General features: G+C 33.7%; 55 protein-coding genes (1 of these 55 only partly in view). 24 read left to right on the top strand and 31 right to left on the bottom strand.

The features are described from left to right. Positions 1-784 precede the first annotated feature (784 nt). The 6 genes from MQX03_RS04190 (at position 785) to MQX03_RS04165 (ending at position 6,450) form a co-directional block, all read left to right on the top strand. Positions 785-1,414, top strand: a complete 630-nt coding sequence (locus tag MQX03_RS04190) for a TetR/AcrR family transcriptional regulator (RefSeq protein ID WP_129536988.1) — start codon at positions 785-787, stop codon at positions 1,412-1,414. Between the two features lie 86 nt (positions 1,415-1,500). Further along, positions 1,501-2,586 (top strand): DNA polymerase III subunit gamma/tau, encoded by a 1,086-nt coding sequence (dnaX, locus tag MQX03_RS04185; RefSeq protein WP_229984793.1) that lies wholly within the window; start codon positions 1,501-1,503, stop codon positions 2,584-2,586. A 32-nt stretch (positions 2,587-2,618) separates the two neighbouring features. Continuing rightward, on the top strand, positions 2,619-3,206 hold the full coding sequence (locus tag MQX03_RS04180) for a hypothetical protein (RefSeq protein ID WP_242801752.1): 588 nt from the start codon (positions 2,619-2,621) through the stop codon (positions 3,204-3,206). Between the two features lie 380 nt (positions 3,207-3,586). Continuing rightward, complete coding sequence (locus MQX03_RS04175) at positions 3,587-4,669, top strand: chorismate mutase (protein WP_242801750.1); 1,083 nt, start codon at positions 3,587-3,589, stop codon at positions 4,667-4,669. A 106-nt stretch (positions 4,670-4,775) separates the two neighbouring features. Continuing rightward, complete coding sequence (gene rsgA, locus MQX03_RS04170; protein ID WP_242801748.1) at positions 4,776-5,702, top strand: ribosome small subunit-dependent GTPase A; 927 nt, start codon at positions 4,776-4,778, stop codon at positions 5,700-5,702. Between the two features lie 331 nt (positions 5,703-6,033). Further along, positions 6,034-6,450: a nucleoside-diphosphate kinase gene (locus tag MQX03_RS04165; protein ID WP_129536993.1), complete on the top strand. Its 417-nt coding sequence runs from the start codon at positions 6,034-6,036 to the stop codon at positions 6,448-6,450. A gap of 353 nt (positions 6,451-6,803) precedes the next feature. Here the strand turns inward: MQX03_RS04165 and rpe are convergent, their stop codons facing one another. Together rpe and chrP are read right to left on the bottom strand one after the other, a co-directional pair. Continuing rightward, complete coding sequence (rpe, locus tag MQX03_RS04160; protein WP_242801746.1) at positions 6,804-7,454, bottom strand: ribulose-phosphate 3-epimerase; 651 nt, start codon at positions 7,452-7,454, stop codon at positions 6,804-6,806. A 326-nt stretch (positions 7,455-7,780) separates the two neighbouring features. Continuing rightward, entirely contained in the window at positions 7,781-8,857 is a 1,077-nt protein-coding gene (gene chrP / locus MQX03_RS04155) for a chryseobasin maturation metalloprotease ChrP (RefSeq protein WP_242801744.1), read from the bottom strand. 52 nt (positions 8,858-8,909) lie between these two features. Between chrP and MQX03_RS04150 the strand changes: the two genes are divergently transcribed. Next, positions 8,910-9,617, top strand: a complete 708-nt coding sequence (locus tag MQX03_RS04150; RefSeq protein ID WP_242801742.1) for a DUF4294 domain-containing protein — start codon at positions 8,910-8,912, stop codon at positions 9,615-9,617. Between the two features lie 22 nt (positions 9,618-9,639). Here the strand turns inward: MQX03_RS04150 and MQX03_RS04145 are convergent, their stop codons facing one another. Beyond that, the gene (locus MQX03_RS04145; protein ID WP_129536997.1) at positions 9,640-10,056 is read right to left on the bottom strand and encodes an NUDIX domain-containing protein; all 417 of its coding nucleotides are present in this window, start codon (positions 10,054-10,056) and stop codon (positions 9,640-9,642) included. A gap of 134 nt (positions 10,057-10,190) precedes the next feature. After that, the gene (gene mnmD, locus MQX03_RS04140) at positions 10,191-10,865 is read right to left on the bottom strand and encodes a tRNA (5-methylaminomethyl-2-thiouridine)(34)-methyltransferase MnmD (RefSeq protein ID WP_242802115.1); all 675 of its coding nucleotides are present in this window, start codon (positions 10,863-10,865) and stop codon (positions 10,191-10,193) included. A gap of 84 nt (positions 10,866-10,949) precedes the next feature. On the opposite strand from mnmD, the gene MQX03_RS04135 reads away from it, so the two are divergent. The 3 genes from MQX03_RS04135 (at position 10,950) to MQX03_RS04125 (ending at position 13,959) form a co-directional block, all read left to right on the top strand. Beyond that, positions 10,950-12,023 (top strand): branched-chain amino acid aminotransferase, encoded by a 1,074-nt coding sequence (locus MQX03_RS04135; RefSeq protein ID WP_129536998.1) that lies wholly within the window; start codon positions 10,950-10,952, stop codon positions 12,021-12,023. A 306-nt stretch (positions 12,024-12,329) separates the two neighbouring features. Beyond that, positions 12,330-12,842: an FKBP-type peptidyl-prolyl cis-trans isomerase gene (locus tag MQX03_RS04130; RefSeq protein ID WP_242801740.1), complete on the top strand. Its 513-nt coding sequence runs from the start codon at positions 12,330-12,332 to the stop codon at positions 12,840-12,842. Positions 12,843-12,921: 79 nt separating this feature from the next. Continuing rightward, positions 12,922-13,959 carry a peptidylprolyl isomerase gene (locus tag MQX03_RS04125; protein WP_242802114.1) on the top strand — a complete coding sequence of 346 codons (1,038 nt, stop codon included), beginning with the start codon at positions 12,922-12,924 and terminating at the stop codon, positions 13,957-13,959. A gap of 59 nt (positions 13,960-14,018) precedes the next feature. On the opposite strand, the gene MQX03_RS04120 is transcribed toward MQX03_RS04125, so the two are convergent. From MQX03_RS04120 to MQX03_RS04110, 3 genes are all read right to left on the bottom strand, one after another. Beyond that, positions 14,019-14,303 carry a type II toxin-antitoxin system RelE/ParE family toxin gene (locus MQX03_RS04120; RefSeq protein WP_242801738.1) on the bottom strand — a complete coding sequence of 95 codons (285 nt, stop codon included), beginning with the start codon at positions 14,301-14,303 and terminating at the stop codon, positions 14,019-14,021. Then, positions 14,285-14,527 carry a hypothetical protein gene (locus MQX03_RS04115; RefSeq protein WP_242801736.1) on the bottom strand — a complete coding sequence of 81 codons (243 nt, stop codon included), beginning with the start codon at positions 14,525-14,527 and terminating at the stop codon, positions 14,285-14,287. Before MQX03_RS04115 ends, MQX03_RS04120 begins: the two co-directional genes overlap by 19 nt. A gap of 68 nt (positions 14,528-14,595) precedes the next feature. After that, the gene (locus MQX03_RS04110; protein ID WP_242801734.1) at positions 14,596-16,398 is read right to left on the bottom strand and encodes an ABC transporter ATP-binding protein; all 1,803 of its coding nucleotides are present in this window, start codon (positions 16,396-16,398) and stop codon (positions 14,596-14,598) included. A 164-nt stretch (positions 16,399-16,562) separates the two neighbouring features. Here MQX03_RS04110 and MQX03_RS04105 point away from each other — a divergent pair, with 164 nt between their 5' ends. Next, positions 16,563-17,141 carry a hypothetical protein gene (locus tag MQX03_RS04105; protein WP_242801732.1) on the top strand — a complete coding sequence of 193 codons (579 nt, stop codon included), beginning with the start codon at positions 16,563-16,565 and terminating at the stop codon, positions 17,139-17,141. A 364-nt stretch (positions 17,142-17,505) separates the two neighbouring features. Next, positions 17,506-18,672 carry an aspartyl protease family protein gene (locus MQX03_RS04100; protein ID WP_242801731.1) on the top strand — a complete coding sequence of 389 codons (1,167 nt, stop codon included), beginning with the start codon at positions 17,506-17,508 and terminating at the stop codon, positions 18,670-18,672. Positions 18,673-18,749: 77 nt separating this feature from the next. Here the strand turns inward: MQX03_RS04100 and MQX03_RS04095 are convergent, their stop codons facing one another. The 8 genes from MQX03_RS04095 to MQX03_RS04060 form a co-directional block, all read right to left on the bottom strand. After that, the gene (locus MQX03_RS04095; RefSeq protein WP_242801729.1) at positions 18,750-19,241 is read right to left on the bottom strand and encodes a hypothetical protein; all 492 of its coding nucleotides are present in this window, start codon (positions 19,239-19,241) and stop codon (positions 18,750-18,752) included. Continuing rightward, positions 19,242-20,600, bottom strand: coding sequence for a M20/M25/M40 family metallo-hydrolase (locus MQX03_RS04090; protein ID WP_242801727.1), 1,359 nt, complete (start codon positions 20,598-20,600; stop codon positions 19,242-19,244). 57 nt (positions 20,601-20,657) lie between these two features. Beyond that, complete coding sequence (locus MQX03_RS04085; protein WP_242801725.1) at positions 20,658-21,068, bottom strand: RDD family protein; 411 nt, start codon at positions 21,066-21,068, stop codon at positions 20,658-20,660. 38 nt (positions 21,069-21,106) lie between these two features. After that, positions 21,107-22,504 carry a M28 family peptidase gene (locus MQX03_RS04080; RefSeq protein WP_242801723.1) on the bottom strand — a complete coding sequence of 466 codons (1,398 nt, stop codon included), beginning with the start codon at positions 22,502-22,504 and terminating at the stop codon, positions 21,107-21,109. Positions 22,505-22,817: 313 nt separating this feature from the next. Further along, on the bottom strand, positions 22,818-24,059 hold the full coding sequence (locus tag MQX03_RS04075) for a DUF1015 domain-containing protein (RefSeq protein WP_242801721.1): 1,242 nt from the start codon (positions 24,057-24,059) through the stop codon (positions 22,818-22,820). A gap of 7 nt (positions 24,060-24,066) precedes the next feature. Beyond that, on the bottom strand, positions 24,067-25,026 hold the full coding sequence (locus MQX03_RS04070) for a D-2-hydroxyacid dehydrogenase (RefSeq protein WP_242801719.1): 960 nt from the start codon (positions 25,024-25,026) through the stop codon (positions 24,067-24,069). A 107-nt stretch (positions 25,027-25,133) separates the two neighbouring features. After that, the gene (gene serC / locus MQX03_RS04065) at positions 25,134-26,198 is read right to left on the bottom strand and encodes a 3-phosphoserine/phosphohydroxythreonine transaminase (RefSeq protein WP_242801717.1); all 1,065 of its coding nucleotides are present in this window, start codon (positions 26,196-26,198) and stop codon (positions 25,134-25,136) included. A gap of 119 nt (positions 26,199-26,317) precedes the next feature. Beyond that, positions 26,318-26,668, bottom strand: coding sequence for a 4Fe-4S binding protein (locus tag MQX03_RS04060; RefSeq protein WP_054508722.1), 351 nt, complete (start codon positions 26,666-26,668; stop codon positions 26,318-26,320). A 59-nt stretch (positions 26,669-26,727) separates the two neighbouring features. On the opposite strand from MQX03_RS04060, the gene MQX03_RS04055 reads away from it, so the two are divergent. The 3 genes from MQX03_RS04055 (at position 26,728) to MQX03_RS04045 (ending at position 29,086) form a co-directional block, all read left to right on the top strand. Beyond that, positions 26,728-27,762, top strand: a complete 1,035-nt coding sequence (locus tag MQX03_RS04055; RefSeq protein ID WP_242801715.1) for an acyl-CoA reductase — start codon at positions 26,728-26,730, stop codon at positions 27,760-27,762. A 150-nt stretch (positions 27,763-27,912) separates the two neighbouring features. Further along, entirely contained in the window at positions 27,913-28,371 is a 459-nt protein-coding gene (locus MQX03_RS04050) for a hypothetical protein (protein WP_242801714.1), read from the top strand. A gap of 25 nt (positions 28,372-28,396) precedes the next feature. Further along, positions 28,397-29,086 carry a Bax inhibitor-1/YccA family protein gene (locus MQX03_RS04045; RefSeq protein WP_242801712.1) on the top strand — a complete coding sequence of 230 codons (690 nt, stop codon included), beginning with the start codon at positions 28,397-28,399 and terminating at the stop codon, positions 29,084-29,086. Between the two features lie 119 nt (positions 29,087-29,205). On the opposite strand, the gene MQX03_RS04040 is transcribed toward MQX03_RS04045, so the two are convergent. The 3 genes from MQX03_RS04040 to MQX03_RS04030 form a co-directional block, all read right to left on the bottom strand. After that, a complete protein-coding gene (locus MQX03_RS04040) occupies positions 29,206-29,454 on the bottom strand; it encodes a DUF6952 family protein (protein ID WP_059136935.1) in 249 nt (82 codons plus the stop codon). A 2-nt stretch (positions 29,455-29,456) separates the two neighbouring features. After that, positions 29,457-29,762, bottom strand: coding sequence for a thioredoxin family protein (locus MQX03_RS04035; RefSeq protein ID WP_229984819.1), 306 nt, complete (start codon positions 29,760-29,762; stop codon positions 29,457-29,459). A 126-nt stretch (positions 29,763-29,888) separates the two neighbouring features. After that, positions 29,889-30,521, bottom strand: a complete 633-nt coding sequence (locus tag MQX03_RS04030; protein WP_229984820.1) for a peroxiredoxin — start codon at positions 30,519-30,521, stop codon at positions 29,889-29,891. Between the two features lie 207 nt (positions 30,522-30,728). On the opposite strand from MQX03_RS04030, the gene MQX03_RS04025 reads away from it, so the two are divergent. Then, complete coding sequence (locus MQX03_RS04025) at positions 30,729-30,905, top strand: bacteriocin-like protein (protein WP_229984821.1); 177 nt, start codon at positions 30,729-30,731, stop codon at positions 30,903-30,905. A gap of 52 nt (positions 30,906-30,957) precedes the next feature. Here the strand turns inward: MQX03_RS04025 and MQX03_RS04020 are convergent, their stop codons facing one another. After that, positions 30,958-32,148, bottom strand: coding sequence for a pyridoxal phosphate-dependent aminotransferase (locus MQX03_RS04020; RefSeq protein ID WP_242801710.1), 1,191 nt, complete (start codon positions 32,146-32,148; stop codon positions 30,958-30,960). 172 nt (positions 32,149-32,320) lie between these two features. Between MQX03_RS04020 and rsmG the strand changes: the two genes are divergently transcribed. The 4 genes from rsmG (at position 32,321) to MQX03_RS04000 (ending at position 36,661) form a co-directional block, all read left to right on the top strand. Beyond that, the gene (rsmG, locus tag MQX03_RS04015; RefSeq protein WP_242801708.1) at positions 32,321-32,956 is read left to right on the top strand and encodes a 16S rRNA (guanine(527)-N(7))-methyltransferase RsmG; all 636 of its coding nucleotides are present in this window, start codon (positions 32,321-32,323) and stop codon (positions 32,954-32,956) included. Positions 32,957-33,021: 65 nt separating this feature from the next. Beyond that, complete coding sequence (locus tag MQX03_RS04010) at positions 33,022-33,429, top strand: hypothetical protein (RefSeq protein WP_242801706.1); 408 nt, start codon at positions 33,022-33,024, stop codon at positions 33,427-33,429. Further along, positions 33,429-33,965, top strand: a complete 537-nt coding sequence (locus tag MQX03_RS04005; RefSeq protein ID WP_242801704.1) for a DUF922 domain-containing protein — start codon at positions 33,429-33,431, stop codon at positions 33,963-33,965. The genes MQX03_RS04010 and MQX03_RS04005 overlap by 1 nt, the downstream gene beginning before the upstream one ends. Continuing rightward, positions 33,962-36,661: a PD-(D/E)XK nuclease family protein gene (locus MQX03_RS04000; protein ID WP_242801702.1), complete on the top strand. Its 2,700-nt coding sequence runs from the start codon at positions 33,962-33,964 to the stop codon at positions 36,659-36,661. Before MQX03_RS04005 ends, MQX03_RS04000 begins: the two co-directional genes overlap by 4 nt. Positions 36,662-36,695: 34 nt before the next feature. On the opposite strand, the gene MQX03_RS03995 is transcribed toward MQX03_RS04000, so the two are convergent. From MQX03_RS03995 to MQX03_RS03945, 12 genes are all read right to left on the bottom strand, one after another. Next, entirely contained in the window at positions 36,696-37,874 is a 1,179-nt protein-coding gene (locus MQX03_RS03995; protein ID WP_242801700.1) for an acyl-CoA dehydrogenase family protein, read from the bottom strand. A 70-nt stretch (positions 37,875-37,944) separates the two neighbouring features. Next, the gene (locus MQX03_RS03990) at positions 37,945-38,685 is read right to left on the bottom strand and encodes an NUDIX hydrolase (protein ID WP_242801698.1); all 741 of its coding nucleotides are present in this window, start codon (positions 38,683-38,685) and stop codon (positions 37,945-37,947) included. 272 nt (positions 38,686-38,957) lie between these two features. Then, positions 38,958-39,224 carry a transposase gene (locus MQX03_RS20575; RefSeq protein ID WP_394801728.1) on the bottom strand — a complete coding sequence of 89 codons (267 nt, stop codon included), beginning with the start codon at positions 39,222-39,224 and terminating at the stop codon, positions 38,958-38,960. Positions 39,225-39,583: 359 nt separating this feature from the next. After that, positions 39,584-41,080, bottom strand: coding sequence for a hypothetical protein (locus MQX03_RS03985; protein WP_242801696.1), 1,497 nt, complete (start codon positions 41,078-41,080; stop codon positions 39,584-39,586). Positions 41,081-42,634: 1,554 nt separating this feature from the next. Then, the gene (locus MQX03_RS03980) at positions 42,635-43,384 is read right to left on the bottom strand and encodes a succinate dehydrogenase/fumarate reductase iron-sulfur subunit (protein ID WP_242801694.1); all 750 of its coding nucleotides are present in this window, start codon (positions 43,382-43,384) and stop codon (positions 42,635-42,637) included. 11 nt (positions 43,385-43,395) lie between these two features. Then, positions 43,396-45,309: a fumarate reductase/succinate dehydrogenase flavoprotein subunit gene (locus MQX03_RS03975; protein ID WP_242801692.1), complete on the bottom strand. Its 1,914-nt coding sequence runs from the start codon at positions 45,307-45,309 to the stop codon at positions 43,396-43,398. A gap of 11 nt (positions 45,310-45,320) precedes the next feature. Continuing rightward, a complete protein-coding gene (locus MQX03_RS03970) occupies positions 45,321-45,977 on the bottom strand; it encodes a succinate dehydrogenase cytochrome b subunit (RefSeq protein ID WP_242801690.1) in 657 nt (218 codons plus the stop codon). A gap of 16 nt (positions 45,978-45,993) precedes the next feature. Continuing rightward, positions 45,994-47,424 (bottom strand): anion permease, encoded by a 1,431-nt coding sequence (locus MQX03_RS03965; RefSeq protein ID WP_242801688.1) that lies wholly within the window; start codon positions 47,422-47,424, stop codon positions 45,994-45,996. 17 nt (positions 47,425-47,441) lie between these two features. Continuing rightward, positions 47,442-48,569, bottom strand: coding sequence for a porin (locus MQX03_RS03960; RefSeq protein ID WP_242801686.1), 1,128 nt, complete (start codon positions 48,567-48,569; stop codon positions 47,442-47,444). A 1,565-nt stretch (positions 48,570-50,134) separates the two neighbouring features. Continuing rightward, a complete protein-coding gene (locus MQX03_RS03955) occupies positions 50,135-52,225 on the bottom strand; it encodes a M4 family metallopeptidase (protein ID WP_242801683.1) in 2,091 nt (696 codons plus the stop codon). Positions 52,226-52,311: 86 nt separating this feature from the next. Continuing rightward, positions 52,312-53,127: a hypothetical protein gene (locus MQX03_RS03950; RefSeq protein WP_242801680.1), complete on the bottom strand. Its 816-nt coding sequence runs from the start codon at positions 53,125-53,127 to the stop codon at positions 52,312-52,314. Positions 53,128-53,144: 17 nt separating this feature from the next. Continuing rightward, the gene (locus MQX03_RS03945; protein ID WP_242801677.1) at positions 53,145-53,645 is read right to left on the bottom strand and encodes an RNA polymerase sigma factor; all 501 of its coding nucleotides are present in this window, start codon (positions 53,643-53,645) and stop codon (positions 53,145-53,147) included. Positions 53,646-54,318: 673 nt separating this feature from the next. Between MQX03_RS03945 and MQX03_RS03940 the strand changes: the two genes are divergently transcribed. The 4 genes from MQX03_RS03940 to MQX03_RS03925 all read left to right on the top strand — a co-directional run. Then, entirely contained in the window at positions 54,319-54,801 is a 483-nt protein-coding gene (locus tag MQX03_RS03940) for a hypothetical protein (RefSeq protein ID WP_242801674.1), read from the top strand. A 605-nt stretch (positions 54,802-55,406) separates the two neighbouring features. Further along, on the top strand, positions 55,407-55,865 hold the full coding sequence (locus MQX03_RS03935; protein WP_242801672.1) for a hypothetical protein: 459 nt from the start codon (positions 55,407-55,409) through the stop codon (positions 55,863-55,865). A gap of 50 nt (positions 55,866-55,915) precedes the next feature. Continuing rightward, the gene (locus MQX03_RS03930; protein WP_242801670.1) at positions 55,916-56,593 is read left to right on the top strand and encodes a hypothetical protein; all 678 of its coding nucleotides are present in this window, start codon (positions 55,916-55,918) and stop codon (positions 56,591-56,593) included. Between the two features lie 478 nt (positions 56,594-57,071). Then, on the top strand, positions 57,072-57,671 hold the 5' portion of the coding sequence (locus tag MQX03_RS03925) for an SMI1/KNR4 family protein (RefSeq protein ID WP_242801668.1). Its footprint extends 24 nt past the window's final position; 600 of the gene's 624 nt are visible here — the first part of the coding sequence; it begins with the start codon at positions 57,072-57,074; its stop codon lies beyond the right edge, outside the window.

Below are 57,671 nucleotides of genomic sequence, written 5' to 3'. Positions count from 1 at the left end.
GGTGCTAATTTAGTTAAAAATTAAATTTATTTATATAAAAATGCTAGGTAATTCTATTTTAAGTATTAGAAATAAAATATACAACTTAATAATGATGAATCATGTTTTTAAAATTACAGTTCCAATATTTTTAAACTCTGAAACATCATTAGATATGTCTAACTTTGAAATATTATCTTTTAAATCATCATTAGTCAATAAACAATGTTTTATTGTGAAATAGTAAAAGATAATCTATATTTGTATAAAATTTACTTATCAAATTTCATAATCAAATCATTTTTTCGGTATGTAATCAATGATAAACTGAATAAATTGTGTTTTAATTTTTCATGAATGTGGAGTTTTTCGCATTAAATAAATAAAAAAGCACTTTTGAAATTACCTTTGTTTGGTACAGTTTTAGTTACACAAAAAAATATTTGCACATAAGAGATTAATATGTAAATTTACTTAAGCAATTTTCTCAAAATGGTGAATCGTAATTGTTAAATTATAATGATAACTGTTTTTTGATAACTTGCTACTCACACCAGGTAGATTACACTTTTTTATGAAATAAATATTTAGAGTTAAGCCAAATCCAAAACAATATTAATATCGTACTTATTATAAATCTTTTCAAAAAAGCGGGAAATTCCTATAATTTCTACAAGCTTTTTTATGAGAAGAGTAATATTTAAAAAGAAAATGAATAGTCATTTTAGGGTTCAATACTCTTAATTTCCTATTTATTTCGAATTAAAAATAATTAATTGCTTAATGCAGTTTTAAATAATAGACGATGCCTAGAAAAGTTGTACAAGGTCCTATCAGGGATAAAGAGAAAACCAAACAAAAATTGCTTAACGCAGTTGGGAAAATTTTGAAAACTAAAGGTTATTCAGGATTAATGGTTAGTAAAATCGCGGCCGTTGCCGGTTTCGATAAAAAATTAATATACGAATATTTCGGAAGTACTGATAAGCTTATTGACGAGTATATCAGATCTCAGGATTATTGGAGTAGAGTAGACGAAAAAGAGCTGAATGTAGATCTTTCAGACGGTGGTAAGGAGATGTCAAAAATTGCTTTGCTTAATCAATATGAAAGTTTAAGAAAAAACAAAGAACTACAAAAAATTATCGTTTGGGAACTTTCTGAAAACCGCCCTATTCTTAAAAAATTATTCGAACAACGTGAAGAAGTGGGTGAAGGTTTATTCACAAGCATTACAGATCCACATTTCGGTGAAAAATCTGACGAGTATAGAGCGATTACAGCGTTGCTTGTAGCAGGAATTTATCACTTGAATCTCTACACTGCACACAATGGAACGACCTTCTGTGGAATAGACACAAAATCTGAAGACGGTAGGAAGAAAATTGAGAAAGCTATCGTTGATATCATAGATTTCGCTTATCAGAAGAAATAATTATTTTCTAAAATTTTGACTTTGCATACAGCTAAATTTGAAAATTTATATTTTCAAATTAGAACAATATTTCTTACTTTTGGGCTATGGAAAACTTTATAGTATCTGCAAGAAAATACCGCCCCCAACAGTTTGACACCGTTGTTGGGCAATCACATATTACAGATACTTTAGAGCATGCTATAGAAGAAAATCAGTTAGCACAGGCTCTGCTTTTCTGTGGTCCACGTGGAGTAGGTAAGACGACTTGCGCAAGAATTTTAGCAAGAAAAATTAACGAGAAAGACGGCTCTGTTTCAGAAGACGGTTTTGCTTATAATATATATGAGTTAGATGCTGCATCCAATAACTCTGTTGATGATATCCGTGAATTGATTGATCAGGTGCGTTTTGCACCGCAGGTTGGTCAGTACAAAGTGTATATTATTGACGAGGTACATATGCTGTCATCTGCAGCATTCAACGCCTTTCTGAAAACTTTGGAAGAACCGCCGGCTCACGCAATTTTCATTCTTGCAACGACTGAGAAGCATAAGATTATTCCTACAATCCTGTCTCGTTGTCAGATTTATGATTTCAAAAGAATTACAATTCTTGATATTCAGAGTCATTTAAAAGGTATTGCTGAAAAAGAAAACATTAGATATGAAGATGATGCTTTGTATTTAATTGCCCAGAAAGCAGATGGAGCATTAAGAGATGCACTTTCTATTTTTGACAGACTTTCTACGTTTTCACAGAAGAATATTACGTTGGCCAAAGCTGCCGAAGTTCTTAATATTTTAGATTACGATCAATATCTGAAGATTGTAGATTTTGCTAAAGAAAATAAAATTCCTGAAGTTCTTTTTGCTTTTAATGAAATTGTAAAAAGAGGGTTTGACCCGCATATTTTTATTGCTGGTTTAGGAAATCATTTCAGAGATTTAATGATGGCTCAGAATGCTTCAACAATTGATTTAATTGAAGTAGGAGAGCAGACCAAAACGAAATTTGTCGAGCAGGCTCAGAAATGGAATGCCCAGCAATTAATCGATGGAATTGAGATTTGCAATCACGCAGATATTAATTATAAAAATTCAAAGAACCCAAGGCTTACCGTAGAAATTGCTTTGATGCAATTGGCTTCTCTCACTGCAGGTGGAGATGTTGCTAAAAAAAAAAGTTTATAATATTAGCTCCCTTTCTTCATGAAAAGCAGGAAGTGAAATTACCTTCAAAAATCGAAATTGAAGAAAAAAAAGAAGAAGTAATTGTAAAACCTCAGAATACTGAACAGCCATCTGCGGAAATAACTATCAAAACTGCTTCAAAACCTTTATCAAGACCGAAATCGTCATCAGGTTTCAGCATCAATTCTTTTATAAATAAAGAAGAAAAACAAGAAGTTGAAGAAACCGTTGTCGTAGCAAGTGAAAATTTGCAGGAACATCATTTCACCGAAACTGATCTTCAGTCTGAATGGAATCTAATGTTGATGAATCTTCGTGCAAAAGATCCCTTTGTATTTAATGCAATAAAGTCATTCAAACTTGAAAAGATTGATGAGAAATTGATTCAGGTTCAGTACCCGTCAGAGTCTGCAAAAGTGGAATTTGATAAAATAAGTGGCGAATTTTTCAATCATTTTAAAAGAAAAGTAAATAATTACGCAATCAAAATTGAATACAAACAAGATGTTCAAAATCTTAAGATTGAGGTACTTACAACCAAGAAAAAGTTTGAAAGATTTGTAGAGATTAATCCTTTATTAAAAGATCTTGACGATTTAATGAAGTTTGATTTAACTTAATTTTATATCTTTGTCAAATATTTGTGCAGAAAATATCATTTTCCCACAATGTCATTTATATTTAAAAACTAGAAATAGACAATTCTTAAAGATTAAAGTGGAAAAATTATTATTCCCATATCTGTCTAATTTTACACCTGCTAATTTCTTTAGCAGTTATTTTAGTTTTGCTACTATTTATTATAGAAATTTCAGAAACTATTATCGATTTTATTGGTATAGCTAACTAAATTTCTTTCTCAAAAAATTCGGGAAAATCTATTATTTTCCATCCCCAATTTCATTACATTTTTGTACCCATTTTTTGAAAAGAATTATAAATTAACTTTATAAGGCTTTGTCATTGAATATAAAATTTAAATAAAATAATACTTTACAATATGAACTTAATAGATTTAAAAAACGACTGGATCAACGAGTTTCCCCAACCGATGATGATTGCAGGACCATGTAGTGCTGAAAGTGAAGCTCAAATGCTTGAAACAGCAAAAAGAATTAAAGATACCAACGCTCAGGTACCTATTTTCCGTGCAGGAATCTGGAAACCGCGTACGAAACCCAATGGTTTTGAAGGAGTTGGAGTTATTGGATTAAATTGGTTAAAAAAAGTAAAACAAGAATATGGATTTAAAACTGCTACAGAAGTTGCCAATGCGCATCACGTTGCAGCAGCTTTGGAAGCCGATGTTGATATTCTCTGGATTGGTGCAAGATCAACAGTAAATCCTTTTACTGTTCAGGAAATTGCAGAAGCTTTGAAAGGAACTGAAAAAACAGTCTTGGTTAAAAATCCTGTAAATCCGGATCTAGCATTATGGATTGGGGCTTTAGAAAGGCTTTTAGGACAAGATATTAAAAATTTAGGTGTCATTCACCGTGGTTTTTCAACGTACCAAAAGACAAAATACAGAAATAATCCCAATTGGCAGATTGCTTTAGATTTTAAAAGTCAATTCCCGAATATTCCAATGCTAATTGATCCTTCACATATTTGTGGTAACAGAACCGGATTGGCAGATATTACGCAAGAAGCTTTAAATGTTGGTTACCAAGGAGCTATCATTGAATCACATTCTAATCCTGATGAAGCTTGGAGTGATGCTTCTCAACAGATTACGCCTGAAGTTTTAGCTGAATTAATTTCAAACTTAAAAGTAAGAAATTCAGGAATAGCAGGTTTTGATAACGAAATGGGAAGACATAGAACGTTGATTTCTGATCTTGATTTCCAAATGATAGAACTGCTTTCTCAAAGAATGAAAATTTCAGAACAAATAGGAAAGCTGAAAAAAGAAAATGATATCGCCATCTTCCAGCCGGAACGTTGGAAAGTAATTACAGAATATGCCATTCAAAAAGCAAAAGAAACAGGAATGTCTCAGGATTTTATTGAAAAGGTTTTCAAAGCGATTCACGAAGAGTCTATTGAAAAGCAAAATAATATTATGATTGACAGAAAATAAAAAGTAGGAAATAGGTGTAAGGATTTAGAATTGAAAATTGCTTCTTAATAGCTCAAACTAAATCCTTTTACCTAAATCCTAATTCCTTATATTTGCAGTCATATATATGAAAGGAAAAATCATTAAATCTACAGGAAGCTGGTATCAGGTTTTGGAAACAGGAACCGATAAAATTTTTGAGGCGAGAATTCGTGGTAAATTCAAGCTGATCAAAACCAGACTTACCAATCCTCTTGCTGTGGGTGATTTTGTTGAATTTCAATTGGAGCAGGATGATATTGCATGGATTACAAAGATTGATCCGCGTAGAAATTACCTGATCAGGAAAGCTGTCAACCTTTCAAAAGAAGCACACATCATTGCTTCAAACATTGATATAGCTTGTTTTATATTTACCTTAAAACATCCTGAGACATCTTTCGGTTTTCTGGATCGTTTCCTTGCTTGTTGTGAAGCTTACAACATCAAACCACTTATTCTTTTCAATAAAATGGATGTTTTAAATGAAGAAGAAATAGAAGTGGTAAAAGATATTCAGTTTTTATATCAGGAAATTGGATATGACAGTTTAGAAATTTCATCCTATTCTAAACTTAATCTGGAAGATTTACAAGAGCTTCTAAAAGATCAGACTTCTGTATTTTTCGGTCATTCAGGATGTGGTAAATCTACTTTGGTTAATGCGTTGCAACCTGATCTAAATCTACGTACATCAGAAATTTCAGACACACATCTTAAAGGTAAACATACTACTACTTTTGCTCAAATGCATTTTTGGCATTTTGGTGGAAATGTAATTGATACCCCAGGTGTGAGAGAGTTTGCAATGATTGATATTGAAAAAGAAGAAGTACAGCATTATTTTCCTGAAATATTCAGAAAGAGAAAAGAGTGCAAATTCCATAACTGTATGCATATCAACGAACCAAAATGTGCCGTTCTTGATTCTTTAGAGACGGGAGAAATTCAACATTCACGATATTCTACGTATATCAAACTGATGGAGGAGGCTGAAGAAAATTCTCAAAACTAAATTTTACTGCTTTAAAAATTCATTGTGGGTTTGCTTTATTGATTCGAATTGAATCGATAATTTATCTGCGTCTTAATATTTGTATTTTCTTATTGCGAAATGTGTAATAAAATCATTGAATTATTATAAATACAAAACCCAGCCGAAGCTGGGTAAAAACTAATAACCATGAAAACTCAAATTAAACATGAGAATCGAATTAATAGTTGCAATTAGTATGCCAAAGATTGATGTCATATTTCTTAATAAATGTTATTTTGTGTTAAAATTAAATTAAAATTATATTTAGATATTTTTCGTAATTTTGCAGCATTAAAAAATATATACATTTATGTCTAACATTACATTTACTATGATTAAGCCTGATGCAGTTGCTGATGGGCACATCGGAGCTATTTTAGGGAAAATTTCAGAAGGAGGTTTCAAAATCAAAGCTTTAAAATTAACTCAGCTTACTGTTGCTGATGCTAAAAAATTCTACGAAGTACATGCTGAAAGACCATTTTATGGAGAATTGGTTGACTTCATGAGTTCAGGACCAATTGTTGCTGCAGTTTTGGAAAAAGATAACGCTGTTGAAGATTTTAGAACGTTAATTGGTTCTACAAATCCTGCTGACGCTGCTGAAGGAACTATCAGAAAAATGTTTGCTAGAAGTATCGGAGAGAATGCTGTACACGGATCTGATTCTGATGAGAATGCTCTTATCGAAGCACAATTTCATTTTTCAGGAAGAGAGATTTTCTAATCAAAACTCTTAAAAATAAAAAAATCCGGAAATTTTCCGGATTTTTTCGTTTTAAGTAATTAATTGAAATTTTTCTGCCATTTCGTCATCAAAAATATTTCAATCAATCATAATATGATTATAGTTTTTAATTGAAAATAAGAATAAATAATTAAAATTATGTTATCAATTTCGCAAAAATGTTTTGGTATAATTGTTTAGTTTGTGTAGAAACATTGTTATTGTGAAAAATTCTTTGTTTTACGGGTGGTCTTAATCTTAAAAAAATCAGAACTTCACATTAGTTAAAACAAGATAAATTAACATCAAAATAGAAACTAACAAACCTTAGTGCTTTCAAGCAGTTTTTTGATTTATACTTTTAAAAGCTCTATTGTTCTTTCCGGACTTTCGGCTGAAAAAACTGCATTACCTGCAACTAAAACATCAGCACCCGCTTCAAATAATTTGGAAGCATTATCTAAATTTACACCGCCGTCAATTTCGATTAAAGCTGTAGAATTATTGCTTAAAATTAAATCTTTAGTCTCTGCAATCTTCTTATAGGTATTCTCGATAAATTTCTGACCACCAAATCCTGGATTTACACTCATCAATAAAACCAAATCTACATCGGCAATAATATCTTCAAGCATTAAAACAGGCGTAGAAGGATTAAGTACAACACCAGCTTTTGCACCTTTACTTTGAATTAAATTAATCGTTCTGTGAAGATGTGTACATGCTTCATAATGTATAGAAACTAAATCTGCTCCGTATTCAATGAATTCTTCAACATACTTTTCTGGTTCAAGAATCATTAAATGGACATCCACGAATTTTTTTGCGTGTTGCTGAATGGTTTTCATCACAGGAAAACCAAAAGATATGTTGGGAACAAATCTTCCGTCCATTACATCGATGTGTAACCAATCGGCTTGAGAATTGTTGAGCATTTCAATATCTCTTTGCAGATTCCCGAAGTCTGCAGATAATAGGGAAGGAGCGATGAGTTTTGTTTTCATTTTTACTTATATTTCTTTTACTTTTTTAAAATGGATTAACAAATAGAAAATAATACGAAAATATGCCTACAATCAATATCGCTTCTATAATTGCTAGCTTAATATTATTTATTTTCATTACCAATAATCTATCAATGACAAACAGTATTAGTGGAACAATACTTATAATTAATAATGTTTCAAGAATCATATTGTAGGCAGATCCTATTTTTGGAGGATTAAAAATTTTATATATCATTAAAAACAATACGTAGGCGAAAAATAATGTCACTATAACTGATATAAAAGTTGGCTTTCGTATTAAATGATTGAAAAAACTTTTCATCTTAATGATACTTTAGTTTCATTTCTGGTGTTATCTTCAATAGTGTTTCGTAGATTAACTGAATCACATTTCGAACATCTTCTTTTGAAACCATTTCCACTGTTGTATGCATGTATCTTAAAGGCAATGAAATCAATGCGCTTGGTACACCTCCGTTTGAATGTGCAAACGCGTCAGTATCTGTTCCTGTAGCTCTGCTTGCGGCAGCTCTTTGGAAAGGTATTTCTTTCTTTTTTGCAGTATCAATAATCAATTCTCTGATCACATGGTGAACGCTTGGTGCAAAGAAAACGACCGGACCATCACCACATTTTTGATCTCCTTCTTTTTTCTTCTCAATCATTGGAGTTGTGGTGTCATGGGTAACGTCTGTTACGATAGCAATATTTGGTTTGATGGTATCAGCAATCATATCTGCACCGTACAAACCTACTTCTTCCTGAACTGAATTGGTAATATATAAGCCAAAAGGAAGTTGTTTTTTATTCTCTTTTAAAAGTCTGGCAACTTCAGCGATCATAAACCCTCCGATTCTGTTATCCAAAGCTCTGCAGACAAAATAACGGTCATTCATTTCGAAAAACTCGTCAGGATAGGTAATCATACATCCAACAAAAATTCCTAAATCTTCAACTTCCTGTTTTGTAGTTGCACCACAGTCGATGAAAATGTTTTCAATTTTGGGCGTCGGTTCGTTTTGGTTTGCACTTCTTGTATGAATCGCAGGCCATCCGAAAACTCCTTTTACAATTCCTTTTTCACCATGAATATGGACGATTTTTGAAGGGGCAATCGTTTGATCAGAGCCTCCGTTTCTGATAACATAAATCAATCCGTCATCTGTAATGTAATTGACATACCAAGAAATTTCATCTGCATGAGCTTCAATCACCACTTTAAATTCAGCTTCAGGATTAATGATTCCGTAGCAGGTTCCGTAATGATCAATCTCGATTTTGTCAACGTATGGAGTGATGTAATCCATCCAGACTTCCTGACCTTTGTGCTCGTATCCGGTTGGTGATGAAGTGTTTAAATATTTTTCTAAAAATTTCAAAGATTTCTTCTCGAATTTCATATTTAAGGAATGATTTTTGTAGTTAAGTTTCGTTATAATACGTGTAAAAATAATGAAATTTCATAAAATCACCTTTCTTTTTCTGTTCTTTTTTGGTGTTGCTGCATTCGGGCAGCAAAGGGATTCTATTATTGCTAAGCCATTGAATCAATATCCACCAGAATTATTAAAAATTGATGAATTTGGCAATAAATACTATTATGATGAAAGACAGAAGGCTAAAATCTATGAGATTAACGGTGAGACTGTAGTGGTGATGGATGAATTGGTTTTGCTTAATAAACCCAAATTTAATAATCAACTAGATAAGAATTATTATTTCTTCCTCAATAAAAAATTGTATAGAGTTTATCCATTATTCCTAACGGCATTGCAGCAATACAGAGATATTCAGGTTGAAATGAAGATTATGGATACCGCAGCTAAAAGGAAATATATCAAAGACCGTCAAAATATGCTTGCAGATCAATATGAAAAGCAACTGAGAGATTTAACGACAACAGAAGGTCAGGTTTTTGCAAAATTAATGAACAGAGCAACCGGCAAAAATGTTTTTGAAATCATTAAAGAAATGCGTGGTGGCTGGAGTGCCTTCTGGTGGAATGTAAAAGGTAAATTGGCAGATATCGATTTAAAAGACCGATACAATCCACATAAAAATAGAACCGATGAGTTTTTAGAATCTTTATTACAATCCAATTGGAATTCAGGTTATTTGCAACCTTATCCCGGAGCAAGAGATTTTAAAGTTTCAAAATAATAAAAATTCCTGTAAAAATATTTTACAGGAATTTTTCTTTTAATTTTTCAAAAACAATTTTATCAACCGGTAACGTAAAAGGATTTACTTCTGTATCTATAGGAAGCCATTCTGTTTTTTCTATGCAAGGGTCGAGAATCAGAAAATCTTCTTCATTGGTAATTTTCACCATATAATATATAGTAAGGAGTTGCTCATTTTCTCTGAATCTGGAAACTAAGAAATCTTCCTGTGTGTAAAGATGTTCTACGATATCTATTTTTACGTTGAGTTCTTCATCAAACTCACGGTGAAGACATTCTGTTAATCCTTCTCCGAATTCCAATCCGCCACCGGGAAATTTTAATAAAGGTTGTCCTGCATATTCTTCAAAAAGCGTGAGAACTTTATTGTCTTTTACTGCACAGGCATAAACTCTCACGTTAATCTTATCAATCATATGTAATATTTTGTAAAGCTAAAATAAGGAAAATAGTTAAAAGTTAAGAGTTATCAATTATGAATTATGAGTTTTCAAAATATGTAGTTTTTATTTAGATTACCAACTATAACTAATAAGACATCATTCATTACTTATAACTTTATGGCATTGATCATTTCTCTTTTTCCCGGTGGGCCTTGCTTTTTTTCCACATTAAAATTAAGTTCTTTCAGAATTCTTCTCACACTTCCTTTTGATGAATATGTTGTTAACAATCCGTTGATGCTCATTTTATCTGAAACCATCTCAAATAAAGGCTTTTCCCAAAGGTCAGGCTGTACTCGTGCGCCAAAGCAATCATAATAAACCAGGTTAATCTTCGGTAAATCAATGTTTTTCAGGTCAAAAAAGTCACATTGTATCTTTTTTAAATTAAAACCCTTAATGATTTCTACGGATTTCCCCCAATCAGTTTGATGAATTTTTTGATAAATATTTTTTAATTCTGGGTTATCAAAAAGGTCGAAGTAGGCTAAATTTTCGATCTCAGATTCATTTATCGGGTATTTTTCGAGTGTAAAATAGTTGATAGTATGATTTTTGTCAGTTTTTAAATATTCATTAATTGTCACCAAAACATTTAAACCTGTTCCAAAACCGAGTTCTAAAATGTTAATTTCGTAATCATTTAATAGATTTAATCCGTTTTTGATAAACACATGTTCGGCTTCCTGTAACGCACCATGGTGTGAATGATAGTTTTCATTTAATTCATTGATAAACAGTGTTTTACTTCCGTCGTTTGTGGTTCTGATTTCTCTTTCCAAAGTATTTTTTTTCAAATTTAATGTAAAATTTTTATATTTGAAAAATTATGTTAAATTTGTGGAACATCATAAAAATTTTAAGAAATGATAATTCAAAAAACAGAAAACTCTAGAATTTCTACTTTCGATCCCAATAATTTTTCGTTCGGAAATACTTTCAGTGATCACATGATCATCTGTGAATATGAGGATGGTAAATGGGGCGATGTGAAATTGGTTCCTTATGGTCCCCTTTTGTTTACTCCTGCGATGATGGGTGTAAATTACGGACAGGCTTGTTTTGAAGGCATGAAAGCTTACAAAGACAATGACGGACAGGTTTTCCTTTTCAGGCCCGAAAAGAATTTTGAGCGTATCAATAAATCAGCAAAGCGTTTGGCAATGCCAGAAGTTACCGAAGAAATATTTTTAGATGGTCTTAAAGCATTAGTAAATATGGATAGAGAATGGATTCCTCAAGGTGAAGGTAATTCTTTATATATCAGACCGCTAATTTTTGCTACCGAAGAGGCTTTGAAAGCAAGAGTTGCCAATAAATATATGTTTGCAATCGTGGCGACACCTGCAAAAATGTATTATACAGAACCTGTATCTGTGAAAATTTCTGATCATTATTCAAGAGCAGCAAGTGGTGGAGTAGGTTCGGCAAAAGCAGCAGGAAACTATGCAGCTTCTTTCTACCCAACTCAGTTGGCGATGGAAGAAGGTTATGATCAAATCATCTGGACAGATGATGCTACTCACGAATATTTCGAAGAAAGCGGAACAATGAATGTTTTTGTAAGAATCAACGATACGATTTTTACACCTCCCACTTCTGAGAAAATCTTAGACGGAGTTACCAGAGACAGTTTCATTCAGTTGGCTAAGAAAAGAGGTTTTGAAGTAAAAGTAGAAGCAATAAAAGTAAAAGATGTTGTTGAAGCTCAGAAAAACGGAACTTTGAAAGAAGTTTGGGGAGTAGGTACAGCGGTTGTTACAACGGTTTTTCAGGCCTTGGGTTACAATGGCGAAAAATTGGAGTTACCAAGACTTTCAGACGAAGAAAGTTTTGCAGTGAGACTTAAAAATGATTTAGTTGATTTACAGACCAACCATTCAGAAGATCCTTTCGGATGGAGAGTTCTAGTTGAAAAAGATGTTTTAGAAACAGCTTAATTTCAATCAATTTAATAATATATACGAAGCCAGGATTTTTCTTGGCTTTTTTTCATTTAAATCTAAAAGTTTAAATTTATTCTCTCTCATATCAAGCTGATTAAGCAGATTTTCATCTAATGTATTTATCTGCGTAATCTGCAAAATCATCGAGAACCAAAGAATGTTTTTATTAGTTCAAATTTATTTTTGATATTTAGAAACATTCGACATTTTAAAATTTCAAAAAAATATTAAAACTTTATTTTAATAAATTCCTCAAGTTTTGTTAATCATTCCCGAAATGCGTATTTTCGCAAAAGTTTTATGAAAAAAATACTTCTCATCTCCGCATTAGGACTTTTAAGCTGTAAAAGAAATGCCCCACAGGTGCATCCGCCGGTGGGTGGTGTATTGAGCCAGAGTGATCTTGATGTTTCCAGAAACAGAATGAAAAATCTCAATACTTTAGAAAGACAGCAGATTCAGGATTGGGTGAATAGTCAGGATATTAAATTTTATCCTACTCAGCTCAATTACTGGACGACTGTAGAAGGTTTTGACAAAAGACAAAGAAGACCGGATGATTCTCCGATTTCGTATTCTTATGATCTGTATGATTTTGATCAGACCAAAATCTATGACAAATCTATTCAGAGAAATGATGCGAGATTCGGGCATTTTGACGAGTTGAAAGCAGTAGAAAATGCATTGAGATATATGAATGACGGCGAAGAAGTAACGCTTCTTGTACCATCAACATTAGCTTACGGAACTTTCGGAGACGAAAATAAAATAGATAACGATATTCCTTTAATTATAAAATTAAAAGTTCTATAGAATGAAATTGTTTAACAAAAATATAATTCTGGCAGCAGCAAGTGTTTCGCTGCTAAGTTGTACACCAATTTATAAGAAAATGAACGTAGACAAAGAAACTTACGAAGGGCTTAAAGACGGACTTTATGCTAATCTTCAGACTACAAAAGGTAACTTGATTGTAAAGTTTGAAGACAAAAAATCACCAGTGACTGTGGCTAACTTTGTTGGTCTTGCAGAAGGTAAAATTGATAACAAAGCGAAAGCGAAAGGTGTTCCTTTCTATGACGGAACGATTTTCCACAGAGTAATCAAAGATTTCATGATCCAAGGAGGAGATCCTCAGGGAACAGGAATGGGAGATCCCGGATATAAATTCGAAGACGAGAAAAATGACCTTAAACATACAGGAAAAGGAATTTTGTCAATGGCTAACTCTGGACCAAACACCAACGGTTCTCAGTTCTTCATTACTGAAATTGCTACTCCTTGGTTAGATGGTAGACATACGATCTTCGGAGAAATTGTAAAAGGTGACGATGTGATTGATGCGATTGCTGTTGTTGAAAAAGGTGCTCAGGATAAACCAAAAACTGATATCGTACTTGAAAAAGTAAGTATTTTCAGCAAAGGAGATGAGTACAAAGGTTACGATGCGGTAAAAACTTTCACTGAGGGTAAAGCTAAAATCGCTGAGAACAATAAAGCTTTCATCGCTAAAGAAGAGGCTGAAAAGAAGAAAAAAGAAGAAGAGTTCAAAGCAAATCAGCAGAAAATGGTTGATGATGCAAAAGCAGGAATGCAGGTAACTGAATCTGGTCTTTACTACAAAATCACTAAGAAAACTGAAGGTAAAGCTCCTAAAGCGGGTGATAATATTTCTGTACATTATGCAGGGAAATTAGTTGACGGAACTGAATTTGATTCTTCATTCAAAAGAGGTGAGCCTCTTGAATTTCCTGTAGGAACAGGAAGAGTAATCAAAGGTTGGGACGAAGGTATTCTATTGTTAAAAGAAGGAGAAACTGCTACACTTTTGATTCCGCCGGCAATGGCTTACGGAGAAAGAGGTGCAGGAGGAGTTATCCCTGCAAATGCATGGCTGATCTTCGATGTGGAATTGGTAAAAGTTCCTTAATAGAATTTGATATAATAAAAGCCGTCTCTTGCGAGGCGGCTTTTATTGTTTTGTGATTTTTATTTTTCATTTCTTCTACCATCCCAAATTGATTGAATAATAATTTGAGTTTCGTTATATTCATAAAATAAAAGATAGTTTCTGACAATAATTACATAAGTATTTTCTTCACTTGTTTTTCGTCCTAAATTTGGATATGTAACCAATTGTTTTATTGATTCAAGAAATAAACCGTTTAATTTTTTGCTGAATCTGATTGACTTATTTCTGTTATACCAATAACCTAGAATTTCTTGTCTTTCGAAATTAGCTTTTTTAGTCCAAACTATTTTTCGTTTAGCCATTGTTCAATTTCTTGATTTGCTTCTTCTTCAGTTAAAATTTTAGATTGAGCATATTCTTTTCTAGCCTCTTCTATTCTGCTTGATTGCTCTTCACTTAATTGATAAATCTCTTTATCTAATTCAAAATCCAGAAATCGTTGAAGTTGCTTAATAATTCTAACGTCTTTGAGCTCTGTTATTTTGTTAATAATATCCAATTTAATTTGTAGTTCAGAGGTTCCCATTTACAATATTATTTAAATCAAATTTACAGCATTTTGTGAAAATTTAGTATATAAATATCTGATTCTATTTAAACTCCCGGTTTAATTACCTTCCTTTCCCCAATTTGTTGCCTCCACATCGCATAATATAATCCTTTTAAATCCAAAAGATTCTCGTGTGAACCTGTTTCAATTACTTTCCCACGTTCCAAAACATAAATTCGGTCTGCGTGCATAATTGTGCTCAATCGGTGGGCAATCAATACAGTAATTTGCTCTTTTTCTTCAGAAATTTCTTTGATGGTAGAAGTGATTTCCTCTTCTGTAATGCTGTCTAAAGCAGAAGTTGCTTCATCAAAAATCAATAAATTAGGTTTTCTTAATAAAGCTCTGGCAATTGCAATTCTTTGCTTTTCACCACCACTCAGTTTCAGTCCGCCTTCGCCGATGACAGTGTCAATTCCATTTTCGGCTCTTTCAATTAATGTTTTAGCACTTGATTTATTTAAAGCTAAATCTAGATCTTCATCAGTAGCATTCGGATTGACGAACAATAGATTTTCTTTGATTGTTCCTGCAAAAAGCTGTGTATCCTGTGTTACAAAACCAATCTGATTTCTCAATTCGTCAAAATCAAACTCTTTCCCATTAATTCCATTATAAAAAATTGAACCTTCTTTCGGTCTGTATAATCCGACTAATAATTTTACCAACGTACTTTTTCCTGAGCCACTTGGGCCAACAAAAGCAATAGTTTCTCCGTTTTTAACTTCAAATGAAATATCATTCAATGCTTTATAAGAAGCACTCTGATGTTGAAAAGAAACATGATTAAAATCTAATTTCTGAACCGCACCAATCTGTTTTGGTGTATGAGGTTTTTCCTCCACCTGCTTTTTCATTAGATTATCGAAGTTATGCAGCGATGCTTCAGCTTCACGATAGGAGATAATGATATTTCCGATTTCCTGCATTGGTCCAAAAATAAAGAACCCGTAGAACATCAATGATAAATATTGCCCCGGAGTAACAACATTTTTAAATATTAAATACAATAAAGTAAGGGTAATCAACTGTTGCAGAAAATTCACCATCGTCCCCTGAATAAAACTTAAAGAACGGATACTTTTCACCTTTTTAAGTTCGAGCCCTAAGATTTTATAAGTATTATTATTCAGACGTTTTACTTCCTGTTTCGTTAACCCTAAACTCTTTACAATCTCAATATTACGAAGACTTTCGGTGGTGCTCCCAGCCAATCCTGTAGTTTCAGTAACGATTGTTTTCTGAATATTTTTAATTCTTTTACTTAATAAATTGGTGATAAAAGCAATCAGGAAAATTCCCACTACATACACCGGCATAATCGACCAGTGCAGACGAATGGCATATACTGAAACGAAAATAATACTTACCAAAATTCCAAAGAAGATATTGATGAAATTGGTAATGAACTTCACAGAGTCTTCTCTTACTTTGGTTAAGATAGAAAGCGTTTCACCACTTCTTTGGTCTTCGAATTCCTGATAAGGCAATGCCATCGAATGCTGCAAACCGTCTGTGAAAATATTAGCCCCAAACTTTTGCGTAATCACATTCACTACATAATCCTGAAAAGCTTTAGCAATTCTGCTGATCATCGCAGTTCCTATCAGTAATCCTAAAAAGTAAAATGCTCCGTGATAGATATCGGTTCCGTATAAATATTCATCTAAGCTTCTAGATACGACCTTTTCTTTATCAAAATGATTGGGATGCGTCACCAATTGATCGAGAATGTTTCCCGTAATTGCCGGACTGAATAAAGAAAAAACCTGATTGATGGTCGCCAAAACCAATGACAAAATCATCAACCACTTGTGAGGTTTTAAATAACGTAATAATGTTTTCATTCTTAAAAATAACTGCCTGCAAAATTACAGATATAAATCGGATAGCATATGGTATAAAAATAGATTTAGTGCATAAGAATTATGAGAATTTAAGTTTTAAAATTACATATATTTGAAAACCTGATTACAGGATAAAATTCATCGATCAATCTTTAAAAATCATCATGTACAAGACAAGACTTCTTACATTAATATTCATTATATTTTCTTACATTTCTTTTGGTCAGACAAAGGTGAACGCCGATAATCAGGCAATCAGAAAGTCTGTAGTTTACTTCGCCAACACGATTAAATACAAAAAATTAGACCAGACCGTCAGCTGTATTTATCCTAAATTTTTCACAGTCGTTCCCAAAGATCAGGTTACCCAGCTTCTGAATATGACTTACAATAATCCATTTGTAAAGATTGATGTGCAGGATATGAAATTTGCCTCCGTCGGAAAACCCGAACTCATCGATGGTGAATATTTTTCTTTGACCAGTTATTATTTAAAACTGAAAGGCGATGTCAGCTCCATGAGCGATGAGATGAAAAATAAGATCGGAGAAATGCTGATTGCAAAATACGGAAAGGGTAGTGTAAAGTATCTCGCAAAAGAAGGTTCTTATATTATCAATGCGCCGATGAAAGCGGTTGTCATTTCGAAAGATAAAAAATCATGGAAACTTGTATTAGCCGAGAAAGAATATAAGTCTCAAATGAAGAAGATCCTTCCAAAGAAGATTTTGGATAAGATTTAAAGTGATTAATACTTTAATTGTGTTAATAGAAAAAGAAGCTGCTAAATTTCATTTGTTCAATTTTATCAAATGGCAAATTACTAAACGAGATTGATATAATTAATTAATATCTTTTAAAAAATGTTCCTTTCTCGGTAGTTCTCATTTTAAAATGTAAGATATTGTTCCGAGGTAACAAGTTATTATTCCGAAGTAGCAAGATGATATTCCGAATTTGTAAGGTGGCATTCCGAGTTGACAATATGGCATTCTGAAGCAGTAAGATGTCTCTACTATCTTGTCAGCTTCCTTTCCGAAGTTATCACGTTTGATAAATCAAATAAATATTACAAAAAAAATCTCTATTTTAGTATAAATTACCAACATGAAGAAAAGTTTATTCTTGTTTTTGATATTCTACTTCACAACGGCTTCTGCACAGGGAAAAAGGTTTTTCGAAAGCGGGGAAGCAGTGCTTAAAAATTCTGTAGAGAAGATTAATCTCACTTTTGAAAATGAATTGCCTCTAGTGAAAGTAACCATCAATGGGAAGCCTTATCAGTTTTTATTTGATACCGGTGCACCGACAGTGATTTCTCACTCAGTTTATAACGAAATGAATCTTAAGAAAAAGCATAAAAGCAAAGTAGGAGATTCACAGAAAAATAAACAAGAACAGATTTTTACCCTATTGCCCGAAATGACCATTGACCAGATTGTTTTTAAAAATATTGGTGCAATGGTGATGGATCTTCAAGGTCATGAATTTGGATGTCTGAAAATTGACGGTATTATTGGTGCAAACCAAATGGCAAAGCTATTTTGGAGAATCAATTATTCCGAAAACCTGTTGGAGGCTGCAACAGATTTAAAACAATTTTCGACGGTAGATTATGCAACGGTTTTTAATTTTAATACAAAACTTCAGAAAACACCGATTATAGAATCTAAGATTTTAGATAAGAAAATTAATATGACTTTTGATACCGGATTTACCGGAGGTATTAAGATTTCGGATAACAATTTTGATCCTAAAAATACCAATGTAAAATATTTAGAAACATTTGGTATGAACTCTGTAGGCGCTTATGGAGCCGGAAAACCGGTTGCTTCGTATTATTTCAGACCTAAAGAATTAGAATTGGCAGATCAAAAATTCCAAAATGAAATTGTAATGACAGGAAGTTCAAGCCTTCTTGGAAATGAGTTTCTGAAGAAATTCAAATTTGTTATTGACTGGCAAAATCATAAAGTTTATCTACACCGCATTAAAAATACACCTTCAAAAATGGAATCTTTTGGTTTTGCTTACCGCTTTATCGATCTTAAAGCTAGGGTAGTTTTGGTGTTTCCGGAGAAAGATTTCCCTATCAAGATTAATGATGAAATTGTAAGTATCAACGATACCAGTTTTGAAAATTTAAATAATGAATCTTCGTGTGAATATCTCTTAAACAGAGTTGAAAAGAATACTAACTCTGTTAAAGTAAAAGTAAAAAGGGATGGTAAGATTCTGGATTTTACAGTTGATAAGAAGGAATATTTGAATTGATATCATCTTTTGACTGTCGTCAATTCGAGTAGGTTTTTGAATAAAACCGTATCGAGAATCTTTGTGATTATGACTAACTATTTCTCGAACCAAGGTTTTGAATTAATCATTGGGTTCATTAGTGATTTTATTTTTTTGTTCTGGATTTTTCCTATTTTAGAAAAAGTAAATAGTTTATTATCTTTAAAGAAGAGCTTCTTTGGAGGTAAATTCCGACTCTGACCTCCACCTGAAATTACATTTAATACATATTCATTATTGGTTATCTCATTTGATATTTTATCTGAAGATAAAACTATTTCAACTTTGTTTTCTGATTTTAAAGTATCTTTTATTTCATTTAACTTTAAATAAATATACTTACCACCTTCAATTTTCCATGTACCAATATTCCAGCTTGATGCAAGATCGAAATTCCAGAAATATTCAAATGTATGATCTGAATTTAAAATTAATCTTTCATCAAACTCGTTTTTATATTCACCGAAAATCTTTTCCTGAGCATTAAATATTGCACTGAAGGAATAAAGATTAAAAAATAAAATGTTTTCATATGATTGCAATTTCATCTACCAATTCTTATCAATCATGTAAATCATCTGCGTCATCACCGTCGCACCAAGCAACAATTCTCTGCGGTTCACTTTTTCAAAAGTATCTTCTTCAGTGTGGTGAATATCAAAATACCTTTGAGAATCGGGAACCAATTCAGCTGTAGGAACTCCCATATCTTTCAACGGATAAATATCCGTCCCGGAATATCTGCCTTCAAAATCGTAAGCGCCATACGGTAAAAACAAAGGCGACCAACTTTTGATCTCGTTTCTTTTATTATCATCCATGTCAAGGGCTACACCTCTCGGAGAAAATCCACCTGCATCAGACTCTAAAGCGAAAAGATGTTTTTCTCCGGTTTCTTTTGCTGTTTTTCCATATTGTATTCCGCCTTTTACACCATTTTCTTCGTTGGCAAAGCAGACAACTCTTATAGTATGATTATTTTTGATGCCTAAATTTTTAAATGTTCTTAAAACTTCAATGCTTTGAACGATTCCTGCTCCGTCGTCATGTGCACCTTCGCCTACATCCCACGAATCTAAATGTCCGCCCACAACAATGACGCTCTTATCTTTTTTACCTGTCAATTCTCCGATGACAGAATGAGAAAGTTTTTCGCCTTTCATCCCACAATTTGAGTTGAGTTTTGCGATGATCTTTTGTAATTTTAAAAGGTTTTCGAGTTCGTCGGCTGTAGTATTTCCAATCGCCACTGCAGGGATTTTTGCAACATCATCTTTATATCTCATCGCTCCGGTATGTGGAACGTCGTCAAAAGCGGATGACAACGATCTCACGATGGCAAACTTTCCACCTTTTTGTGCGGTCAACATTGCGGCAGTTGAACGGTATGCAGATGCATCGCTGTATCCTTTAAACGTTTCGATGTACGACTGACTGAAAGGGTAGTTGAAGAAAACAATCTTGTCTTTTACCTTTTCGGCAGGAAGTTTTTCGTATTCAGCAAAAGATTTTACCATAATGATCTCTCCCGAAACATCTTTTCCTTTGGTACCTTCAGAATTTCCTAACGAAAGCATTTTGAGTTTTGTCCATTTTCCGCTGTTAGTTTTGATATGTAAAGATTCATTTCCTCTTTCCCAAACGGGGATCATCACTTCCTGAAGCCATACTTTATCTGCTCCGGCATCACGAAGTTTCTGCGCCGCCCACTGAACCGATTTTTCATACGCCTCGGAACCGCTTAAACGATGACCGATGTTTTTCGTTAAATCTCTAAGTTCATTGTAAGCTTTTCCTTTATTTAAAATCTCGGTTGAGATTCTGTTGAATTGGATAGAGTCTTCTTTGGATTGAGAGAATAAGTTTAGGCTTAGAAGTAGAATAATTGTTGCTACAAGTTTTTTCATGATATTGATGGCGAGAAAAATGAATTCTTTTATTAAAATATTAATTTAAAATGATCATTAAATTTTTACAACTTTAGTCTTGGCTAACAAATCACCTAATCTTTTACTTTCTTGTGAGTTTGTAATGATGATTATTGCAACTAAACCGAAAAAGAACATGTCAATGGGATCAACAATGTGTCTTAAAAATGACTGTTTTATAGTTATATCCAGCTCAGTTTTTTCGTCTACTGGTTTTAGTTTTACTAAATAATTTCCAAATGTTGATTGCAGATAAACTTCAATAATGCAATTATATACAAACCAAAAAATAAAAACTGGAAGTGCTTTTACGCCGCTCACATAAAATTCACCCTCTGAATTTACCTCACCAAAATATTTGATATATGTGAATGTTACAAAAAATATCACTGTGTAATCTATTAAACCAGCAATTATACGTCGGGACAAAAATTTTTCTTTTTTCAATTTTATTAATATTTACGAAAGTTTATCATTTTACTAAACTACCAATTTTTATCAATCATAAAAACCATCTGCGTCATCACAACCGCTCCCAAAAGCAATTCTCTTTTGTTGACTTTGTCGAAAGTATCTTTTTCCGAGTGGTGGTAATCAAAATATCTTTGGGTATCGACGACCAATTCCATTAATGGAATATCCAGTTTTTTCAGAGGAGCGATATCCTGAATCGCATAAGTCTGGTCAAAATCGTACACTCCGTAAGGAAGGAAATATTCTTTCCACGGGAAAATCAGGCGGCGTCTTTGTGGCGACATATCAAGGGAGAATCCTCTCGGAGAATATCCTCCGGAATCTGAACCTAAAGCGATGATATGTTTTTCTTCTTTCTTTTTAACCTGCGCTGCGTACGTTTCTCTGCCTTGTCCACCATTTTCACTGTTTGCATACAATACAACTCTGATTGTGTGATTATTATCGTAACCCAATGCTTTAAATGCTCTTAAAACTTCCAGACACTGAACAACACCCGAACCGTCATCATGAGCTCCTTCCGCAAAATCCCAGGAATCGAGCTGAGCTCCCAAAACAATAACTTTAGCATCTTTTTTACCTGGAATTTCTCCGATGATGTTATGATTGATGGTTTCGCCTTTCGATTCGGCAGTCATATTCAATTTTGCTTTGACTGTTTGCTTTTTTAAAAGCTTCTCCAACTCATCTGCAGATTTTACTCCAATCGTAACTGCCGGAATTTTCACTTTATCTTCTGGTTCATAATAAATCTGTTTTGCATGAGGAATATCGTCTGAAGAAGTCGTCAGTGATCTTATAATTAAACCTCTTGCTCCTTTTTTACCGATCACAGAAGCGGAAAGCAATTTAGATTTAGCAGCAATCAAATAAGAATCTACGGTGCTGATCAATTTCTGATCGATAGGATAGTTGACGAAAATAATTTTATCTTTTACCTGCGCACTCGTAAGATTAACCAACTCCTGAACATCATTCACCAAAAGAATATCGTAGATCATATCCTTCCCACCCGTACCTTCAGAATTCCCGAAAGACAGCATGCGGATATTTTTCCATTCGCCATTTCCGGCTTTAATCTGTAGAGATTCTCTGCCCCTGATCCAGATGGGAACCCTAACTTCCTGTTTCCAAATGTTTTCTGCACCGGCTTCTTTAAGGTTTTTCTCCGCCCATTCTGTGGCTTTTGCATAACCAGGAGTTGCGCTGAAGCGGGGGCCGACACCTTTTGTCAATTCGCCAAGATTATCGTATGCAGTTCCGTTGGTCATGATTTCATCTGAAATTTTCTTGAACTCATCAATATAATTGAATTTCGGAATCGGCTTCGGTTTTTTGACGGGCTTCTTTTGAGAAAATAAAAATCCACTCAAAAAGAGTGGAAATATGATGAGCAGAATTTTTTTCATTGTACTGACCTTTTTCTTTTCGGTGCATAAAAATAAAGAAAAATTAAGTAATTCTGATAGATATTGCTTTTTACTAATGCTTTTTAACGCAAAGGGTGCAAATGTTTTTTGAGTGCCAACTATTTTTAAGTTCGCTAAAGCGTTTGACTTCGTCGAATCTGTGATTTCACTTAGCTAAGACAACAAAGATTTTTAATTTGAATATTGATTTTAATGGTAAAAAAAAATCCTCAAAACTATTAATAATTTTGAGGAAATATTATATTTTAATTTTCGCTTTGAATGTAAGCAATTAGCCAAAAGTCAGCAGTCATTACTTCATGTCATACATCAACAATGCAGTCACCAATTTTGGTTCGATGAACGTACATTTTGGAGGCATACGGAGTTTTAAATCAGATATTTTAATCATATCATTAAAGCTCACAGGATAGATTCCGAAACCTACTTTTCCTTCGCCGCTATCAACTTTTTCTTTTAAAAGCTTGATGCCTTCGATGTTTGAACTTCCTTTAATATAAGAAATCTGGTCTGAACTATCTGAATCTTCAATCTTCAAAATATCTTTTATAATATATTTATCTAAAAGATGATGATCTAAATTATCCAAAGACATCTCCTGAGAACGAAGGTCATGCTTTACGTGAAGAGAATAGAACTTTCCATCGATGTACATAGAAATGTGGAATTTCTGCGACGGATAGTATGGAGCTTGTTCTTTTTCGTGAATTAAGAAATGTTTCTCAAGACTTTTCAGAAATTCTTCTATTGTCAAATCTCCGATGCTCTTTACAATTCTGTTATAGTCGTGAATTTTGATTGACTGGTTGGAAACGATGAAACTATACACGAAATTGTATGCTTCAGTTCCGTTATGTTTTTTGTTTTTATCTTTCAAACGCTTTGCGTGAAGCGCAGTAGAACCAATTCTGTGGTGACCGTCGGCAATGTAAAAAGAATCGATCTGATCGATCACTTCTTTGAACTGCTGTAGTTTCAACCGGTTGTCTATTCTCCAGATTTTGTGTCTGATTCCAACTGTATCAACGTGATTGAAAATCGGAACGTTTTTCTCCTCATGATTCATCAGCAATTCAATTTTTGAATTGGATGGATACGTTAATAATACAGGTTCTGCCTGAAGGTTTACTTTATCTAAATAATGAGCCAATTTCTCTTTCCTCTGAGGAATGGTACTTTCGTGTCTTTTGATTTTACCAGCCCAAAAATCTTCTATATTAGTTAACCCTAAAAGTCCTCTAAAAACCTGTTTATTTGGGTAGATCTGCTCATACAAATAATATGAAGAACTGTCTTGAACCAACGTTTTATCCTCCATGAGTTCCTCAAAAGTCGTGCGAATCTTCCTTAAATTCCGGTCGACATCTTTAGATTTACTTACAACATAGGGTTTGATCATATTGATGTAAGTCTTTTCTTTTTGCGCTTTTTCAGCGATTTCAGCTTGTGTGAAATTATCTAAAGGATGAGTAGGAAATGTAGACTCATGATCTTTATGAGGTCTTATTCCACGGAAAGGTTTAAAAACTGGCATATATAATTTATAGTTTCTTTTTAATCTCAATAATCTGTTCTGCAAGCTCTACACCAATTTTTTCTTGAGCATCGATGGTGTTTCCGCCAAGATGGGGTGTAAGAGACAGGTTAGGATTCATTAATAAAATCAATTCTGGAGTCGGCTCAGTTTCGAAAACATCTAATGCTGCTCCGGCAACTTTTCCTGATTCAATATAATTTACCAAGGTTACTTCATTAATAACACCACCTCTTGCAGTATTTACAATAAACACACCATCTTCCATTTTTTCAAATTCGGGGGTGTCTATAACATATTCGTTCGTTTTTGGCGTGTTGATGCTGATAAAATCTGTGTCTTTGTAGAAAGCATCAGAATCATTGGTTGATGTGACTTCAAAATCAACAGTTTGTCCGTCAAAAAAACTCAAACTGATGGTTTTTGTTTTCGGTTTTCTCGTCAGAACTTTTACTTTCATTCCTAAAGAAATTCCCATCTTCACCACTTCCTGACCAATACTTCCAAAACCTATCACTCCCAAAGTTTTCCCTGAAAGCTCATAAGCATTGTTGAAAGATTTTTTCAAAGCATTGAAATGAGTATCTCCTTCCAATGGCATCAACCTGTTGGATTCGTGAAGAAATCTTGCTAAAGAAAAGAAATGCGCAAACACCAACTCAGCCACCGATCTTGATGATGCGTTAGGTGTGTTGATTACATACAAGCCTTTTTCAATGGCATATTCTACATCAATATTGTCCATACCGATTCCGCCTCTTCCGACAATTTTCAGACCGGGACAAGCATCAATTAAATCTTGTCTTACTTTGGTAGCACTTCTCACCAAAAGAACATCTACGTTATTTTCGTTAATGAAATTGATAACGTGATCCTGCGCAACTCTGTTGTCGAGTACTTCGATTCCAGCTTCTTTTAAAGCAAGTTCTCCTGCTTTGGAAATTCCGTCGTTAGCTAAGACTTTCATATTTTTTTCAATTTAAGGATTTTAAGATTAATTATTAAAAAAATCAATGATTTTGCTTAATAATTTTAATCTTGTCATCTTTCAATTTTTGCGTTGCCTAATTTAAGTTATTTTATTGACTTCATCACATCCACCAAAACCTGCACACTTTCAATAGGTAAGGCATTGTAGAGACTTGCTCTGTATCCCCCTAAACTTCTGTGACCGTTCAATCCGCTGATTCCTGCGGCTTTCCATGCAGCATCAAATTCTTCTTTTTTGCTGTCGTCAATTAATTTAAATGAAACATTCATCAAAGAACGGTCTTCTTCAACGCAGAACGTTTCGAATAATGGGTTGCTGTCAATCTCGTTGTATAAAAGTTTTGCTTTTGCTTCATTTCTTGCTTCAGCAGCAGCAATTCCTCCATTGTTTTCTAAATGCTGTAATGTCAATAAAGATGCATACACAGGGAAAACCGGTGGAGTATTGTACATTGATTCTTTAGAAATATGCTGAGAATAATCTAAGATTGAGAACATATTTTCTCTACCTGTTTTACCAAGAATTTCTTTTTTGATCACCACTAAAGTAACTCCTGCAGGTCCCATGTTTTTCTGAGCTCCGGCGTAAATTAAATCAAATTTAGAAAAATCTAATTGTCTTGAGAAAATATCAGAACTCATGTCACAAACCATTAAAGTATCCACTTCAGGGAATGACTTCATTTGAGTTCCGTAGATTGTATTGTTTGAAGTACAGTGGAAATAATCATATTCTGAACCTATTGTATAATCTTTAGGAATGAAAGAGTAGTTTTCTTCTTTTGAAGAACCTACCACATCTACTGTTCCTACTTTTTTAGCTTCTTTGATCGCTCCTGCAGCCCAAGTACCTGTATCTAAATAAGCAGCTTTGCCACCCACTTTCATCAAATTGTAAGGAACCATCGCAAACTGAAGACTTGCGCCACCTCCCAAATACAAAACCTCATAATCATCACCAAGATTCATCAGTCTTTTTACAATTGCACGAGCTTCATCCATCACCGCCACAAAATCTTTGCTTCTGTGCGAAATTTCAAGAAGTGATAAACCGATTCCGTTAAAATCTAAAACCGCTGCTGCCGATTTTTCGAATACTTCCTGAGGTAAGATACATGGTCCTGCGCTGAAATTGTGCTTTTTGCTCATAATTTTACTTTTTGTTTTTTTGAGATTTTGCGGATTTCTCAATCTGCTATTTCGTATTTGTATTTATAAAAATATCAAAGATAAAAAAACCGTCTCAAGAAAAATGAGACGGCGTATTTTTATTCACCGTGTAAGAATGCTTTTTTGTTTAGTAACGCTTCTTCAGATTCTACATGATCTTCATCAGGAACACAGCAGTCTACAGGGCAAACCGCTGCACACTGTGGCTCTTCATGGAAGCCTTTACATTCTGTACATTTATCTGTAACAATGAAATAAACATCGTCATTTACCGGCTCTTGTGGTGCATCTGCATCTACCGTTAATCCCGATGGTAATGTCACAGTACCTTTTAACTCGGTACCTTCGGAAGCTTTCCAGTCAACTGCTCCTTCATATATCGCATTGTTCGGACATTCTGGTTCGCAGGCTCCGCAATTAATGCATTCATCAGTTATTTTAATAGCCATCGCTAATTTTTTTTAAATTTGCACAAAATTACAAAATATTCCCCACTTTTACAGTAATTATGAATATCGAAAAACAAGTTTTAGGACTTATTAAATTAAGTGATTATATAAAGAGCTATTTAGCAGAAAATAATGAAGATTTTAACGAAAATGATTCTGAATTTGAATCGGTCGTGAAAAAGTCTGAAATAGAAAATCCGTGGTTTACCATAGAAAATCAAAAATATGCTTTAAAGCAATGGTCGGATTTGTTGACAGAGGATAATTTGAAATCTTGGCTCAGCAATTATTCACCATCAAAAATCTCAAAAAAGGTTGGATTAATCCTTGCCGGAAACATTCCTTTGGTGGGATGGCATGATGTGATTTCGGTGGTTTTGAGTAATCATGTTCCGTTGATCAAATTATCTTCAAAAGACAAACAAATGATTCCGTTTTTGTTGAAAAAATGGAAAGAGTTTTCTGATAATGAACTTGAATATGAGTTTGTTGAGAGGCTGACAGATTTTGATGCTGTAATCGCTACAGGAAGCAATAATACCGCGAGATATTTAGAATATTATTTTAAAAATCATTTAAGCATTATCAGAAAAAACAGAACTTCAGTTGCTGTGATAAAAGGTGATGAAACGGAAGAAGAACTGAAGCTTTTGGCTCAGGATATTTTCCAGTATTTTGGTTTAGGTTGCAGAAATGTGACGAGACTTTTTATTCCGGAAGACTTTGTTATTGATAGGGTTTTTGAAAGTTTTATTGATTTCAAAGAAATTGTTAATCATAATAAATATGCCAACAATTACGATTACAACAGAGCAGTTTATCTTTTGAATCAGGATAAATTCTGGGATAATAATTTTGTAATGCTGAAAGAAGATGAGAAACTTTTCAGTCCTTTGTCTGTGATTCATTTCAGCAGATATTCTTCTTTGGATGATGTGAAGAATTTCATTAGTGAAAATGAAGAAGATATTCAATGTGTTGTTGGTAAAGATGATTTGGGAATTGAAACAGTATATTTCGGTGAAGCTCAAAATCCTGGACTTGATACGTATGCGGATAATGTAGATACGATGCAGTTTTTGGAGGTTATTTAAATTTATTTTTCTCTCGCAGATTCAGCTTATTTTGCAGATTTATTTTAGTAAAGAAAATTTGCATCATCTTTCAAATCGGTGAGAATTTTAAAATTTAAACAGTCTCTTGATTTTTATTACTAAATTTACCTATCAACGAAAAAATATTTAATGAAAAAAATAGCAATCATTCTTTCTTTTTTAGCTTTCCAAATGAGCTTTGCTCAAAAGGTGAAAAAAGCGGAAGTAATAAAAGATAATCGAACGACTGAGCAGAAATTAGAGCTTAATAAGACTCAAAAAGAACTGCTTAATGGGAAATTTGAGCAATTTATCACTGCATTGAAAGCATCAGATAAAAAAACAATGGAAAGCCTGATGTCTGAAAAAACAAAATCGATGGTAACTGATAAGGTTTACGAAAACCTTACTAAAGACATTAATTTTACCAGAAAAATAGTGATTTACAAGACAGGTTATAAATCTTTCATGAGCGGTGAAAATTTTCCTATGATTCAATATAAATATTCGGACGATCAGACAAAGCCTGATCCTAAAGAAATTATTACCGCTGTTTTTGAAGAAGACGGAAAAATTATGGGTATAAAACCTTATAAGCAGACAAAATAAATTTTATTAAATATTAAAATATAATATGATGACAGATGTTTTAGTTGCGCATTCAACAGATGTTGAAAAGGCAAGTTTTTACAAGAAAACCTATTTGCACGTTGCATTGGCAATTTTGGCTTTTGTAGGTGTTGAAACTGTTTTGCTGCAAACTGTTCCTGCGGAATATATTTACCTGATGATTGGTCAGAGGTACAGTTGGCTTTTAGTCCTTGGTATCTTTTGGTTTGCTTCTTATTTAGCGTCAAAATGGTCGATGGCGCAAAGCAGATCAATACAGTATTTAGGATTAGGATTCTATGTATTGCTTCAAGCGGTTATCTTTTTGCCAATGATGTACATTGCAATGGCTTATACTGATGGCGGACAAGTGATTTTTCAGGCAGCAACATTAACGATAGCAATGTTTGCCGGGATTTCTGCAGTAGCATTTACTTCTAAAAGAGATTTCTCATTCCTAAGAAATATCATCACAATCGGAGGTTTTATTGCTCTTGGATTAATCGTTGCCGGAATGATCTTCGGTTTTGATCTCGGACTTTGGTTTTCTGTAGGAATGGTGATTTTGGCTTCGGTTACAATTTTGTATCAAACCAGTAAACTTAAAGATTCTTACGCGACCAATCAATATGTTGGAGCTTCTTTACAACTTTTTGCTTCAATCATGTTGTTATTCTGGTATATCTTGAGAATTTTGATGAGCAGAAGAAGCTAATTAAAAGTTATAAATTATACGTTTTGAATTTTAAATTTTTCAAAACACTTAAACCAAAAAAATCCTGATGTTATTTCATCGGGATTTTTGTTTTTAGTTTAAACAAGAATGTTTCAAATTTATTTATCAATAGAACCTAAAACCTTTTGAGCAAAAGAATTTAAAGCATCTTTCTCGCTCATTCCGTTTTGTACGTTGGCGTGAACTTCTAAAGCTCCGCAGATATTGGTAATCAATTCTCCGGCAACATTCAAATCTTCTTCGCTAGTTCCTCTGAATTCGCTAAAACTTTCCAAAACTTCTAAAGTTTTTTCAAGATTTTCAGGAGTTTGGTTTTGATAAAATTGTCTGATAATTGGCAACTTCATAATTACAATTCGTTAAATAAGTTAATTAAACTTTCTGCCTGATTAGACTGAACCTGATTCACCAATTCACCATTTTTGAAAATAGCAAACGTTGGTAAATTATCAACTTTAGCTAATTTTCTGCTTTCAGGAAGTTTTTCTGCATCTACATATAAAAATGGAATAGCATCATTTTCTGAAGCTAATTTTTTGAATTTCGGCTTCATAATTCTGCAGTTTCCGCACCATGTTGCTCCGTATTGTACAACTACCTTTTCATTGTCGCTTACAATATTTTGAAGCGTATCTTCTGTTAATTCTGTATACATAAGTTTATTTTTAGAAAAAAATAAACAATGTAGCAACCTAATAATTTACCAGTTTACCAATTGAAAAAGAGATTTTAAAATTGTTATACTGCTAGATTGCTACATTGTTAGATTAAAATTAATTCATTAATTTTTTGCTAAATATTCAGCAGTAGAAGTTCTGTCAGCTTTCATTGCATCTTTTCCTTCTTCCCAGTTTGCAGGGCAAACTTCACCGTGCTTCTGAACGTGAGTGTAAGCATCGATTAATCTTAAATATTCTTTTACGTTTCTTCCTAAAGGCATATCATTTACAGACTCGTGGAATACTTTTCCGGTTTCGTCAATAAGATAAGTAGCTCTGTAAGTTACGTTTGAACCAGTGAAAAACTCATTTCCTTCTTCGTCAAACTCAAGATCCTGATCAACAATATCTAATAGATTTGCCAATTGTCTGTGAGTATCAGCTAAAAGCGGATAAGTAACTCCTTCAATACCACCGTTGTCTTTTGAAACGTTCAACCAAGCAAAGTGTACTTCGTTTGTATCGCAAGAAGCACCGATTACTTTCGTGTTTCTTTTTTCGAATTCACCTAAAGCCTCTTGGAAAGCGTGAAGCTCAGTTGGACAAACAAAAGTGAAATCTTTTGGGTACCAAAACAAAAGAACTTTCTGTTGGTTAGTTGTAGTTTCTTGAAAGATGTTGATTTTAAGATCATCACCCATTTCTGACATTGCGTCAATCGTTACATTTGGAAATTTTTTACCTACTAAAGACATAATTTTCTAATTTTTGATTTATAATTTAATAGTGCAAATATATAATATTTTCATCTATCGAAAAAATGAATATTGATTAATAAAATCTATAATTGTTTTTGGCTTATAACTCAATATGGTAGGGAGCAAAATAATTTAAATTAGTAAAATAAATTAGTAACTTTGAGAATATTGAATTATAATTTCACCAACCAAAAAAGAATTATTATGAAAAATTTAAAAACTCTTTCAAGAAAAGAATTGAAAAACATTAAAGGAGCAGCAGTTACTTCAAAATGTCCTCCTGGAAGGTATTATTGTCCTGAAGCTGATGTTTGTGTCGCGATTAATGAAGAATGCTATATTATTGTACCGGAAACACCTGTAGAAGGAGGTTCTCTTTAAAATTAAATTAAATTAAATTAAAAAAGTTCTTCCTAATGGAAGAACTTTTATTTTATACGTTTGCGAGTAATTCTTTTATTCGTCTCATTGCTTCTCTTAATTCTTCTTCAGAAGCCGCATAAGAAAACCGAATGCATTCCGGACTGCCGAAAGAAACCCCTCCGACGCAACCTACGTGAGCATTTTCTAACAGAAACATTGCGAAATCATCCGCATCTTTTATTTCGGTTCCGTTCAATGTTTTTCCGAGATAATATGAAATATCCGGGAAAAAATAGAAAGCCGCTTTTGGTAAAAGAACTTTAAAGCCGGGGATTTCTTTCATTAAATCAAACATCACATTTCTTCTCTGCTCGAAAGCATCAATCATGTATTTGTATTCTGAAGGATCTGTTTTTAAAGCAACGATTGAAGCTCGTTGAGCCACTGTATTTGCGCCGCTCGTCATTTGTCCCTGAACTTTTTCGCAAGCCTTTGCTAACCATTCCGGACAAGCAGAATAGCCGATTCTCCAGCCTGTCATTGCGAAAGCTTTAGACATACCGTTGATTACTGCGGTTTGCTCGTACACTTCAGGAAACTGAGCGATAGAGGTGGTTTTCGTTTCGTAATTGATGTATTCGTAAATCTCATCTGAAATTACAGTCACATGAGGATATTTTGCAATAACCTTTGCTAAAGATTTTAATTCATCAAATGTATAATATCCACCTGAAGGATTACATGGTGAGCTGAAAAGAACTGCTTTGGTTTTCTCATTAATTGCTTCATCCAGCTGCTCTGCAGTGATTTTAAAATCAGTAACATAAGAAGTCGGAAGCATTACAGAATTCCCGCCCATCATTTTTACCATTTCATCGTAGCTTACCCAATAAGGAGTAGGAAGTATCACTTCGTCTCCATCATTGATAATTGCTGCTAAAACATTGATGATCGCTTGTTTTGCACCATTTGAGACACAAATTTGCGATGGTTTATAATCTAACTGATTGTCTCTTTTTAATTTATCTGAAATTGCCTGACGAAGTTCCAAGAATCCCGGAACAGGCGAGTAGTGGCTGTAGTTTTCGTTGATGGCATCGAAAGCTGCCTGTTTTATATTGTTGGGAACATCAAAATCCGGTTCGCCTAATGTTAAAGAAATGACGTCAATACCATTAGCCTTCATTTCTCTGGCTTTGTTTGACATTACGAAAGTCTGAGAGTATCCTAATCTATTTACTCTATCTGAAAGTTTATTCATGTATTCTTTTTGTCGTTTTAACAAATATATATAAAAACTAAATGTTAATGAAATGTGACCCGATATATTTTAAAAATTGAGCGTAGAAAAATGTCTTTATTTCCATATTATCTTCAAAAAACAATAACTAAATATGAAATAAAACTTATTTTTGCTTTTTATATTCAATCGTATGTCAGTAGCGTTAATCCAAAAATATTTCCCGGAACTTTCCGAAAAACAAATCGAGCAATTTTCAAAATTAGAAAGTCTTTATAGTGAATGGAATGAGAAAATCAACGTGATTTCCAGAAAAGATATGGAATCGCTTTATGAAAAGCATATTCTGCATTCTTTAGGTGTTGCCAAAATTATGGAATTTGCTCCCGGAACGAAAGTTTTAGACATCGGAACTGGCGGCGGTTTCCCAGGGATTCCTTTGGCGATTTTATTTCCTGAAACCAACTTCACTTTAATTGATTCTATCGGAAAAAAAATTACAGTGGTGAATGCTGTAGCAGAAGGTGTCGGGTTAACTAATGTGACGGCAATTCACGGCAGAGCTGAAAAAGTGAAAGAGAAATTTCATTTTGTTGTAAGCCGTGCTGTGACGCAGATGCCGGAATTTTTAAGATGGTTAAAAGGTAAATTTGAAAAAGAACAGATTAACCCTAAACACAATGGGGTTTTATATTTGAAAGGTGGAGATTTGGCTGAAGAGCTGGCAGGACTGAAGTGTGAACTTTTTAACCTGAAAAATTATTTTGAAGAAGAATTTTTTGACACCAAGAAAGTGGTTTATTTATCAAAAGGTAATTTTAATTCTTAATTCAATAGGTTAGAGGAATAATTTTTGATAATTTACGTTTAATAATTATAAATTATTATAATACTATGAAATTGTTTTTAAATATTGGTTTATGTTTGGCTTTTGCCTCAGTTTCATTGATGTCTTGTAAGGATGATGATGATTACGAAACGATTGAGTCTGTAGATAAAGTAAAGATCGACAGTGTGTCTATTGTAAATGATACGATGGATGTTTATTCGGTTCAGAGTATAAGAACATATTCTAATTATACGTCTGGTTGTCAGGGATTTTACGGTTATGATTATATTCATAACGGAAATTTTGGTAGAGATGTTACTGCATATCAATTCAAGACCGACGGAATCTGTACGCAAGGAACTCATACATCTGCCAATCAATTAAATTTTAGTCCGCAACAGGTTGGTACTTATACTTTTAGATTTTGGAATGGTAATAATACATGGATTACCAAAACAATTGTTGTAGAATAATGAAGTGTGTATTATTAGTTTTGCTTTTGATTTTCAATACTTTATGGAGTCAGCGAATTGAGTGGAAGGAAGATAGGAAGTTGGTGTGGAGTAATTTTAAAAGTAAGATTAATAATCAGCGAGGGAAAGACATTGTGGCCTACACCCATTGTGGCTGGGCATATTCTGTCATAAAATCCTCAAATCCGAAAGGTGATGCAAAAGTAACCATAGAAACAATTTTTAACGAAGATAAATCCTGGAAAGACGACAAAAGAATCAATGATTATGTTCTCAATCACGAGCAGAAACATTTTGATATTGCTGAAATCTTTGCCAGAAAAATTCGAAAAGAAATTGCAGAAAAAATAAAGACTACAACCGATTACGACAAATATTTTCAGACCATGTACGGTCGGGTTGTTAAAGATTATAAAAATTTTCAGGCTTTATACGATGGTGTTACAGAACATGGCATGAACAAAGAAAAACAAGCCGAATATGATACGCTGATAAGCAGAGAGCTTGAACAATTAAAAAACTTCCAAAAACCTTGAAATTTCTAAATAAAATCATAGACGAGCTGCTGGTGCAAAATACAGATTTGTCTCAGTTTAACATCGTTTTGCCGGGGAAAAGACCCATTGTTTTTATCAGGCAGATTTTAGAAGAAAACAATTATTCGGGATTTCTTCCCAGCTTTTTTACGATTGAAGAACTCATTGTTGATATCGTCAATCTTCAACAGATTCAGGGGATTGCACTGTGGCTTTTTTCATTTGATGTTTACAAAAGTTTAAATCTTATTCCAAAAGATGATTTTGCTGAATTTTTGAAGTGGTTTCCAACTTTACAGAAAGATTGGGACGATATTCTGAAGTTTTCTGAAAGTGATGTTGCGGTTTTGCGATATATGTTTGATGAAGAGCGTATCAAAGAATGGGCGCAGGATTTGGGTGATGATGAAGAAGTTCCTAGAAAAAAGTTTCTGAATTTTTGGCGAAATATGAATGTTTTTCTGCCAGTTTTAAAGCAAAAATTAAAAGAAAATAACTGGGCAACTCCGGGAATGATTCATGAATCTGCAAAGGAAAAAATCATCGATTTTGCAAAAAATACGGATAAGCATTTTGTTTTTTGTGGTTTTAATGCGTTCACGCCGGTTGAAGAAAAATTAGTAAGAAATCTTCTGCAATGGGATAAGGCGCAATGTTTTTTTCAGGCAGACCATTATTATTTTGACGATGAAAGACAAGAAGCCGGAAAGTTTCTTCGAAATCATAAACTATGGAAGGAATTCAATGACAGTAGAGCTTTCAGTTGGATTGAAGATGATTTTAACCAGCCAAAAAACATTAAAATCTATGAAGTTTCAGGGAATGTAACACAGACAAAAGTTCTTCCTGATTTATTTAAAGATATTGATAATAAAACGTTTACCAATACCGCTGTAATTCTGCTTGATGAAAATCTTTTGCCTGCAAGTCTGGATGTGATGCACGGCGTTGAAAATCTGAACATAACGATGGGTTTTCCATTGAAAAACCTTTCATTTTCAAATGCCGTCAAACAACTTTTTTACCTTCAAAAACAATTAGAAAAAAATAAATCATCGTATTATTACCGTGATATTTTCCCGATTTTGGAAGAACTTCCCAGAACTGATGATGATGAAAAGGTAATCAATGATTTTAAATCTAAAATTGAAGAAAGGAATATTGTCTACATTTCTGCCAATCTTCTGAATGAATTATTGAGTGATCTATCTTATTTTAATTTGCTTCAAAAGGCTGATTCCGGATATCTGTTTTTAGATATTTTAATTGAATATTGCCAGCGTATTAAATGGATGGAACTTGATGATATACAGTATGAAAACGTATCTCACTTCGAAAATGCATTTAAAATCATAAAAAACCAGATTACACCCTACGGTTTTGAAATAAAAATGGATACTCTGGAGATTTTGATTAATCAGCATATCAATTCAGAAAGTATCGATTTTCAGGGAGAGCCATTAAAGGGTTTGCAGGTAATGGGACTTTTAGAAACGCGTTTGCTCAATTTTGAAAATGTGATTTTACTTTCTGTAAATGAAGGAAAATTACCATTAGGAAATTCACAGAATACCTATATTCCGTTTGATATAAGAAAGCATTTTGATTTGCATACATTTCTTGAAAATGACGGTATCTATGCCTATCACTTTTACCGTTTGATTCAGGATGCTCAGAATGTTCATTTGTTGTTTAATGCCTTGAGTTCCGGTGTAAATACAGGTGAGAAAAGCCGTTTCATCACACAGATTGAGATGGAAAGCAATCACAATATCGAACATTTGATTGTTGAAAATACTTCTGAGCCTATTTCGAGTCAGCCTATAGAAATTGCAAAAACAGACATTGTTATGGAGCAGCTTGAAAAATGGAAGGAAAAAGTTTCTGCCTCTCACCTTACCAGCTATCTGTATAATCCGATTGATTTTTATTTATCTAAAATTTTAAATACTTCCGAAACAGACGAAATTGAAGAAGAACTTTCTATAAGAAATTACGGAAATCTTGTCCATTACACACTTCAAGAAATTTATGAAATTGTAAAAGGTAAGGTTTTAAAAGCAAATGATTTAGAGAAATCAATTAAACAAATAGATGAATATATAAACATTGCTATTGAAAAGTTAAAACATCAACCTGAATTTTATAATAAAGGGATGAATTTCATTCACAAAGCGATTGCGAAAAAAGTAATTGAGAACATTCTTAATCATGATCTGGAATTGATAAAGCAAGGAAATTCTTTAGAAATAATCGATATCGAAAGAAGATTTGAAAGTGTAGATTTCTATTTAGATGAAGCTAAAAATGATAAAGTTTCCTTCTTTGGATTCATTGACCGAATCGATAAACTGAACGGCACCGTTAGAATTATAGATTATAAAACCGCAAAAATTAAAAATTTAACGGTAAAAATAGACTCTGAAAATATCGAAGATTATTTCCATAAAGACGATAAAAAACAGGCTTTACAATTATGTATTTATCAATATGTTATTCAAAGTTTACCTGAATTTTGGGGCTTCCCGATCGAGACAGGAATCTGGAGTTTTGCTGATGCTAAAAAAGGAGTTGCTTCTCTTGAGTTTGCTCAAGGAAATCTCGATGATGCCATGCAGTCTGTGAAAAGCCTGATTATGGAAATTCTAAACCCAGATATTAATTTTGTTGAAAATGTAAAAGTTTATAATTATTAAAAAAGTCCGGTTAAGAAACCGGACTTTTATTTATTTAAAAAGCATTAAAGCCTGTAATATCTAAGCCTGTAATCAGTAAGTGAACATCGTGTGTTCCTTCGTACGTAATCACCGATTCTAGATTGGCAGCGTGTCTCATCATCGGGAACTCACCCATGATGCCCATTCCGCCAAGAATCTGACGAGATTCTCTTGCAATGTCTATCGCCATCTTTACATTATTTCTTTTTGCCATTGAGATTTGAGCTGGTGTCGCTTTGTGGTCATTTTTCAATGTTCCTAATTGTAAACAAAGTAATTGAGCCTTAGTGATTTCAGTTAAAAATTCAGCTAATTTTTTCTGCTGTAATTGGAATGCACCCACCGGTTTACCGAACTGCTTTCTTTCTTTAGAATATTGAACCGCAGTACAATAACAGTCAATAGCTGCGCCAATTACGCCCCACGAAATTCCGTATCGTGCAGAGTTTAAACAAGATAAAGGTCCTTTCAATCCTGTAACTCCTGGAAGTAGATTTTCTTTAGGAACTTTTACATTATTGAATACCAATTCTCCAGTTTTAGAAGCTCTCAAGCTCCATTTATTGTGTGTTTCGGGAGTTGTAAAGCCTTCCATTCCTCTCTCAACGATTAATCCCTGTATTTTACCTTCTTCGTTTTTAGCCCAAATAACGGCAATATCGCAAAGGGGAGAGTTGGTAATCCACATTTTAGCACCATTCAAAAGATAATGATCACCCATATCTTTAAACTGAGATTCCATAGAACTTGGGTCTGAACCGTGATTGGGTTCAGTCAACCCGAAAGATCCAATCATTTCACCGGAAGCTAGTTTGGGTAGATATTTTCTTTTCTGCTCCTCAGAACCAAACTCGTTGATAGGAAACATCACCAAAGAACTTTGTACAGACGCTGCAGAACGTACGGCAGAATCTCCTCTTTCCAATTCCTGCATAATCAAACCGTAAGAGATCTGATCAAGACCAGAACCGCCGTATTCCTCAGGAATGTAAGGGCCTAAAGCTCCGATTTTCCCCAATTCTTTCATCAAGTTTGGTAAATCGGTGTGATTTTGAGCAGCCTGATCGATATTTGGCATCACAAAACTTTCAACCCAATCTCTCACAGACTGGCGGATAAGCTTGTGTTCTTCGGTAAGTAAAGCATCAATTCCGTAGTAATCGGGAATGCTTGTAAGAGGATAATATGACATGTAATTTAATTTTCCTAAAAATAATACTTTTCACTTGGTCTGAGAAAATTTTTTAAGAAAAATAAAAAAACTATTCTTTGATGAATTTGTAGAGATAAGGAGCCTTATTAGCAGAACCGTCGAAAAGTTTTTCCATTCTTTCTAATGAATTCATGCTCAGTATTTTACGTTGGAAATTATTTCGTCTGAATTTTTCACCTAAAATTGTTTCATAAAGTGATTGTAAATCTTTCATGGTGAATTTCTCTGGTAAAAGATTACTTGCAGCGATTTGAGTATCAATGTTTTTGCGTAAATATTCCAAACCTTCAGCGATGACTCTGTCATGATCGAATGCCATATCTGGAAGCTTGTTTACCTCAAACCATGCACAAGTTTCATTAAAAGCATCAGGAAATGTATTGGTTAAAGAAAAGTCAATCAGACTGCAATATCCTACGGTGATGAATCTCTGTAGAATCCAGTGGTCTTTTGGTACCTCAAGGCCTTTGTTTTCCATCAAAGTTCTGTGGACATTATTTTGGGTACGATCTAATCTGCCAAAAGTATGAAACTGTTCCAAAAATAAGCCCTTAAGATGTGTTCTTTCGTACAAAACGCGATCCGCTGCTTCTCTTAGATCTTCATCTATAAAAACGAAACCGCCGGGAAGCGACCACAAATCGAGATCATGGTATTTAAGCAACAAAACTTTTAGAATGTTGTCATGAAAACCAAAAATTGTACAGTCTACGGATAGATTGGGTATAAAGTCTTTGCTTTCGACAAGTTCTTTAAGGGTTTCAATGTTTCTATTATGGTCAGTTTTCATGCAGTAAAAATAAAATTATTTTTTAAATTTTATTCATACTAATTTTAAAATAAGAATATTACTGTTTAAAAAAAACATTCGTGGGTAGGGTATTAGGAAAAACAAGTTAACAATTTAGTAATGTTGCTAGCTGCTTCGTTTTTCAATATGTTTCAAATAACTCATGACAAGCATACAGCTTTTACACTAAAACAATAAAATGTGGAAAAATGAAAGTAAAGAAGATACTCTAGTTTCAGTAACATCTTTCTTGTCTACTTGAATGATTGATTTTAAAAAGGAAGTATCATAACCAAATTGTTTATATACGGACCAACTGTGTTGGTATGATAACCGCTGATCCAAAAATTTCCACCTCGTAATTTTGCGTTAATTTCTGGAAAACGTTTGGAGATTTCTTTAACCGTAATACTTTTTACTTTCATGCAAATTTCATTTACAGAGAGATTAGGAACACTTTGAATCAGAAAATGAACCTCGCTTTCTTCATATCCGAGGCAGAGCCTCGATGAACTCTTTATATTAAAATTTGTACTCAATCCTGTAAAAAGTTCCGATGTTGAAAAATACTAGACGAAAGCAGGCTTTCCTTTTCTATCTTTTACACAAGAAATTCACAAGCTTCTGCAAGAATATTTATCCAATGAGAAAGAATACATTCGTTACATTGTCAATATCCACAGTTCTGTTTTGACTACATTTTATATTCCTCCACAAATAACAGGAACCATAGCGGGTGTAATTATTAATCAAGGAATATTTTTTCAACTTCAATTTTAAAGGTGTCTATCCTAACGTGAATAGTAAGTTTAAACTTAAAACAAAAGCCACTCAATAGAATGGCTTTGTTTTGAATGTATTGTGACCGCACTACATAACTTTTCGTAAGCTTTGAAAATTATTTAATCGTGATTGACATGTTCGGAACTATGATATCTCCGGTGGATCCTGAATACCGTTGTGCAAATATTTCTATATAATCATTACTTAAAAGTTCTGTAGTTGCATTGATTGGGATCACCACTATATCGTTGACAACTGAACCTCTTCCGTATACTTTAAACTGGCTCAATATAGTTCCGTTTTTTGCAATATAAATTATATATGTTCCCGTTGCAGGTACCTGAAATGATACAGAACCTGTAATTTGAAATATTCTCTTGTTTTTACCAAGGTACTTTAATCTATTCGGAACTCCGCCGTCTGTTGAAAATCTAAATAAATTGGTAGATGTGGAAATCGATCCCAAGCTACCGATTTTTACAATATTACTTGGATTACTGGTGTTGAAGCTAACACCAATACCACTTCCGACAGCATAGTCTACAGTAAAATCTCCAACAGCATTGTTGTCAGATTCCGTAGGGATTCCGGAAGATCTTACAATCCAATTGTTATTAAAATTATATCCGGGAAATATACCTGTAGCGTATGGTTTAACATAGCCTCCTGTATTAGTACCTGTAAAAACGAAAGACTCCAAAATTCCACTTCCGACTGCCAAGCCAGCTGTTGATACATCGAAGCCGATTGCTGTACCTCCTTCTACATGGCTGAAGCCGCCTTGTTTCTCAATGAGGCTAAATGTTCCGGTAAACTTTTCATAAGTTCCTGAATTGTTGCCAAACCAACCCAAGTTACTGAGCAATAACTGCGATATGTTGTTGTATGTTATACCATTGGTATTGGCAGTATATTGAACAACACTTAAAAATACCAGACCAAAGCCCGAAATTGCGCCTACCGAATTTGAACCTGCAACAACGCAATCTCTAAAAACCAAGTTTTGAGCAGCGGTACCGGAAAGATTGAATACACTTCCTCCTGAAGCGGTTAAAGTGACATTTTTAATACTTCCCCCTGTAGCACCATCGAAAATATTTCCTGTAGTTCGGATGATGATATCGTTATTGGTATCTAAACCTTGAATATAAGAGTTATTGATATCAATTGGAAAATCAAATAGTACTTGGCCATTGATTTCATATAAAGTGTTGGAATTCATGACATATTTCGTTCCTGCACCAGCTGTAAGTTCAGCAGCAAGTACAGTAGATAGCACATCTGTTGATTTAATACGTTTGAAATTTGATCTTCCGGTTACACTGCTTCCCACAGCTGACCATAGCCCTGAAGGACTAACATAATAATAAAAAAGCTTCAAAGTAGTATCATACACTAATAATCCGTCAACGGGCGATGCTATTGCGATTCTTTGTGCTGTAGTCATTCTTGGAGCCAGCATCCCTTTACTTGTAGAGCTTAGATCTAAGATAGAACTTGCCTCTGGTGCTGTTGTGCCAATTCCAACTTGGGAATTTATTGATATACTGAATACAATGAATGTTAACAGTAATATTTTTTGATAATAATAAATAGTAAAATTCTTAATCATAATAAATAAATTTTAAAGATTTTTAAATATTGAAATAATGTATTTTCGAATATATTAACTTTAGATTGAGTAATAAGAAGTGATCGAATATGGAGGGTGTGAAAATTATAATTTATACAAAATACTGAAAATATGTATTTTACATATATGCAAATGTAAGATAAATAATATGAACAAAATTGTATTTTTTTTTAAATATCTCAAATAATAATGAATAATTATATTTTACTTTTTTGTAATTATTAATTATATGTAAATATTTTTATTAAATATGTAATATTTTTTAAATAATTAATGTTTATATTTTAAACATTAATTATTGTATTAAATAAATTATTTCTTTATAAAATAATTATTGATGAATAGTTTAAACACGCTATATTTGTAGTGTTCATTGATGGAATATTTCTTTATATAGACAGTATGTAAAGAAAAATATGGAAGAACTAATCACAGACTGTTATGCAAAAAACGCATGGGAACATTTGTAAGAAAAGAAGTTTGTTTACTTTCGGTTGAATAAATGCTAATCTTCTTTGACAGTCATAATTGAAATATGATGGTGAAAGTTATACAAATTACACAAAAGCTAATATTCGTGCAGATTTTCTCCATTAAATCATGACCTACTTATTAAAATTTATTTTTAATAAGTAGGTCATGCCAAAGAAAGTCAGATACTCATCATGTGAATTAAATTACCACTTAATAATTGTTCTGTGAAGAGCTTTGTTAAATTTTAAAAGAGTATTACTATGGCAAGATTTTTAAACCAATTTTTTGATTGGAATACGGCACAAAATAAAATAATAATTTTCATTTTCTTTGTTAATATTGTCTTTGTTGCATTGCCAAATGAATTAAAAAAATACTTGTTTTTTGATTATTCAATGATTAATTTTAGAGAGTATACTCTCAATATATTTCTATTAACTTCAATAATTCTTCTAACTTCATTTATAAAATATAAGCTCAATGTTAGAAGTAGACGTAAGGAGAAAAGATATTATAATTATGGGAGGATAAAATATCGATCTATAAAACCTTATGCGAAATAAAATTGAAAAAGATATGATCGAAGTTTATTATCTCCTGATATTTAGAAGAGTAGACGGGAGTTCTTTAAAGACAAGTTTGTAGGTAACATAGTTACGGGCTACTAAGAATCTTTTCAAATCTTTTTTAAGAACCAAATTTTCAATTATAAAAATAGATTTGAATTGACATTTTTACGATAGATTTAGAGTAGGTCAATTCGCGGATAAATTTTTTATGATAATGTCAAAATAATTTTTATTGATTCTGGTGATGAAAAAACCAGAGTGCAAAACATAAAAAAATTGTAAAGTAAGTTTAAAGTGTATAGCATGTAACAATAAACATCCACACCTCTAATGCGTTGTGAATTGGATTTATATTTTGTCAATTGATTTTATTACTGATGAAATGAATATTAGTATTACTCACACCAAAGTTTAAATAACACTATGAAAACTAAGCTCTGCAGACTAAAAAATTGAATCTACTCACAAACAATAAGGATAAATTTAAAAGTTATTTTTTCCTGAAAAATAATGCTCTGCTGTACTCATAATTCATTCTGGCAATATTCAGTACAGAAATTCCTTGTGGACATTCAACTTCACATGCTTCGGTGTTGGAACAATGTCCAAAATGTTCAGCATCCATTTGTTTGACCATATTGAGAACACGGCTGCTTCGTTCTTCTTTTCCTTGCGGTAGCAAAACCATATGAGTGATTTTCGCTGAAGTAAATAATGCAGCACTTCCATTTTTACAGGTCGCAACACAGGCACCGCATCCAATACAAGCCGCCGAATCAAAGGCTTCTTCTGCGGTTTGGTGAGTTACTGCAATAGCTGTCGCATCAGGAGCCTGACCAGTGTTTACAGATACAAAACCTCCTTGCGAAATAATCCTGTCGAATGCAGAACGGTCAACTTTCAAATCTCTTTTAAGCGGAAAACCCAGAGCTCTAAAAGGTTCGATCGTGATCGTTTCTCCATTCTGAAAAGATCGTAGATGAAGCTGACAGGTGGTGATTTGTTTTATGGGACCGTGTGCGAGTCCGTTGATCATCATTCCGCATTGCCCACAAATTCCTTCACGGCAGTCATGATCAAATTCTACAGGTTCGTCACCTCTAATGATCAATTTTTCGTTTAATGTGTCCAGCATTTCGAGAAACGACATATCAGGATTTAATTCTTTCAAATCATAATCCACCAGTTTTCCTTTACTCTGATGATCTTTCTGTCTCCATATTTTAAGATGTAAATCCATAATTCTCTGTTCTATTTATAACTTCTTACAGTGGGTTGTATTTCTTCAAAAACCAAAGGTTCTTTGACAAGTTCAGGCTCATTTTCACCCTTCCAAGCCCATGCTGAGATATATTGAAATTCAGCATCGTTCCTCAATGCTTCGCCTTCTGGAGTTTGATATTCTTCTCGGAAATGTGCTCCGCAGGATTCATTTCGGGTTAAAGCATCATAGCACATCAGTTCTCCAATTTCAAAATAATCGGCAACACGTCCTGCTTTTTCAAGTTCAGAATTCATGCTATCCGCCTGTCCTGAGACTTTGACGTCTATATAAAATTCCTGTTTCAATTTTTGGATTTCTGCTATTGCAAACTTTAAGCCTTCTTCGTTTCTTGCTAATCCACAATAATCATAAAGGAGTTTCCCCAATGTTTTATGAAAATAATCAACGGTTTTTGTTCCATTAATACCAATGAAACGTTCAACCTGTTCTTTTATATGCTGTTCTGCTGCTTCAAATTCTGCATGATCTGTCGTTATTTTTCCGGTATGGATTTCTTGTGATAAATAATTGGCAATAGTGTAGGGTGCGATGAAATATCCGTCCACCGAGGCTTGTAGTAGAGAGTTTGCGCCGAGTCTATTCGCTCCATGGTCTGCAAAATTCGCTTCCCCTAAAGCAAATAACCCCGGAATAGTTGTCATTAACTCATAGTCTACCCACAGCCCACCCATCGTAAAGTGTGCAGAAGGTGATATCATCATTGGTGCTTCATAAGCGTTATATCCTGTGATTTTAAGATACATCTCAAATAAATTTCCATATTTCTCCTGGATTTTTTCTTTACCCTGATCTTTTAAAGCTTTTGAAAAGTCTAGATAGACTGCATTTTTTAACGGACCAATTCCGAAACCAGCATCAATTCTTTCTTTCGCAGCTCTTGATGAGATATCTCTTGGTGCCAAATTTCCGAATGCAGGATATCTTCTTTCCAGATAATAATCCCTTTCGCTTTCAGGTATATCATTGGCTTTTCTAGTTTCATTTTCTTGAAGAGGAACCCAAATTCTGCCGTCATTTCGTAAAGATTCTGACATCAAAGTTAATTTCGATTGGTAATCTCCTGACTGTGGCAGTGAGGTTGGATGCACTTGAATCCAACTTGGGGAAGCCATTAAGGCTCCTTTTTTATGTGCTCTCCAAATTGCGGAACCATTACAGCCCATTGCCAAAGTAGATAAGTAATAGATTTTTCCATACCCACCCGTAGCTAAAATGACAGCGTGTGCGGCGTGCCTCTCAATTTCACCAGTGTCTAAATTCCGTACAATAATTCCTCTCGCTTTTCCGTCGATGGTCACCAAGTCAAGCATTTCATGCCTTGAAAATAGCTGTACACTTTTCTTACCAACCTGCCGCATCAAAGCTTGATACGCTCCTAAAAGCAATTGCTGACCGGTTTGTCCTCTTGCATAGAATGTTCGACTTACCTGAACACCTCCAAAAGAGCGATTGTTCAGATAGCCACCATATTCTCTCCCAAACGGCACACCTTGAGCCACTGCCTGATCAATGAGGTTTAACGAACATTCTGCCATTCTGTAGACATTTGCTTCACGCGCCCTGAAATCTCCACCTTTCAGCGTGTCCACAAACATTCTATAAACGCTGTCGCCATCATTCTTATAATTTTTAGCAGCATTGACACCACCTTGAGCTGCAACCGAATGGGCTCTCCTAGGGCTGTCCTGAAAACAGAATGACTTCACATTATATCCCATTTCACCCAGTGAAGCAGCGAGAGAACTTCCTGCAAGTCCTGTTCCGACAACAATTACATCCAGTTTTTTTCGGTTGGCAGGATTGACGAGTTTTGCTGTTTTTTTATAGTTTTCCCATTTTTGTTCTAATGGTCCTTCAGGTATTTTTGAATCTAAAGTCATATTTTCTCAATTTAATTGGCGGTTAAGAATATGTAAATAGGTATTAGGGCAAACCCGATACTGATAATCAATGAGTAAGCAATTCCAATAATCTTAAACCATTTGACAAATTTCGGATGAAATAATCCCAATGTTCTGGTAGCACTGTAAATTCCATGAATCATATGATAGCATAAAGCAACCATTGAAAAAATATAAATAAGAACATACCACCATTCTTTAAAAACGACCACAACCAAGATGTAGAGGTCTTTGTTTCCATCTTCGTCCAGCGGCAAACTTCCGAATTTATAGACATACCAGAAATTCTGAAAGTGGATCACAAGGAAAATTAAAATCAAAGTTCCCAATATCCCCATATTTCTGGAAGACCATTTACTGGCTCTTCCCCGATTCTCATATTGATATTTCGATCCTGTTTTGTTATTTTTCAGCGTAATGATTAGACCATCAATCGTGTGCAAAATAATACTTGAATACAAGACATAGGAAACGATTTTAATGGCGATATTTCCAGATAGAAAATGTGAATAGGCATTGAACTGTAGATGTGCCTGCTCCTGCGGTAAAAAAAGCTGAAGATTTCCGAGGAAATGAATTATTAGAAAAAAGCAGAGGAAAAGTCCAGTTAGACACATCAGTAATTTTCTTGATAATGTTGAAAGCATATTTTGTATTTGCTGATTAATAATATCCTAATATTTTCATCCAAACTCCGCCAACGCCCATGTAAATAATTAACAGAACAATTCCTATTTCCAAGCCGCGAAGCCACCAAGATTTCAAGTCGACATATCCGCTTCCGAAAAACACAGGAGCCGGTCCGTGACCATAGTGTGTCAGTACTCCAAAAATAGAACCTAGAAAACCAAGCATCATTGCCAGTAACATCGGAGGAATTCCAACTGCAATCCCAACTCCCAGTAGAGCTGCATACATTGCGGCAACATGAGCTGTTGCGCTGGCGAAAATATAGTGACTAAAGAAATAGACAAGGATAATCACCGGAAAGGCGACGGTCCAAGTCATATCGCCAATTTTCACTTTAATGAGATCACTGAACCAGCCAATGAACCCCAGTTCATTCAGTGAACTTGCCATCATCACCAATACAGCAAACCACACAATAGTATCCCAGGCCCCTTTTTCGGATTTTACATCTTCCCAGGTTAATACAGACGTCAGCAAAAGTAAAGTTAAGCCAATGAAAGCCGTTGTGGTGGCATCGATCGATAATGCACTACCAAAAATCCACAGACCCAGTAAAATAAAGAATGCCAATAACATCAGCCATTCATTTTTGGAAATAGGACCCATTTCTTTTAATTTCTGTGAAGCCATTTGAGGCGCACCATCGGTTTTCTTTAATTCAGGCGGATATAATTTATATAAAACCAAAGGCATTACCAAGAAAGCAACCAAACCCGGTAAAAACCCGGCAGCAGCCCAGGACATCCAGCTAATATTGATTCCAAATCCTGCGGCAAACTTCTGACACATTGGATTGCTCGCTGTTCCTGTTAAGAACATTGACGAGGCAATAAGATTCATGTAATAACTGTTTAATGTTAAGAATGAACCGAGCTTTCTGTGCGTTTCAGGTTTTTCAGGTAGGGAATCAAAACTCATGGCCATAGATTTCATAATAGGAAAAATAATTCCGCCGCCTCTTGCGGTATTACTAGGAATAGCTGGTGCCAAACAAACGTCGGCCAGACCTAGTCCGTATGCCAAACCTAAAGAACTTTTCCCAAATACTCTAATGAATAAAAAAGCAATTCTATTTCCTAATCCTGTTTTAATAAATCCTCTCGCTATAAAAAACGAAATGCCAATAAGCCAGATTACTTTATCTCCAAACCCTGAAAGAGCTTTTGTGATTGATTTACCGGCGTCTCCCGGTGCAAGAACCTGACTAAGTGCGGTTACTCCAAGAGCCATCATGCACATAGTTCCCATTGGAGCAGCTTTAAGGATGATTCCCAATATAGTCGCTGCAAATATGCCGAACAAATGCCAGGCATTTTCTGCTACTCCTTCAGGTGTGGGAATAAACCATAGAATCAGAGCAACAGCAAACGTAATTGCTAAGCCTTTAAAGTTTATTTCTTTCATAATAGTTTTTTGAATGTTTAAAATCTGCTTTGTACCTGAACAATAAAGAGATTGTTGTTATATTGTGCTGTTTTTGATATGCTGTTTTTATAACGGTCGAACTGTACTCCTAGCTGAATTCGAGCTCCGTAGTTTTTCAAAAATTCCAGTCCAAACATAGGTGTAATGGTTTGTCTTGGATTTGAGTTTAATCTGAAATTGGTATCTAGGTATTCATAACGGCAAGACAATTCAAAGGCACTAAGATTCCTGTGATTGACCTCATATCTTAGGTTCGGAAGGAAGTAAGCGCCACGAATCAGGTATTGATCCGGACTATCTGTTCTCAGTTCAGGAGCAACAGCAAAATAAAGAAGATGATTCGTTGCTTGTTTAGCCTCAAGTTGCATATCCAGACTCCATTTTGAATCGAAATGTACAAGCAAACTTATATCGATTCCTACAGCATAGATCTTTTTGCTAAGAACTTCGCCTATACCACCATTGATACCAAGGTTTACATTGTATTTTTTAGAAAGACCAAAGACCAATCTTGTTGAATATTGCTTACCGTTATCGTTGTCAGTAACTTGATTTTTCCCGTTTCCATTAACAATTGAAACTGCATACTGAAAAGGAATTTCACCTAATTCAAGCTGTCCGGTTGCAGAAAGTCCAATTTGAAAACTTGTCCAACCTAATTTTCCGAACTCGGTATATTGGTTTGACCAATCCAGTGACTTAATAATGTCTATAGGATACGTTTCTTCAATACCAAACCAAGGTCTGTATTGTCCTACGGTAATCGCTAGTTTCTTATTGAAAGTATATTTTAGATAGGCATTCTCCAGAACTCTGGATTTAGGATCATTTTTAAAATCAGCAAGGTTAGCAAGAACTACTACTTCCGTGCGTTTGCTGATCTGGGCACGAACCTGAACCCTCATGTATTTGACCATAAAATTATTGTTAGTTCCTGAGCCATCAGCATGATGAAGACCATTTACATCAACATCTTTATTCATACCAACCATATAACGTGCCTGAAAAAGACCTTTGATCTGAAGTTGTGGATATTTTATAACATCTTCAATTTTTTTACTTGCCGTAGAATCCGGTATTTGCGCTATTGACAGGATGCTGATTAATATTGAAGTAAGCAGCATATGTTTTTTTAGTAATGAAAAACCACTTATTTTATATATTTTATAATACATATATTGTTTTAAAGGATTCGCTTCATTGAGCAGATTTAATTTTATTTCTGATGTATTCGTTTACTGTGATAACTATTTTAAAAAGGAGATGTATGTAAAATTTGTGATAGCACTACTTTGATAGGATTCTTACTTGTGATTTTTACTATTAACTTCAAATAAGAATTAATATAAAATCTTTTTAATTCAATAATTATTGGTAGTTTTTATCATCTTCTCTTCAGATATTTGTATGATACAAAGTTGGGTCATTGAAAATATCCGGTGTTGTAGATTTTCACATACTAATTGCAAATATCACATATGATACAAATTGTGAGAATTTGATCTTTGCTTGAGTTACTAAAGGCGCATGGTAATGAAAAAATCAATACATAGTTATCATTTTATCTCTGTTAGTCCCAAACCTTTATTAAATTGATATAATTTGGTTGCAGGAACAATAGAGAGCAAATCAACTTTAGAACAAAGTAAATTGTTCAGAAACTTCAGAATAGTTTCTTTAAAAGAATCTAGAATGATAATTCACAAGTAAAGACATTTAAGTACGATATTAGAAAACCTCTGGTATATGTACGTATAGCACATGAAAATATCGTGAGCAGCGGACGGATCTTAAACTGTATTTTTATTCTAACCGTATTCATACCAAAATGATAGCATCACCAAGTATTAAATTTAATATTGAAAAAAAATTAAAGAAAGGGGTAAAAAGTTGAGCCAACATCCAATAATTGGAACTATATAGAAACTGTGGAACAAATCACTCTTAGAATGCATGACGGGAATGGGTATTCCAAACCAGCCTTATCATCGTGAGGATGGAACATGTGTACCTAGAGGAAGGTTTCCATGCGAATATATTGCAAATTATAAGGAAGATTATACTTATACATTGCTTCCTAGTACAAACAATACCTTTATTATAATTGATTAATTTTGTATTATGAAAATATATGCATATTTAATTATGTCAGCCTATTCGTAGAGGGAATATATTGAACCATAAGTTTTTCTTTCGTGCTCTAAAGTGAGGGCAATATTTGCAGACTTTATGTTTATTGACTAAGCCAAAAAAATATGTCAAGATAATTTGAGAACAAAAAAGCACATTCATAAACTTTTTATCTCTCCATAGATAATTTTGAAGAACTGAGTTCCCATGGATAAAGATATTTTTTTACAACTGTTTAGATCAATGTTCTTGGCTTCCTCTGTCATAACAATTTCATGATAACATCAATTTGTTCTTCGTTAGCAAGCTTGAAGAGATGTTTGTTAAAAGCTGTAAATCCATTTTTTTCTTTAGCTACTTCAATTGCTTTTTCATGCTTTTTTATGAAACTCTTTCAACACGTAGATTTGTTCAATTTTTAACGCATTTTCATGTTTTATTGAGTTTGTGAATTTCCGCAGTCTACTATTAATTAAGTGTTTTGAAAATGTGATATGCAATAAGAAAACCCCCGACAAATTTAGCCGGGGGTTATCAGTTATGCTTTAATAAATATATATTAACTAATAATAATCTTCTTTGAAATAGTTTTACCTTCTATTTTAATTTTTAATATATATACGCCTTTCTGTAATTCGCTAACGTTAACCGTGGCAGTTCCTTTTTCGAACTTTTGTGAAGGCTTTATAAGCTTTCCAGACAAGTCATAAATTTCATAACTACCATTTCCTTTCAGGCCAGATTCAATTGTAAACTGTCCGTTCGTAACAGGATTTGGATAAATTTTTATAAGATCTGAATCGGATTTTACAACATCACTTACAGATAGTAAACTGGCGCAGTTGCCTAATCCTACTGCACACCAGGCATTCTCAACCTGCTGTAATTCGTTTGATCCTGCTCCGTACAAATCCGTTGCTGCCTGTTTAGATGCGGTATAGGCATTTGTATACTGACTATTTGCTGTTAGATAAGTCGCTAAAGTTCTATATGCAATCTTTTCGGCTTTCTGAATGGTGATTCCTGTGACATTATAATTGGTTCCTGAATCATTAGTGCCAGTTCCCCCTACGGATAACAAATAAAACCAGAAATTTCCTACTCCGCTGTTGGTGTGTACTCCGCCATTATCAGCAGAGCCGGTAGCTGTGCTTGCCCAGTAAGTCCCTAGATAGGTATCTGGTTGTTGTGATGCCAATGCTGCGGGTCCAGAGTTTGGATTCGACATGCTTCTTAAAAATGTAAAACCAAGGGCAGGGTTGGGAATTCCTTCACCTATATTCCAGTTGGGTGAAATTCCTGAATAAAATTCAATAGCAGCTCCGAACATATCTGCAAAAGCTTCATTTAAAGCTCCCGATTCTCCCTGATAAGCAAGGTTTGCCGTTCTGCTGACCATAAGGTGAGAATATTCGTGACCTGCAACATCTATTCCGACAAAAGGGCCAAAATATCCTGCCTGTCCCTGATACGCCCCGTTTCCATAAATCATTCCTACTACATTAAAGCCTTGTTGGGTTACATCAAATGCAGCAGCATTGGCACCGTTAACGGGTTGCATTGGCACTCCAGTAGTAGGATCGGCATTAAAATTTATATCGTAGTAATTTTTAATGATAGATCCGTTTCCATCATAGCTGTTTCTGTTGTGTCTCGCGATGTAGTAGTCTTTAGATTTTTCCATAGCCCAATGTGCTTCTACCGGTGCTTTGGTTGTATTGGCAGTATAATTCGCCGTGGCGCTTGTTATTTCTGTGATTGTTCCCGTTAACTCATTGGTTGCAAGATTTGCGCTGCCGTCCCATCCTGCACCACTTCTTGTGTGAATGTTTTTAGCATTATCCTTTAACCTGAATGAACCATCGTTAGAATCGACTGTAACTGCCTGATTTCCTTTGTAATAGGTTGTGCTCGTAGAAGGGGTGTCAACAAATAAAGGACTGTAGTCAAAACTGTTGACTAAATTTTTAGCTGGTAAATTCAGCTTGATCTGGAATTCGGGATTGTAATCATAAATTTTTGAAATCTTATTAACAATCTTTCCGGTAGCATCATCAATATAGTAGTCAAATGCTTTTAGAGATCCCAAAGCTGCAGCCTGAACTTTAGTGGCTGAGTATAGTTTAATTCCGTCTCTTGTGTTTACTTTAGCGATCACATTTTCGAAGTCTCCAAATGTCGTTTTATTGTTTTTTATATCAGCGAATATGATATTTTTCACCTCAGTACGTGATAATGGCTGAGAAATACTAATTTTGATCTCGTTGATGAGTTCTCCATTCACATACGTTACTTTGCCATCTTTTTCATGGATATATAATACATCATCGTTTACTTTTATTCCTTTATATAAATGCTGATAGATACTTCTTTTAAAGCCGAGTTCATCAACAGAACTTTTTACAAATTGATAACTGTGGTCTGAGTTTGTATGGAACCATTTTCCAAAATGATTGACAAGGGTTTCCGTGGAAATATTCTGCCCTTCAAAATTTACTTCAAAATTTCCCATTGCAGATGTTGCCGTTATTTGTGGCAGATTTTGCGAAGAAACTTCCGTACGATGACTTTGTGCGTTTAACGACTGGGAAATAGCTCCCAATGTCAACACAAAGGCCAAAGTTTTCACAATTGTAACTGTTTTTTTCATAATATTTATTGATTAAATTCGACAGTTAGTATAAAAAAAACAAAAATGTTACAATGTCTGTTAATTATTTTTTTCTAGCAATACTATTAATGAAGGTTGTTAAGCGTTTGTCTCAATGTCTCGAGATCGAAAAGATCCATTTTAATCCCTAGGAAAATGATGACCAAAATGATGATCAGGAAAGAAAAAACAATAAAAAAGTATACTGAAATAAACCAGAGCACTGTATTGATAACATTTCCTTTTACACCTAATTTCCCCATCCAGAATCTTTGACTTTTCTCGAACCATGATTTTCCTCTGCGGATCAATGGCTTTGTTTCTACATCATTGAGTTCGTCGATGATCTGCACCACATCTTCAATGTATTTACCATACATGTAATACATCCAGTATTTTAATATAAATGAAATAATCAGAATAGTAATCACAAATGAAAAAATAAATATGGCAAGATTATATTTAAAATCAAACTGAAAATTAATATGAATTAGCGATAATAAAAATGCCAGCGGAATGTATGATATATAATATGAAATATAAATCTGTTTTGAAATCAATAACTGCGTTTTAAGGGTGAAAAGATCATAGTTCGTATTGGTATTTTTGTGTTTCAAAAGTTGATAAAGCTTGAGAAACCTCGAGTAATAATATACGATTATCAATAAGGTCAGTACAGAGACCAGCATTGAGATCATTCTGATATTATGATCGTCGCTGACGGACGGGAGCCCTGTGAAAAGCAAAGGCAGCGTAATGATCATCAGCCAGAATTCTGTCTGCATATTGATTCGGAGCATCTGAAGAGGCGAGTGAATCTCATTCTGTTTCTCAAGAGATGTATCAGGTGGAATCTGGCTGTTTTCTTTTTTCCAGAGTTCTTTAAAGTTATCTAAGTCCATGATAATGTATTAAACTTTTAAAAGTTTGTTTGTTTTTCAATAATATCTTTAAGCTTTGCTTTTGCACGGTTGAGTTTCACTCTTGCATTGACTTCCGTAATTCCCAATTGTGATGCAATCTCTTTGCCTGAAAAGTCTTCCAGAAAGAAAAAGATTAAAGCCTTATCAATGGGACTAAGTTCGTGAATAGCATCATACATGACTTTCATATTCCGGTCATCCTCTTCATTGTAAATTTCTTGATCTACCAATAGATGCTCAATGCGCTGATTCTGTATAAAACTACGTTTTTTTTCACTTTTTAGAAATACAATTGCAGTGTTGAGTGCCGTGCGGTAGAGCCACGTTGAGAAATCACTGTTCCCTTTGAATTCTTTGTATGATTTCCACGCCTGATAGATGATCTCCTGATAGAGATCATTTTGGTCGTCAAAATTATCCATGTACATCTTGGAAATCTTGAAAATTACACCTTTATGTTTTTCAATTCTTTCCAGAAACTCCTTTTCCTGTGACATCGTCGGCTCGGCTCTGCACAGTTAGTATCATTTTTTTATAAATGTTACAAATTATTAACAAATTAATTAACAAATTGATGTATAAGTTTCGATTATTATAATAGTTTTTAATTTGTTATACCATGTTTTGAAATTGGTTTAAGGATATTTTTTTAACGTATCAATTAAATAATTTTTCATGATTTGGAATTATTTGTAATAAAATCTTATCACTCTATTGACCAATCTTTATTTTAAAAAGCCGACCAATTGATTTTCTGTTTAGATTTATTCGAAGAGAATAGCGCAGGGATCATTTATTTATTATTGTGAAAATTTATAGGGTTAATTGTAAACAATTTAGAGCTTATAATCATAATATTTCGATAGCACATTTTTATAAATCACAGACATAGAGAAAAAAATCACATTATGTACTATTCCTGTCCCGTTTTGGACTAATAATATTCGATGGTAACTAAGCCTGTTAGAAATTTCTGAATCAATAACAAATTGATAAAATCTTTCTATTGAGAATGAATTAGGAATTTCAGACTATACAAAGAGTAGTGAAAATTGACAGAGAATTGGTGGGGACATTATATAATTTGATGATAAATTATTACTTAACTTAGCATTGCCTGATACAAAAAACGAAAACAAATACCAAATCATTAACAAAAACAAAATTAATATGACATCTAAAACATTATTTGTGACAGCAGTAATTGCCGGAACATTATTAACAGCCACATCGTGTTCATTTTTTGAAGGAGGTAAAAACCGTGAAAAAGGTACGCCAATGGAATCGTCAAAGATAGCAGTGCAAAAAATTTTGGACGATAAAGAGGCCAATGAAGGGAAGCGTTTTTCTATTACAGGCTATTTGAATTATTCGGCGGGAATGACGGTTTATGTAGAAAGGCCTCAAACAGTATATGTCAATACAGCACCGGGTGATGACGGAGAAACTATTACTCCCATAGAGATGAAATGGGCAGAAAACGGACATAACAGTGTTTTTGTTCCTGAAGATGCGGGACGTGGATCTGATAAAACAATATTTTACGATAATGAGGGAAAACCACTCACAACGAATGATAAGGTAGAAGTATCATTTGAAGTCGGGAAAGCATCAATTTATCCTTACGAAGTAAGGATAGACAAAGTAAAATAATATAGAAAGAAAGGTCGCAGCATTAAACTAATTTTTAGAAAGAATTCACTGAATAAAATTCACCCAAGTTTTTAAAAAAAGAAAAATTGTAGTTGAGGAACCTGATAATAGATTACTAAATTTAACATAATTATATGCAGGTAAATTATTTTATACTCTTATTTACGGGGCTTTTTTTAACAGGCACCTATATTAATTACAGGTATACTCAAAAGAAAGGGATGGTATTCACGTACAAGCCCGTTTTTTTAATAATTATAGGTGTTCTATTTTTGGTTTCCTTATATGGAGTTATTTTTGGAAAACCATATAATGAAATTCTACCTTTTATACGGTAAAAGCATATTACTTTTGAATGTACCTCAAGACAGAGAAATTAAAAACTGTATTAACTTCTTATTCTAGCTGAATAAGAATGATGGTCTAAACTAATTGAAATCACCGAGCTCAAAAAAGTTGGTGAACTCAAATGAAATGGAAAAAAAAGATAGAACAGGAAATAATCATTTTCCCTGATAATAAGACTGATGCTAAAATTAAATTTTTATAAGTTTATTAAAATCCGCTACACCATTTACTTAGTATTAACGAAAAGAAGTTACCAAATGAATTTAAAGATATCGCTGACGAAAAAAACACTTATTTTCTATTCGATAATAGGTTTGGTCATTAGCTGTGCTTCGATTTATAACCTGATTTGGGGCGTCATTCTTCATGAAACCCCAACCTATAGGATAGGGGTTTTCAGTTTGTTTGGGTTCATCATTTTTCCGGTACTGCTTATTTCAACCTATCTCAAAAATAAATGTGTAATTGATAAGGACGGTGTACAGATAGGAAAAATAAAATACAGTTTTTCAGAATACGACTTTTTTATAACAACCCGTCAGCTTGCATTTAAAGATAGGCCTCTTTTTTCTATTTTCAAGAAAGACTATTTCGATTTTGTCATCAAAGAATCCGGTACAAATAATATCGTATTACAGAAAGATCTGGATGTTTTTCAAAACGATATTGAAAAAATCAAACGAGCCTTCCCAGCTGGTAAAATAAAGTATAACTAGAGTATTAGAATTATTTATCTATCCTATAAAGTAACTTTAAAATTCATAAAATGAAGAAAATACTGTTTCTCTATTTTTTATTTTCAGCCCTTACAGCTTGCAAAAATGAAGGAAATAAAGACCGGAATAATAAAAGAAAAAAGGAGGACACGAAATCAGTTCCCTTTAAGAAACAGCTTAGCAGATCCTCAAAAAGCCCTGTAATTGAAACTGCACCACCTAATAAAAACCAAGCAAACAGCATTGAAATTCTTGATGCCGATCTGATGCTTTTTAATGGCAAAGTAAAAAGATTTTTCTCTTTAAAAGATTTTAAGAAAAACTTCGGAGAGCCAGATAGTACTAAACTCATAAGGCGGAAAGAACCATGCGCCTATGTCTTTCAAAATATTGATGCAACTAAAAATTTGAATGACAAATTTTTGTACAAAAATGGTTCACGTTTTGAAAATTCACACGAAAATGTAGCGATTGATGAGTTTAAATTTACAGAAAACAATTTTATTTTATATAAGGGAATAACGTTTAATGCTTCCACTACAATTGCTCAGCTTAAAAAAATATTTCCCAATGCAGTAGAAAATATAGGTACGATGAATGTTTACGGTGAGGGCGAATTGCAGATGATTCAATTAAGAGAAGGGAATTATGAGCTTTACGATGGACACATCAATATTTTTCTTAAAAATGGTAAACTATATTTTATGCAATGGTGGCTTCCGTGTTAATTGTCAATTGATGATCTGCCAAATTCAAATATAATCAAATGAGAATTACAGTCTATATCACGTATATCATACTATTTACTTTTTGCTACTATTTCCTTAACAGGAAATTGTCTAACAAATGGATATTTATTTTGTATCCTCTGCTATTCGTTGCCCCTATATTTCCGCTTAAATTTTGGTTTCAATATGCCAAATTACATTACGGTGAACATATTGCAAGCAGTTGGCTTAAAATAATACTAATGATGTCAGCCTGCTTCTGTTTATTCAATATTGTTTATGGGCTTATTAATTTTATAGTAAGTACACAGGTTAATTTTCATCAAAATTATGGCAGACCCAATACAAATCCAATAAAAAGCTTTATAGCTGGTGCATCAAATATCAAAGGTCTTTTACATTTCTTTTTTTACACAGGAGGGATCATATTGCCGGGAATTGCGATTTTTAAATATTAAAAGACGATCAATAAGAATATATGAAACAAGATTTTGAAAAAATAGAAAATTGGTTAAAAGAAAATGCACAGAAAATTCTTAACCTTTCATTGCAAGAACCCGCTATAGAAACTGAAATTAGCAAACTGGAAAAAACAATTGGTAAAGATTTACCATCCGATTTTGTAGCACTTTATTTATGGCATAACGGATTAGATGATCAGGAAAATTTTGGAAGCCTATTTTACGGTATGGCTTTTTTTTCTGTCGATAGGATCATTGAAGAATATTTGTACAAAAAAGAGCATTATGCAACTGAAAGTATTCCACTCGAAAAAGCAGATAAAGAAGTTGACCCGACTAACATGTATAATAATGACTGGGTAAAATTCGCTTCTGACGGATCGCATACCAATTTGTTTATTGATCTTGCCCCAACCAGCCAAGGGAATTATGGTCAAATCATCTTTATAGATGATGAATACGGAACAGGGATTTTAATGGCAAATTCTACAAAACAGTTGATTGAAAATTTTAGGAACGATTTAGAAAACAATCTTTATCAATTAGATGAAGACGCATTGGAAGATGGAAATCATTATTTAACAGCTGACCAAAGAATTGACATCGTAAATTGGGAA

It is taken from the genome of Chryseobacterium aahli (assembly GCF_022699665.1).
In the GTDB taxonomy this organism is placed as follows: Bacteria; Bacteroidota; Bacteroidia; order Flavobacteriales; family Weeksellaceae; genus Chryseobacterium; species Chryseobacterium aahli.
Note: the sequence above shows the minus strand (reverse complement) of the source record. Positions and strands in the feature narration are given on the sequence as shown.

Excerpts from the sequence above, each read along its gene's own strand:
- MQX03_RS04190 (WP_129536988.1), top strand. The coding sequence starts at position 785 with ATGCCTAGAAAAGTTGTACAAGGTCCTATCAGGGATAAAGAGAAAACC.
- dnaX (WP_229984793.1), top strand. The coding sequence starts at position 1,501 with ATGGAAAACTTTATAGTATCTGCAAGAAAATACCGCCCCCAACAGTTT.
- MQX03_RS04175 (WP_242801750.1), top strand. The coding sequence starts at position 3,587 with ATGAACTTAATAGATTTAAAAAACGACTGGATCAACGAGTTTCCCCAA.
- rsgA (WP_242801748.1), top strand. The coding sequence starts at position 4,776 with ATGAAAGGAAAAATCATTAAATCTACAGGAAGCTGGTATCAGGTTTTG.
- MQX03_RS04165 (WP_129536993.1), top strand. The coding sequence starts at position 6,034 with ATGTCTAACATTACATTTACTATGATTAAGCCTGATGCAGTTGCTGAT.
- rpe (WP_242801746.1), bottom strand. The coding sequence starts at position 7,454 with ATGAAAACAAAACTCATCGCTCCTTCCCTATTATCTGCAGACTTCGGG.
- chrP (WP_242801744.1), bottom strand. The coding sequence starts at position 8,857 with ATGAAATTCGAGAAGAAATCTTTGAAATTTTTAGAAAAATATTTAAAC.
- MQX03_RS04150 (WP_242801742.1), top strand. The coding sequence starts at position 8,910 with ATGAAATTTCATAAAATCACCTTTCTTTTTCTGTTCTTTTTTGGTGTT.
- MQX03_RS04145 (WP_129536997.1), bottom strand. The coding sequence starts at position 10,056 with ATGATTGATAAGATTAACGTGAGAGTTTATGCCTGTGCAGTAAAAGAC.
- MQX03_RS04135 (WP_129536998.1), top strand. The coding sequence starts at position 10,950 with ATGATAATTCAAAAAACAGAAAACTCTAGAATTTCTACTTTCGATCCC.
- MQX03_RS04130 (WP_242801740.1), top strand. The coding sequence starts at position 12,330 with ATGAAAAAAATACTTCTCATCTCCGCATTAGGACTTTTAAGCTGTAAA.
- MQX03_RS04125 (WP_242802114.1), top strand. The coding sequence starts at position 12,922 with ATGAACGTAGACAAAGAAACTTACGAAGGGCTTAAAGACGGACTTTAT.
- MQX03_RS04120 (WP_242801738.1), bottom strand. The coding sequence starts at position 14,303 with ATGGCTAAACGAAAAATAGTTTGGACTAAAAAAGCTAATTTCGAAAGA.
- MQX03_RS04115 (WP_242801736.1), bottom strand. The coding sequence starts at position 14,527 with ATGGGAACCTCTGAACTACAAATTAAATTGGATATTATTAACAAAATA.
- MQX03_RS04110 (WP_242801734.1), bottom strand. The coding sequence starts at position 16,398 with ATGAAAACATTATTACGTTATTTAAAACCTCACAAGTGGTTGATGATT.
- MQX03_RS04105 (WP_242801732.1), top strand. The coding sequence starts at position 16,563 with ATGTACAAGACAAGACTTCTTACATTAATATTCATTATATTTTCTTAC.
- MQX03_RS04100 (WP_242801731.1), top strand. The coding sequence starts at position 17,506 with ATGAAGAAAAGTTTATTCTTGTTTTTGATATTCTACTTCACAACGGCT.
- MQX03_RS04095 (WP_242801729.1), bottom strand. The coding sequence starts at position 19,241 with ATGAAATTGCAATCATATGAAAACATTTTATTTTTTAATCTTTATTCC.
- MQX03_RS04090 (WP_242801727.1), bottom strand. The coding sequence starts at position 20,600 with ATGAAAAAACTTGTAGCAACAATTATTCTACTTCTAAGCCTAAACTTA.
- MQX03_RS04080 (WP_242801723.1), bottom strand. The coding sequence starts at position 22,504 with ATGAAAAAAATTCTGCTCATCATATTTCCACTCTTTTTGAGTGGATTT.
- MQX03_RS04075 (WP_242801721.1), bottom strand. The coding sequence starts at position 24,059 with ATGCCAGTTTTTAAACCTTTCCGTGGAATAAGACCTCATAAAGATCAT.
- MQX03_RS04070 (WP_242801719.1), bottom strand. The coding sequence starts at position 25,026 with ATGAAAGTCTTAGCTAACGACGGAATTTCCAAAGCAGGAGAACTTGCT.
- serC (WP_242801717.1), bottom strand. The coding sequence starts at position 26,198 with ATGAGCAAAAAGCACAATTTCAGCGCAGGACCATGTATCTTACCTCAG.
- MQX03_RS04060 (WP_054508722.1), bottom strand. The coding sequence starts at position 26,668 with ATGGCTATTAAAATAACTGATGAATGCATTAATTGCGGAGCCTGCGAA.
- MQX03_RS04055 (WP_242801715.1), top strand. The coding sequence starts at position 26,728 with ATGAATATCGAAAAACAAGTTTTAGGACTTATTAAATTAAGTGATTAT.
- MQX03_RS04050 (WP_242801714.1), top strand. The coding sequence starts at position 27,913 with ATGAAAAAAATAGCAATCATTCTTTCTTTTTTAGCTTTCCAAATGAGC.
- MQX03_RS04045 (WP_242801712.1), top strand. The coding sequence starts at position 28,397 with ATGATGACAGATGTTTTAGTTGCGCATTCAACAGATGTTGAAAAGGCA.
- MQX03_RS04040 (WP_059136935.1), bottom strand. The coding sequence starts at position 29,454 with ATGAAGTTGCCAATTATCAGACAATTTTATCAAAACCAAACTCCTGAA.
- MQX03_RS04035 (WP_229984819.1), bottom strand. The coding sequence starts at position 29,762 with ATGTATACAGAATTAACAGAAGATACGCTTCAAAATATTGTAAGCGAC.
- MQX03_RS04030 (WP_229984820.1), bottom strand. The coding sequence starts at position 30,521 with ATGTCTTTAGTAGGTAAAAAATTTCCAAATGTAACGATTGACGCAATG.
- MQX03_RS04025 (WP_229984821.1), top strand. The coding sequence starts at position 30,729 with ATGAAAAATTTAAAAACTCTTTCAAGAAAAGAATTGAAAAACATTAAA.
- MQX03_RS04020 (WP_242801710.1), bottom strand. The coding sequence starts at position 32,148 with ATGAATAAACTTTCAGATAGAGTAAATAGATTAGGATACTCTCAGACT.
- rsmG (WP_242801708.1), top strand. The coding sequence starts at position 32,321 with ATGTCAGTAGCGTTAATCCAAAAATATTTCCCGGAACTTTCCGAAAAA.
- MQX03_RS04010 (WP_242801706.1), top strand. The coding sequence starts at position 33,022 with ATGAAATTGTTTTTAAATATTGGTTTATGTTTGGCTTTTGCCTCAGTT.
- MQX03_RS04005 (WP_242801704.1), top strand. The coding sequence starts at position 33,429 with ATGAAGTGTGTATTATTAGTTTTGCTTTTGATTTTCAATACTTTATGG.
- MQX03_RS03995 (WP_242801700.1), bottom strand. The coding sequence starts at position 37,874 with ATGTCATATTATCCTCTTACAAGCATTCCCGATTACTACGGAATTGAT.
- MQX03_RS03990 (WP_242801698.1), bottom strand. The coding sequence starts at position 38,685 with ATGAAAACTGACCATAATAGAAACATTGAAACCCTTAAAGAACTTGTC.
- MQX03_RS03985 (WP_242801696.1), bottom strand. The coding sequence starts at position 41,080 with ATGATTAAGAATTTTACTATTTATTATTATCAAAAAATATTACTGTTA.
- MQX03_RS03980 (WP_242801694.1), bottom strand. The coding sequence starts at position 43,384 with ATGGATTTACATCTTAAAATATGGAGACAGAAAGATCATCAGAGTAAA.
- MQX03_RS03975 (WP_242801692.1), bottom strand. The coding sequence starts at position 45,309 with ATGACTTTAGATTCAAAAATACCTGAAGGACCATTAGAACAAAAATGG.
- MQX03_RS03970 (WP_242801690.1), bottom strand. The coding sequence starts at position 45,977 with ATGCTTTCAACATTATCAAGAAAATTACTGATGTGTCTAACTGGACTT.
- MQX03_RS03965 (WP_242801688.1), bottom strand. The coding sequence starts at position 47,424 with ATGAAAGAAATAAACTTTAAAGGCTTAGCAATTACGTTTGCTGTTGCT.
- MQX03_RS03960 (WP_242801686.1), bottom strand. The coding sequence starts at position 48,569 with ATGCTGCTTACTTCAATATTAATCAGCATCCTGTCAATAGCGCAAATA.
- MQX03_RS03955 (WP_242801683.1), bottom strand. The coding sequence starts at position 52,225 with ATGAAAAAAACAGTTACAATTGTGAAAACTTTGGCCTTTGTGTTGACA.
- MQX03_RS03950 (WP_242801680.1), bottom strand. The coding sequence starts at position 53,127 with ATGGACTTAGATAACTTTAAAGAACTCTGGAAAAAAGAAAACAGCCAG.
- MQX03_RS03945 (WP_242801677.1), bottom strand. The coding sequence starts at position 53,645 with ATGTCACAGGAAAAGGAGTTTCTGGAAAGAATTGAAAAACATAAAGGT.
- MQX03_RS03940 (WP_242801674.1), top strand. The coding sequence starts at position 54,319 with ATGACATCTAAAACATTATTTGTGACAGCAGTAATTGCCGGAACATTA.
- MQX03_RS03935 (WP_242801672.1), top strand. The coding sequence starts at position 55,407 with ATGAATTTAAAGATATCGCTGACGAAAAAAACACTTATTTTCTATTCG.
- MQX03_RS03930 (WP_242801670.1), top strand. The coding sequence starts at position 55,916 with ATGAAGAAAATACTGTTTCTCTATTTTTTATTTTCAGCCCTTACAGCT.